This is a genomic window from Corynebacterium tapiri, from assembly GCF_006334925.1.
Classification (GTDB): Bacteria; Actinomycetota; Actinomycetes; order Mycobacteriales; family Mycobacteriaceae; genus Corynebacterium; species Corynebacterium tapiri.
The window spans coordinates 56,329-113,857 of record NZ_VDHJ01000009.1 but is presented as its reverse complement, the minus strand read 5'-3'; the positions used below and the strand labels follow the sequence as shown (position 1 = coordinate 113,857).

General features: G+C 63.7%; 51 protein-coding genes and 3 tRNA genes (1 of these 54 cut by a window edge). 28 read left to right on the top strand and 26 right to left on the bottom strand.

Going from position 1 to position 57,529, the window contains the following annotated elements; genetic code table 11:
* Positions 1-82 precede the first annotated feature (82 nt).
* The 7 genes from FHE74_RS07590 (at position 83) to FHE74_RS07560 (ending at position 10,857) form a co-directional block, all read left to right on the top strand.
* Complete coding sequence (locus FHE74_RS07590; RefSeq protein ID WP_139465898.1) at positions 83-1,150, top strand: NUDIX hydrolase; 1,068 nt, start codon at positions 83-85, stop codon at positions 1,148-1,150.
* Positions 1,147-3,648: a hypothetical protein gene (locus FHE74_RS07585; RefSeq protein WP_139465897.1), complete on the top strand. Its 2,502-nt coding sequence runs from the start codon at positions 1,147-1,149 to the stop codon at positions 3,646-3,648. The genes FHE74_RS07590 and FHE74_RS07585 overlap by 4 nt, the downstream gene beginning before the upstream one ends.
* A 132-nt stretch (positions 3,649-3,780) precedes the next feature.
* Positions 3,781-7,422, top strand: coding sequence for a murein biosynthesis integral membrane protein MurJ (murJ, locus tag FHE74_RS07580; RefSeq protein WP_246049228.1), 3,642 nt, complete (start codon positions 3,781-3,783; stop codon positions 7,420-7,422).
* 108 nt (positions 7,423-7,530) lie between these two features.
* Positions 7,531-8,184 carry an RNA polymerase sigma factor gene (locus FHE74_RS07575; RefSeq protein WP_139465895.1) on the top strand — a complete coding sequence of 218 codons (654 nt, stop codon included), beginning with the start codon at positions 7,531-7,533 and terminating at the stop codon, positions 8,182-8,184.
* A gap of 23 nt (positions 8,185-8,207) precedes the next feature.
* Positions 8,208-9,161 carry a thioredoxin-disulfide reductase gene (gene trxB / locus FHE74_RS07570; protein ID WP_139465894.1) on the top strand — a complete coding sequence of 318 codons (954 nt, stop codon included), beginning with the start codon at positions 8,208-8,210 and terminating at the stop codon, positions 9,159-9,161.
* 18 nt (positions 9,162-9,179) lie between these two features.
* The gene (trxA, locus tag FHE74_RS07565) at positions 9,180-9,509 is read left to right on the top strand and encodes a thioredoxin (RefSeq protein ID WP_139465893.1); all 330 of its coding nucleotides are present in this window, start codon (positions 9,180-9,182) and stop codon (positions 9,507-9,509) included.
* Positions 9,510-9,675: 166 nt separating this feature from the next.
* Positions 9,676-10,857, top strand: coding sequence for an N-acetylmuramoyl-L-alanine amidase (locus tag FHE74_RS07560; protein ID WP_139465892.1), 1,182 nt, complete (start codon positions 9,676-9,678; stop codon positions 10,855-10,857).
* On the opposite strand, the gene FHE74_RS07555 is transcribed toward FHE74_RS07560, so the two are convergent.
* The 8 genes from FHE74_RS07555 to rpmH all read right to left on the bottom strand — a co-directional run bounded on the left by FHE74_RS07555 (position 10,854) and on the right by rpmH (position 16,424).
* Complete coding sequence (locus FHE74_RS07555) at positions 10,854-11,489, bottom strand: hypothetical protein (protein ID WP_139465891.1); 636 nt, start codon at positions 11,487-11,489, stop codon at positions 10,854-10,856. The genes FHE74_RS07560 and FHE74_RS07555 overlap by 4 nt on opposite strands.
* A gap of 8 nt (positions 11,490-11,497) precedes the next feature.
* Positions 11,498-12,586 carry a ParB/RepB/Spo0J family partition protein gene (locus FHE74_RS07550; RefSeq protein WP_139465890.1) on the bottom strand — a complete coding sequence of 363 codons (1,089 nt, stop codon included), beginning with the start codon at positions 12,584-12,586 and terminating at the stop codon, positions 11,498-11,500.
* A 5-nt stretch (positions 12,587-12,591) separates the two neighbouring features.
* Positions 12,592-13,590, bottom strand: a complete 999-nt coding sequence (locus FHE74_RS07545; RefSeq protein WP_139465922.1) for a ParA family protein — start codon at positions 13,588-13,590, stop codon at positions 12,592-12,594.
* A gap of 66 nt (positions 13,591-13,656) precedes the next feature.
* Entirely contained in the window at positions 13,657-14,319 is a 663-nt protein-coding gene (gene rsmG, locus FHE74_RS07540) for a 16S rRNA (guanine(527)-N(7))-methyltransferase RsmG (RefSeq protein ID WP_425456336.1), read from the bottom strand.
* A gap of 167 nt (positions 14,320-14,486) precedes the next feature.
* A complete protein-coding gene (gene yidC / locus FHE74_RS07535) occupies positions 14,487-15,617 on the bottom strand; it encodes a membrane protein insertase YidC (RefSeq protein ID WP_139465889.1) in 1,131 nt (376 codons plus the stop codon).
* Positions 15,618-15,637: 20 nt separating this feature from the next.
* Complete coding sequence (gene yidD, locus FHE74_RS07530; protein ID WP_139465888.1) at positions 15,638-15,907, bottom strand: membrane protein insertion efficiency factor YidD; 270 nt, start codon at positions 15,905-15,907, stop codon at positions 15,638-15,640.
* Complete coding sequence (gene rnpA, locus FHE74_RS07525; RefSeq protein WP_139465887.1) at positions 15,904-16,269, bottom strand: ribonuclease P protein component; 366 nt, start codon at positions 16,267-16,269, stop codon at positions 15,904-15,906. The genes yidD and rnpA overlap by 4 nt, the downstream gene beginning before the upstream one ends.
* Positions 16,270-16,280: 11 nt before the next feature.
* Complete coding sequence (gene rpmH / locus FHE74_RS07520; RefSeq protein ID WP_139465886.1) at positions 16,281-16,424, bottom strand: 50S ribosomal protein L34; 144 nt, start codon at positions 16,422-16,424, stop codon at positions 16,281-16,283.
* Between the two features lie 852 nt (positions 16,425-17,276).
* Here rpmH and dnaA point away from each other — a divergent pair.
* The 6 genes from dnaA to FHE74_RS07490 all read left to right on the top strand — a co-directional run bounded on the left by dnaA (position 17,277) and on the right by FHE74_RS07490 (position 25,261).
* Positions 17,277-18,827 (top strand): chromosomal replication initiator protein DnaA, encoded by a 1,551-nt coding sequence (gene dnaA / locus FHE74_RS07515; protein ID WP_139465885.1) that lies wholly within the window; start codon positions 17,277-17,279, stop codon positions 18,825-18,827.
* Between the two features lie 588 nt (positions 18,828-19,415).
* Positions 19,416-20,603 (top strand): DNA polymerase III subunit beta, encoded by a 1,188-nt coding sequence (gene dnaN / locus FHE74_RS07510; protein WP_180339713.1) that lies wholly within the window; start codon positions 19,416-19,418, stop codon positions 20,601-20,603.
* 78 nt (positions 20,604-20,681) lie between these two features.
* Complete coding sequence (gene recF, locus FHE74_RS07505) at positions 20,682-21,866, top strand: DNA replication/repair protein RecF (protein WP_139465883.1); 1,185 nt, start codon at positions 20,682-20,684, stop codon at positions 21,864-21,866.
* Complete coding sequence (locus tag FHE74_RS07500) at positions 21,863-22,468, top strand: DciA family protein (protein WP_139465882.1); 606 nt, start codon at positions 21,863-21,865, stop codon at positions 22,466-22,468. The genes recF and FHE74_RS07500 overlap by 4 nt, the downstream gene beginning before the upstream one ends.
* Before the next feature lie 149 nt (positions 22,469-22,617).
* Complete coding sequence (gyrB, locus tag FHE74_RS07495) at positions 22,618-24,696, top strand: DNA topoisomerase (ATP-hydrolyzing) subunit B (protein WP_139465881.1); 2,079 nt, start codon at positions 22,618-22,620, stop codon at positions 24,694-24,696.
* A 91-nt stretch (positions 24,697-24,787) separates the two neighbouring features.
* The gene (locus FHE74_RS07490; RefSeq protein ID WP_180339712.1) at positions 24,788-25,261 is read left to right on the top strand and encodes a flavin reductase family protein; all 474 of its coding nucleotides are present in this window, start codon (positions 24,788-24,790) and stop codon (positions 25,259-25,261) included.
* A 307-nt stretch (positions 25,262-25,568) separates the two neighbouring features.
* Here the strand turns inward: FHE74_RS07490 and FHE74_RS07485 are convergent, their stop codons facing one another.
* Positions 25,569-25,835 carry a hypothetical protein gene (locus FHE74_RS07485; protein ID WP_139465879.1) on the bottom strand — a complete coding sequence of 89 codons (267 nt, stop codon included), beginning with the start codon at positions 25,833-25,835 and terminating at the stop codon, positions 25,569-25,571.
* A complete protein-coding gene (locus FHE74_RS07480; RefSeq protein WP_139465878.1) occupies positions 25,832-26,035 on the bottom strand; it encodes a CopG family transcriptional regulator in 204 nt (67 codons plus the stop codon). Before FHE74_RS07480 ends, FHE74_RS07485 begins: the two co-directional genes overlap by 4 nt.
* A gap of 165 nt (positions 26,036-26,200) precedes the next feature.
* Between FHE74_RS07480 and gyrA the strand changes: the two genes are divergently transcribed.
* From gyrA to FHE74_RS07460, 4 genes are all read left to right on the top strand, one after another.
* Positions 26,201-28,744: a DNA gyrase subunit A gene (gyrA, locus tag FHE74_RS07475; protein ID WP_139465920.1), complete on the top strand. Its 2,544-nt coding sequence runs from the start codon at positions 26,201-26,203 to the stop codon at positions 28,742-28,744.
* Positions 28,744-29,091, top strand: a complete 348-nt coding sequence (locus FHE74_RS07470) for a DUF3566 domain-containing protein (RefSeq protein ID WP_139465877.1) — start codon at positions 28,744-28,746, stop codon at positions 29,089-29,091. The genes gyrA and FHE74_RS07470 overlap by 1 nt, the downstream gene beginning before the upstream one ends.
* A gap of 107 nt (positions 29,092-29,198) precedes the next feature.
* Positions 29,199-29,275, top strand: a tRNA-Ile gene (locus FHE74_RS07465).
* A gap of 12 nt (positions 29,276-29,287) precedes the next feature.
* Positions 29,288-29,360: transfer RNA gene (locus FHE74_RS07460), tRNA-Ala, on the top strand.
* Positions 29,361-29,735: 375 nt separating this feature from the next.
* Here FHE74_RS07460 and FHE74_RS07455 read toward each other — a convergent pair.
* A complete protein-coding gene (locus FHE74_RS07455; RefSeq protein ID WP_139465876.1) occupies positions 29,736-29,948 on the bottom strand; it encodes a hypothetical protein in 213 nt (70 codons plus the stop codon).
* A gap of 94 nt (positions 29,949-30,042) precedes the next feature.
* The gene (locus tag FHE74_RS07450; protein ID WP_139465875.1) at positions 30,043-31,017 is read right to left on the bottom strand and encodes a hypothetical protein; all 975 of its coding nucleotides are present in this window, start codon (positions 31,015-31,017) and stop codon (positions 30,043-30,045) included.
* A 225-nt stretch (positions 31,018-31,242) separates the two neighbouring features.
* On the opposite strand from FHE74_RS07450, the gene FHE74_RS07445 reads away from it, so the two are divergent.
* The 5 genes from FHE74_RS07445 to FHE74_RS07425 all read left to right on the top strand — a co-directional run bounded on the left by FHE74_RS07445 (position 31,243) and on the right by FHE74_RS07425 (position 37,313).
* Positions 31,243-32,250, top strand: a complete 1,008-nt coding sequence (locus tag FHE74_RS07445) for a methylenetetrahydrofolate reductase (protein ID WP_139465874.1) — start codon at positions 31,243-31,245, stop codon at positions 32,248-32,250.
* Between the two features lie 74 nt (positions 32,251-32,324).
* On the top strand, positions 32,325-34,586 hold the full coding sequence (metE, locus tag FHE74_RS07440) for a 5-methyltetrahydropteroyltriglutamate--homocysteine S-methyltransferase (RefSeq protein WP_139465873.1): 2,262 nt from the start codon (positions 32,325-32,327) through the stop codon (positions 34,584-34,586).
* 80 nt (positions 34,587-34,666) lie between these two features.
* Entirely contained in the window at positions 34,667-36,019 is a 1,353-nt protein-coding gene (locus FHE74_RS07435; protein WP_139465872.1) for a glycosyltransferase family 87 protein, read from the top strand.
* Entirely contained in the window at positions 36,016-36,537 is a 522-nt protein-coding gene (locus FHE74_RS07430; protein ID WP_139465871.1) for a peptidylprolyl isomerase, read from the top strand. The genes FHE74_RS07435 and FHE74_RS07430 overlap by 4 nt, the downstream gene beginning before the upstream one ends.
* 113 nt (positions 36,538-36,650) lie before the next feature.
* Complete coding sequence (locus FHE74_RS07425) at positions 36,651-37,313, top strand: rhomboid family intramembrane serine protease (RefSeq protein WP_246049225.1); 663 nt, start codon at positions 36,651-36,653, stop codon at positions 37,311-37,313.
* A 338-nt stretch (positions 37,314-37,651) separates the two neighbouring features.
* Here FHE74_RS07425 and crgA read toward each other — a convergent pair whose 3' ends face one another.
* From crgA to FHE74_RS07385, 8 genes are read right to left on the bottom strand one after another with little or no spacing between them, the layout of a single operon-like run.
* The gene (crgA, locus tag FHE74_RS07420) at positions 37,652-37,918 is read right to left on the bottom strand and encodes a cell division protein CrgA (RefSeq protein ID WP_139465870.1); all 267 of its coding nucleotides are present in this window, start codon (positions 37,916-37,918) and stop codon (positions 37,652-37,654) included.
* A gap of 59 nt (positions 37,919-37,977) precedes the next feature.
* A complete protein-coding gene (gene pknB, locus FHE74_RS07415; protein ID WP_139465869.1) occupies positions 37,978-40,017 on the bottom strand; it encodes a Stk1 family PASTA domain-containing Ser/Thr kinase in 2,040 nt (679 codons plus the stop codon).
* Positions 40,018-41,529 (bottom strand): serine/threonine-protein kinase, encoded by a 1,512-nt coding sequence (locus FHE74_RS07410; protein WP_139465868.1) that lies wholly within the window; start codon positions 41,527-41,529, stop codon positions 40,018-40,020.
* Positions 41,529-42,962, bottom strand: a complete 1,434-nt coding sequence (locus FHE74_RS07405; protein ID WP_139465867.1) for a penicillin-binding transpeptidase domain-containing protein — start codon at positions 42,960-42,962, stop codon at positions 41,529-41,531. The genes FHE74_RS07410 and FHE74_RS07405 overlap by 1 nt, the downstream gene beginning before the upstream one ends.
* Positions 42,959-44,410: an FtsW/RodA/SpoVE family cell cycle protein gene (locus FHE74_RS07400; RefSeq protein ID WP_139465866.1), complete on the bottom strand. Its 1,452-nt coding sequence runs from the start codon at positions 44,408-44,410 to the stop codon at positions 42,959-42,961. The genes FHE74_RS07405 and FHE74_RS07400 overlap by 4 nt, the downstream gene beginning before the upstream one ends.
* Positions 44,411-44,416: 6 nt before the next feature.
* Positions 44,417-45,787: a PP2C family protein-serine/threonine phosphatase gene (locus tag FHE74_RS07395; RefSeq protein ID WP_139465865.1), complete on the bottom strand. Its 1,371-nt coding sequence runs from the start codon at positions 45,785-45,787 to the stop codon at positions 44,417-44,419.
* On the bottom strand, positions 45,784-46,266 hold the full coding sequence (locus FHE74_RS07390) for an FHA domain-containing protein FhaB/FipA (RefSeq protein WP_139465864.1): 483 nt from the start codon (positions 46,264-46,266) through the stop codon (positions 45,784-45,786). The genes FHE74_RS07395 and FHE74_RS07390 overlap by 4 nt, the downstream gene beginning before the upstream one ends.
* A 39-nt stretch (positions 46,267-46,305) precedes the next feature.
* Positions 46,306-47,196, bottom strand: coding sequence for an FHA domain-containing protein (locus tag FHE74_RS07385; RefSeq protein ID WP_139465863.1), 891 nt, complete (start codon positions 47,194-47,196; stop codon positions 46,306-46,308).
* Between the two features lie 182 nt (positions 47,197-47,378).
* On the opposite strand from FHE74_RS07385, the gene FHE74_RS07380 reads away from it, so the two are divergent.
* The 3 genes from FHE74_RS07380 (at position 47,379) to FHE74_RS07370 (ending at position 48,809) form a co-directional block, all read left to right on the top strand.
* Positions 47,379-47,462, top strand: a tRNA-Leu gene (locus FHE74_RS07380).
* A 96-nt stretch (positions 47,463-47,558) separates the two neighbouring features.
* Positions 47,559-47,903, top strand: coding sequence for a hypothetical protein (locus tag FHE74_RS07375; protein ID WP_139465862.1), 345 nt, complete (start codon positions 47,559-47,561; stop codon positions 47,901-47,903).
* A gap of 3 nt (positions 47,904-47,906) precedes the next feature.
* Positions 47,907-48,809, top strand: coding sequence for a hypothetical protein (locus tag FHE74_RS07370; RefSeq protein ID WP_139465861.1), 903 nt, complete (start codon positions 47,907-47,909; stop codon positions 48,807-48,809).
* On the opposite strand, the gene FHE74_RS07365 is transcribed toward FHE74_RS07370, so the two are convergent.
* The 3 genes from FHE74_RS07365 to FHE74_RS07355 are packed head-to-tail and all read right to left on the bottom strand — an operon-like array spanning position 48,730 to position 51,411.
* Positions 48,730-49,494 (bottom strand): ABC transporter ATP-binding protein, encoded by a 765-nt coding sequence (locus tag FHE74_RS07365; RefSeq protein WP_139465860.1) that lies wholly within the window; start codon positions 49,492-49,494, stop codon positions 48,730-48,732. The genes FHE74_RS07370 and FHE74_RS07365 overlap by 80 nt on opposite strands.
* Positions 49,487-50,290, bottom strand: a complete 804-nt coding sequence (locus FHE74_RS07360) for an ABC transporter permease (protein ID WP_425456335.1) — start codon at positions 50,288-50,290, stop codon at positions 49,487-49,489. The genes FHE74_RS07365 and FHE74_RS07360 overlap by 8 nt, the downstream gene beginning before the upstream one ends.
* Complete coding sequence (locus tag FHE74_RS07355; RefSeq protein WP_139465859.1) at positions 50,287-51,411, bottom strand: ABC transporter substrate-binding protein; 1,125 nt, start codon at positions 51,409-51,411, stop codon at positions 50,287-50,289. The genes FHE74_RS07360 and FHE74_RS07355 overlap by 4 nt, the downstream gene beginning before the upstream one ends.
* 255 nt (positions 51,412-51,666) lie before the next feature.
* Between FHE74_RS07355 and FHE74_RS07350 the strand changes: the two genes are divergently transcribed.
* The 3 genes from FHE74_RS07350 to FHE74_RS07340 are packed head-to-tail and all read left to right on the top strand — an operon-like array spanning position 51,667 to position 53,571.
* Positions 51,667-52,212, top strand: a complete 546-nt coding sequence (locus FHE74_RS07350) for an OsmC family protein (RefSeq protein WP_139465858.1) — start codon at positions 51,667-51,669, stop codon at positions 52,210-52,212.
* Complete coding sequence (locus tag FHE74_RS07345) at positions 52,212-53,240, top strand: acyl-CoA dehydrogenase family protein (protein ID WP_139465857.1); 1,029 nt, start codon at positions 52,212-52,214, stop codon at positions 53,238-53,240. Before FHE74_RS07350 ends, FHE74_RS07345 begins: the two co-directional genes overlap by 1 nt.
* 10 nt (positions 53,241-53,250) lie before the next feature.
* Complete coding sequence (locus tag FHE74_RS07340; RefSeq protein ID WP_139465856.1) at positions 53,251-53,571, top strand: CHY zinc finger protein; 321 nt, start codon at positions 53,251-53,253, stop codon at positions 53,569-53,571.
* Between the two features lie 3 nt (positions 53,572-53,574).
* On the opposite strand, the gene FHE74_RS07335 is transcribed toward FHE74_RS07340, so the two are convergent.
* The 3 genes in view from FHE74_RS07335 to FHE74_RS07325 are tightly spaced (at most 3 nt apart) and all read right to left on the bottom strand, a layout consistent with a single transcriptional unit that may run on beyond the window.
* Positions 53,575-55,251, bottom strand: coding sequence for an ABC transporter family substrate-binding protein (locus FHE74_RS07335; protein WP_139465855.1), 1,677 nt, complete (start codon positions 55,249-55,251; stop codon positions 53,575-53,577).
* Positions 55,252-55,254: 3 nt separating this feature from the next.
* Positions 55,255-57,345, bottom strand: coding sequence for a dipeptide ABC transporter ATP-binding protein (locus FHE74_RS07330; RefSeq protein ID WP_139465854.1), 2,091 nt, complete (start codon positions 57,343-57,345; stop codon positions 55,255-55,257).
* Positions 57,342-57,529, bottom strand: the end of a protein-coding gene (locus FHE74_RS07325; protein WP_139465853.1) for an ABC transporter permease. Its footprint extends 715 nt past the window's final position; 188 of the gene's 903 nt are visible here — the last part of the coding sequence; its start codon lies beyond the right edge, outside the window; its stop codon occupies positions 57,342-57,344. The genes FHE74_RS07330 and FHE74_RS07325 overlap by 4 nt, the downstream gene beginning before the upstream one ends.

Genomic DNA, 57,529 nt, shown 5'->3' with positions numbered 1-57,529 from the left:
CTGGCAAACTAGCGATAATCTTCTACGAACGCTCCCGGCGAGAATGCCGGCGTAGCACCTAAGGCGGGTTACGATACACAGAATGACGGATAACGGACAGCACCCCGATTCAGCGGGCGCGCGCTCACCACGCTCTGGCGGTTCAGGCGGCGCGTCGTCCGGCGATTCGGGGCACCAGGGTGCACACAAGCGACGTCGCCGACGTCGCTCCCGGCGCCGTGGTTCCCGTTCCGCACAGCCCCAATCCAACGCTCAGGCCAACTCGCAGGATCACTCCGGGCAAGGAGCAGACAACGGCTCCCGCTCCTCGGAGGGACAGACGCAGCAACGCTCGGAAGGCGGCAACGGTACGGGCAACGGCAATCGCCGTCGCCGTTCCGCACGCGGTCGCCGTGGGCGCTCCCGCAACCGCCAGCGTCCTGAGAACGCGAACAGCGCCCAGAATTCAGCCCAGAGCTCCGACAACGGTTCAGCAGGCGGCCAATCTGCGGGCGCCAACGACAAGCGCGAGACCAACTCCTCCACCGGCTCCAAGTCTCGGCAGCGCAAACGCTCGCGGGGCGGACGTGGCCGGCGAGGCAACGCGCGCAACCGCCAGCACGATCGCTACGGTCAGCATGCCCGGCAGCGCGCGCAGAGCTCGCGCATTGAGACTCGGGATGAGACCTCGGCCGGCGGCCTAGTCGTCTCCGGATTCGCGGAGGCGCTGAGCGCCGACGGTTCGGTGGACCTTGGTCGCGTGTATGTGGCGCTGATCGGTCGCCTCGATCGCCGCGGTCGCCTCTTGTGGTCCATGCCCAAGGGGCACGTCGAGCCCGGGGAGTCCCGTGCCGCCACGGCCGAGCGCGAGGTCTGGGAGGAGACAGGCCTGCACGGCAACGTGATTACCGAGCTAGGTGTCATCGACTACTGGTTCGTCTCCGAAGGCGTACGCATCCACAAGACAGTGCATCACTACCTACTGCGCTACGCCGATGGCGACCTCAACGATGAAGACCCCGAGGTCACTGAGGTCTCCTGGATCCCGGTGTCCGAGCTCATCGAGCACCTGGCCTACGCCGATGAACGCAAGCTCGCCCGCATCGCCCTTGATCTACTCCCGGAGCTGGTGCGAAAGGAGAACTCGGCACGCAAGGCGGAAACGCTGTGAGCCGTTCCCACAGATTGCGCCGCGCCCTGGCTACCGCCCTTGCCGGGGCTGTGAGCATTCCGGCCTTCCTGGGCCCGACCTCCGCTTATACGCAGGGAATCGCCACGCCCATCTCACCCACGGATGAGCAGACCCGTGAGCAGTGGATCAACGATCAGGCCCGGCCCGGGGAGGAGAACTCGCCGGTTCGCGTGGAACTGCTCAGCGCGCCGTCACTGGATAGCCCGGCCCCGCGGCCCCTCGAGCCGTTCACACTGCGCGTGCGAGTCACCAACACCACGCATTCGCCGGTGGAATCGGTGCAGCTTACTCCGCAACGGGCTGGACAGGCGGCGTCGACAAGCGCGGCGCGCAGCGCACTGGCACAGCCGCTGAGCACCTTCGGGTACTACGCCGAGCCCGTCACCGTGGACTCGCTCGATCCGGGCCAGTCGCGGGAGCTCACGCTCACGGTGAACACGGACCCCGCCCAGTCCAACACCCTGACCATCAGCGAACCCGGCGCGTACCCCGTGGCCCTGAGCCTGCTGGGAATGGACACGCAATCAGGGGAGTACCGCACCCTGACCAGCGAGCGCTTCATTCTGCCGGTGGCGCAAGCGGACAAGCCCGCCGATTCCGCCGATGCTCCCGAGAAACAGCCGCCCGGGCTGAGCGTGCTCTATCCCATCACGGCGCCAGTCGACGTGGTCCCCGGTGAAACCGGCCGCGCCCCACAGGAGCAGCCGCTGATTCTGAGCTCGGAGCGACTAGCCGGACAGCTGCGCGAAGGCGGGCGCTTGGATGCGCTTCTCGACGTCTATTCCTCCACCGCGCCCGAGAATTCCACCTGCATCGCCCTCGACCCGGAGTTGGTGTCGGTGGTCGACCGCATGTCGCGGGGCTACACCATCTCGGATACTCGGCCCCAGCCCCAGCGCCCCCAACGCCTGCGCGACTCCTGGGGATCGCAGTCCACCAACCTGGGCACACCAGGGGAGGGGTCCAAGGATGCGCAGGCCTGGATCGACCGCTTGCGCGAGATTGCCGTGCACAACTGTGTCGTTGCCTTGCCGTGGGCCAGCGCAGACCTCAACGCCGTGGCCGCCACCAACGATCCGTGGCTGATGCGCGAGGCCGTCCAGCGCGGACCAGCCACGCTGCAGCAGGTGCTGGGTACCTCCGGGCTGACCAATACCGTGATTTCTCCACGCGGATACGTGCAGCCGGCAACCACCCCGGGGCTGCACTGGGCCGACCAACCGGCCGACTTCCCAGGTGAAGATCCGGGTGAAGATCCGGGTGAGTCCATCGAGCAGGACTGGGAAGCCAGCGCCGGAACCACCCAGCCGAGCAAGGCCACCACGGAGCCCATCAGCGTGCTCGTGGCCGATAACACGGTGTGGAGCGATACCGGCACGGATCGTTTTTCCCGCCTGGATGGGCACGTCACCGCGGTGGGGTACGACTCCTCCCTGGCCGCCACACTGGCCGCCACCGGCACCTCGCCCTCCATCAGCGGGTATTCCAACCCGGCTACTCGCTACGGCTACCGCCAGGACTCCGCGGCGGCCCGCACCGTCACTGCCAATGCTGCGTTGTTGCTCGCTCTCGCGGACCAAGCCGCGGCCTCCCCAGACCCGCAGCCGGTCTTAGCCTCGCTGCCGCTCGACCTTGATCCCACGGTGGCCCGCAATGTCCTCGACACCGCACGCTCGGCCATTGAACGCAACGATGCCCGGGCTCTCTCCCTGACGGACTACCTCGCGCCTGCCCCGGATCAGCTCAACGATCCCGTGACCAGCACGCCGAGCAATCCCGGTTATGGAGCCCCGTTCCGCGACCCCTCCGTCATCTCGGACGCGGAGATCCTGCGCGCCGGGCAGCAGGGGCGCTACACCAATGACCTGACCCGGATCCTGAGCAACGATCCGGCCCTGGCTCTGACCCGCTACGACTTCACTTTGCCGCTGCGCCGCGATCAGCTGCGCGCGCTGACCACGTTGGGGCGGCAGTCGGTGGCCACGGCAGATTCAGCGATCTCGCGTAGCGACGCGATCTTGAGCGCCAACGGGCGAACCCTGCAGAATTTGCGCGATGCCATTCAATTGCTGCCGCCGGGCAATGTGTACACCCGGACGTCGGCAAGCTCGCCCCTGCTCATCGTCGCGGAGAATCGCCTCCCACTGCCGGTGAAGGCCAGCATCCAGTACGACGCCGCGGAGGGCGGGCAGCTCAATCTTCCGGAGAGCGTGCTCATTCCCGCGTCGGGTTCGATCACTGTTCCGATGACGGCGGATCTTCCCGCGCACAGCGGGCTGACCAACCTCACCCTGTGGCTGGCCACGCCTGATGGGACCGCGATCTCCTCCCCGGTGGACATCACGGTGCGTACCCGCGCCACCGCAGTCGTTGCGCTGACCGCGCTGGCTTTGCTGGCCATCGTCCTGGTCGTGGGGTTGGTGGGCAAGAAGCTCGTCGGGAGGCGCAAACGCCCCCGTCCACCGAACACGAGCTAGCGCATTCGCAGGCGGATGACCCCGCCCTGCTCATTCAGCCCAGCCCGTTTCGTACTTTCTCAAAGGACTCACGTCGTGCCCGAGCAGCCTCCGCACCACTTGCCGGGATTGCGTGGACGCATCATCGCGCCCATGCCTCCCGCGCCCGTACCGGTCAGCCGACCTGCGCCCACCCCGGCGGTCGACGAGGAGCCGGTCATCGATCGCTCCGCTTTGACCTCTGACCCGAGCGCTAGTGGGGCAGAGGCCGCCCAGCAGGCGGCAGCTGCCGCAAGCTCGGTCGCAGTGATGGAACGCTCCACCGCAGACGAGCCAGATGTGGCAGAGCCCGCCGGCTCCGGTGCCCATGAGCAGGTCACCGGGGACTCAGCCGGCGCGGAGAGCAACGAGCAGCCAGGCCAGACCAGCAAGGGGGGAGACCGCGACCTGTTGCGCTCGACCGGCTCCATGGCCGTGGCCACGCTGCTCTCGCGCATCACAGGTTTTGTGCGCACCGCCATGATCGGCGCGGCCCTGGGCGGGGCGGTGGCCGACGCCTTCAACACCGCGAACACCCTGCCGAACCTGATTACCGAGATCGTTCTCGGTTCGGTGCTCACCGCGCTGGTGGTGCCGGTGTTGGTGCGGGCGGAGAAGGAGGACGCTGATCACGGTGAGGCGTTCATCCGCCGCCTGTTCACGCTGACCTTTAGCCTGGTCACGGTGGTCACCATCGTGGCGGTAGTGGGAGCGCCGCTGCTGACCAGATTGATGCTGAAGAGCGAGGGCGCGGTCAACGTGTACCTCTCCACATCGTTTGCGTTCCTGCTGCTCCCGCAGATCTTCTTCTACGGGTTGTTCTCGCTGTTCATGGCGGTGCTCAATACCAAGGGATACTTCCGGCCCGGCGCATGGGCCCCGGTGGCTAACAACCTCATCGCCATCGCGGTGATGCTGCTGTACATGCTGCTTCCCAGCTCGCTGAGCGCAGCCGACCAGGCCCCGTTCTGGGATCCACACGTGTTGCTGCTGGGACTGGGAACCACGCTCGGTGTGGTCGCGCAGTGCCTCATCATGCTCCCGCCGCTGCGGCGAGCAGGCGTCAACCTGCGCCCACTCTGGGGTATCGACGATCGCCTCAAGCAGTTCGGTGGCATGGCCGTAGCCATCATTGTCTACGTGGCCATCAGCCAACTGGGCTACATCGTGAACAGCCGCGTTGCCTCCGATTCCAGCCAGGGTGCGATCACGATCTACTCGTATCACTGGCTGCTACTCCAGGTGCCCTACGGCATCATCGGCGTCACGCTGTTGACCGCGATCATGCCGCGCCTCTCGCGCAATGCCGCGGATGGCGATGACCGCGCCGTGGTCCGCGATCTGACCCTGGCCACCAAGCTGACCTTCATCGCACTCATCCCGATCATCGTGTTCTTCGTGGGCTTCGGTGAGCCGATCGCGATGGCACTTTTCCAATTCGGCCGATTCGATGAGGGCTCCGCCTCGATCCTGGGTCTGACGCTGAGCGTATCCGCCTTCACGCTGATTCCCTACGCGCTGGTGATGCTGCACCTGCGCGTGTTCTACGCCCGCGAGATGGCCTGGACTCCCACCTACATCATCGCTGGCATCACGCTGACCAAGATCGCGCTTGCCCTGGCCGCCCCGATGGTGACCACCTCGCCGCAGTACGTCGTGGTCCTGCTTGGTGCCGCCAACGGCTTTGGCTTCCTCTCGGGCGCGATCGTGGGTGCGTTCCTGCTCTCGCGCAAGCTCGGCTCTCTGAACTCCCGCAGTGTGGTGCACACCAGCCTCTGGGCGCTGGGTTCCTCCCTGGTGGGTGTGGCCGTGGCGCTACTCGTGCAGCTGGCCCTGCATGCCGTCCTGGAGGTCTGGCTGGAGACGCTGGGCAACATCGGACAGCTCATGCTGCTGGCAGTGTGCGGCGTCATCTTCCTGATCGTCACCGGCATCGTGCTCTCCCGCTCCGGTCTGCCGGAGGTGCAGAACCTGGGTCGCATGTTCGCCCGCATCCCAGGTCTGGGCCGCTTCATCCGCCCCGACGAGGGCAAGGCCATCCAGGTGGAGGCAGCAGACCCCCACGACCTCTCGGCGCAGCTGGCCGCCAACGACGCCTTCAACGCCTCCCCGGTTCCGCCGCCCATGTCCGCCGGCGTGGTCCGCGGCCCGCGCCTGGTCCCGGGTGCGCCGGTCTCCGACGGTCGCTTCCGCCTGCTGGCCGACCACGGCAACGTGCAGGGCGCACAGTTCTGGAAGGCCCGCGAGGTGGCCTCCGGCAAGGACGTCGCCCTGACCTTCGTGGACACCTCCGGGCAGGCCCCGCTGGCGCCGCGCACCCCGGCAGAGATGGCGCGCACCAGCGCCCTGGTGTCCAAGCGCACCCGTCAGCTCAGCGAGCTGAATCACCCAGGTGTGGCGGACAACGTGCGCATCCTGTCCTACCGCTCGGGCGCGCTCATCGTGGCCGACTGGGTCGACGGTTCCTCGCTGCGCAGCGTGGCCGAGACCGCCGCCGACCCGGACAACGACCTGCTGCTCAACCCCCACGCCGTGGCACTTGCTCTGGCCCCGATCGCCTCCGCGGCCGCCGACGCCGAGGCTGCCGGCACCCCGTTGGGCCTGGACAACGCCTCGCGCATTCGCATCAACCTCGACGGCGAGGCCGTGTTGGCCTTCCCGGCAGTGCTTCCCGACGCCTCGGTCAAGGAGGATGTCTCGTCTCTGGCCTCGGCGATCGAGATCCTGGCCGGAGGAACCTGCCACGAGGGCGACGAGGTCGACGAGGAGCTCGCGCAGATCGCCTACGACGCCCGCACGGTCGCCAACGAGACTGCCGCTGAGGTGGACGCCGACGAAGAGGACGGCACCACCCGCGACACCGTCACCGAAGGCAACGCCAAGGTGCGCGACCTCGCTGCCCGTTTGCACCGCTTCGGGTCCGGCCCGGTTGCGGTTGCCGACGCTGAACTGGAGGCCGGTGAACCCGCCCCTGAGGCAGCCGAGGTGGAGGGTGAGCAGGCGACGCCGCAGGCGTCGACAAGCACCGCCGCCCGAGCCGCACGCGTGGCCGGAGCGCGTCACCACACTGAGACGGACCAGGTCTCCGGCGTGGGCTTCGGCTCGCGCGGTTACACCGGTCGCGGCACTGCCTTCATCGTCGGCGCTGCCATGCTGTTCGTGGTGCTCGCTGCCGCGGCGACGGCGCTGGTGGTCTCGGTGGTTTCTGGCGACAGCGACACGGCACCGATTACTACCGACTCGATCCAAGGTGCAGAGACAAAGGCGGCTGCTCCGAAGCTGCCGATCATCCTCAAGCCGAAGCAAGCCAGCGTGTGGCAGGCTTCGCCGGACTTCTACGGTCAGGACAACCCGGACAAGGCGCCGTTGCTTATCGACGCCGACAATCACACCTCGTGGATCTCTGACTCATACCCGAACGGCCTGGGCGCCAAGCCCGGCGTGGGTATTGCGCTCACCCTCGACGAACCCGCTGTGCTCGAGCAGCTGCGCGCCGATGCCAACGCCGCCGGAGCTCGCCTGACGGTCTATGCAGTGCCGGCCGGTACCGACCCGGCCTCACTGACCCAGCTGGACGGGCTGACCCGCCTGGCCACCGCGGAGCTGTCACCCGGTCGCACCAGCATTGACCTGAAGTCACCCGATCCTGCGACCAAGAACGCCCCGGTGGGCGGGGTCATCGTGTGGTTCAGCGATCTGGGCAAGGACCAGGAGGCCTTCACCATCCACGAGCTTTCCCTGGTGGGAACTCGTTAGTTCACCGCCGTAGCGCCCCTGCAACTTCCCGTGTGCAGGGTTGCCAGGCAGTCTCGATCCCCCCGTGATGTCATGTGGTCCACCGCATGACTTTTCGGGGGGAATCTCATGGACGGGACCATTCAGTCGGGGGACTGTGCGCGCTCTGCGGCGCCATCTACGGAGGAACCGGATGACGACGAGTTGGTGCAGCAGTTTCTCAACGGCAACACGGCCGCCTTCGGGCAGATCGTGCAACGCCACCGTGACCGCTTGACCACGGTGGCCAAGCGCTACGCCCGCAACGAACACGATGCGGAAGACATCATGCAGGAGGCGTGGTTTAAGGCGTCGACAAGCATGGACACCTATCGCGCGGAGGCCAAGCTATCGACGTGGCTGCACCGGCTGGTGGCCAACAAGGCCTACGACTACAACCACGGCAGTCGGCACCGCGAGTCGCCGCTTCTCGACGAACCCACCACCTCATTGCGCCTGCACCCCGCCATGATTTCCCGCCCCTTCGAGCACGTAGAGCACACCCTGATCATCCGCTCCGTGCTCGCACAATTGCCCGCACATCACCGGGCCGCACTGGTGCTGGTGGACCTGCTGGGATATTCGGTCAGCGAGGCCGCCCAGCGCGAAGGCGTGCAGGCCGGCACCATGAAGTCCCGCCGGGCGCGGGCCCGGGAACGGGCAGCTGAGTGGCTGCGCGCACCCGTTGCGGCGGGCGCGCAAGTGGACGGCTCAGCCAAGCGGTCTACAATTGGCCAGACGTAACGTCGCCTTACTAAAGGAGAACCATGACCGACACCGTGCACGACCTCGCCATTGTGGGCTCCGGTCCCGCTGGCTACACCGCAGCGCTGTACGCAGCTCGCGCAGAGCTCAAGCCGCTGGTGTTCGAGGGTTATGAGTACGGCGGGGAACTGATGAACACCACTGAGGTGGAGAATTACCCCGGTTTCCAGAACGGCATCATGGGCCCCGAGCTCATGGAGGAGATGCGCGCCCAGGCCATTCGCTTCGGCGCCGACCTGCGCATGGAGCTGGTCGATTCCGTCGAGCTCGACGGTGAGATCAAGAAGATCCACGTGGGCGACGATGTGTACCAGGCCCGGGCCGTCATCCTGGCCACGGGCGCTGCCCCACGCCACCTCGGCGTGCCGGGCGAGCAGGAGCTCACGGGCCGCGGCGTGTCCACCTGCGCTACCTGCGATGGCTTCTTCTTCAAGGGCCACAACATCGCCGTGATCGGTGGCGGTGACTCCGCTATGGAGGAGGCCACCTTCCTGACCAAGTTCGCCGAGAAGGTCTACGTGGTGCACCGCCGTGAGGAGTTCCGCGCATCCGCCATCATGCTCGAGCGCGCCAAGGCCAACGAGAAGATCGAGATCCTGGTGAACAAGGCCGTGGACGAGGTCGTGGAGGAAGACGGCAAGGTTGCGCGCCTAAAGCTGCGCGACACCGTCAGCGGCGAGGTCTCCGACCTGGACGCCACCGCCATGTTCGTGGCCATCGGACACGATCCGCGCAGCGAGTTCGTCCGCGGCCAGGTCGAGCTCAACGAGGCCGGCTACGTGGTGGTGGATCAGCCGTCGACACGCACCTCCGTCGAGGGAGTGTTCGCCTGCGGCGACCTCGTGGATGATCACTACCGTCAGGCCATCACCGCCGCCGGCTCCGGCTGCAAGGCCGCCCTGGACGCCGAGCAGTACCTCGGTGGCCTCGTCGCGGCTTCCACCCCGAACGCTTAAGTAGGAGAAACCACAGTTATGGCTGCAGGCAACGTCATCACCGTCACCCAGGACACCTTCCGCTCCGAGGTGACGGAGTCAGAGGGCGTCGTACTCGTCGACTTCTGGGCCGAGTGGTGCGGCCCGTGCAAGAAGCTGGGTCCGATCGTCGAAGAGTTGGCCGAGGACTTCGCGGGCAAGGCTCGCGTGGCCAAGGTCGATGTGGATTCGGAACGCCTGATTGCCGCGATGTATCAGGTCATGAGCATCCCCACCCTGATGATCTTCAAGGATGGCCAGAAGGTCGACGAATTTGCCGGCCTGCGCAGCAAGGCAGAGCTGGCCGAGCGCCTGTCAGCTCACCTCTAGCCACACCCCGCGCGCACACGGTATTCCTGTGCGCAAGTGGTAATCTCATGACCATTCCAGGCCCGGACGAGCGAAGGTTTTCTAAGGCTTGTCGACGTCCCGTGGCCGACCCGGCAGCGCAGTCCCGCGCGCCGAGATATGCCTATGCGTAGTTACAGGAGGCCTCGTGGAGCAGAATCTTCACGTTGGTGATGTCAGCGCCCGAGTCGCAGAAGCGCGATCGACGCTCGCCCGACTCGGCTACCTCAACGGCGACGAGGCCGACATCTCCGAGTGGAAGTCCCGCCAGTTCGTCGAGGGTGACAAGCAGTTCACCGAGGAGCTGGCTGACGTTCTCAAGGCTTTCCAGCAGTCCCGCGGAATCTTCCCGTCCGGAGCACTGGATGCGGTTACCCTGCGCGAGCTGCGTCATGCCTCCTACGAGCTGGGTGCGCGCGTGCTCAACTACCAGCCCGGTGCGGAGCTGGTGGGTGACGACGTCGCTCAGCTGCAGACCCAACTCCAGGAGCTGGGCTTTTACGCTCATCGCCGCGACGGCCACTTCGGCGAGCACACCTACTCTGCGCTAATGAACTACCAGCTCAACTCCGGGCTGCAGGACGACGGCATCTGTGGCCCGAAGACCCTGCGGGCGTTGAGCCTGTTGGGTCGTCGCGTGCGCGGCGGCTCCCCCCAGGCCATCCGCGAGCGCGAGCGCGTGCGCAAGGCCGGCCCACAACTGGCCGGCAAGCGTGTGGTCATCGACCCCGCTCTCGGTGGCTCCAACAAGGGCCTGACCGTCTCTGGTCGCTACGGGGACGTCACCGAAGAGGAGCTGCTCTGGGATCTGGCGACCCGCGTCGAGGGGCGCATGATCGCCGCCGGCATGGAGACAATTCTGTCGCGCCCGCGTAACGACGATCCTCAGCCCCAGGAGCGCGCAGACATCGCTAATGCCTTCGACGCGGATGTGATGATCTCGCTGCACTGCGATCGTTACCCCAATGAGAAGGCCAACGGAGCCGCCACGTTCTACTTCGGCTCCGAGATGGGTGCGACCTCGCTGACCGGAGAGACCCTTGCGGGCTTTATCCAGCGCGAGATCGCCGCCCGCACCGACCTGGTCAACTGCGGCAACCACGCCCGCACCTGGCAGCTACTACGCCTGACTCAGATGCCCACGATCGAGGTGGTGCTCGGCTACCTGACCAACCCCTCCGACGTGGCCACCTTGACCGATCCGATGGCGCGCGACCGCATCGCCGAGGCCATCGTGGTGGCGGTCAAGCGCCTGTATCTGCTGGACGAGGATCACCAGCCCACCGGCACCTACGACTTCTCTGAGCTGATCGCCGCCGAGCGCTCCTAGCGTGCGTGCGCCATCTCGGCGCTGCGCAGCAGGCTCTCGGCTTCGGCTGCGGAGAGGATGTCGCTGGCCGGAGGAAGCTCCAGTCGCAGCCGGGGCATAACCGGGTGGTCCCGCACCAGCTCGAAGCCGGCTGACATGAGTTCCTCGGCACGCATGATGCCCGCGCGCCCATGCCGGTCGAAGGATTCCACCTCGGCCCCCTCGTAGACTCCAAAGGCTTCTACCGCCGGGAAACCCCGGTGGGTGAGGTTCATGACTGCCGCGTCCAGCAGAACCGCCTCCATGCCCTGAGAACGCAGCTGGGGGTCGATGAACAGCGAGGTGATGATCTGCGCGTCGTCGGAAACCGGCCCGGATTCTAGGGTCTGTGCGCGGGGCGCGTCGTGGGGTGCGCAGTAGAGCACGGTGGCGCGGGCACCCGTCGGAAAGCTCAGAGTGACCCCGCACTGGCCGTAGTCGGCGAAGCGCGCGAAGAACCACGCCTCCTTTTCCAGGCGGCTGTGGCCCATCGCTGCGATGTTGACCGCAATGTCGGGAGCGATCTCCCAGTAGACGCTGCGCAGGGCCTGCGGATGCAGGTTATCCAGGTCGTTTTCGATGCTGGAGTCGATAGGACGCAGCGGGGCGAACATGGAGGGGCTTACTTATCGCCCTCGATCAGGGACATGATGCGCTCAAAGTCATCCTGATCGCCGAATTCCACCACGATCTTGCCCTTGCGCTTGCCCATGGTCACCGACACGCGAGTATCCCAGGTATCGGCCAGACGCTCGGCTGCAGCGGTGGCAAACTCCGGCGGCGGCGTGGGCGTGCGCTTGCGTGGAGCCGGGGCGGAGCCATCCCGGTTGTACAGGGTGACGGCCTCCTCCGTGGCGCGCACCGAGAGGCCCTCGCGCACGACGCGGTCGGCAATCTGCTCCTGGGCAACGGCTACCTCATCGCCCTTCACACCCAGCAGCGCTCGGGCGTGGCCAGCCGAGAGGACGCCGGCCGCCACGCGCTTTTGCACGGGCACTGGGAGCTGAACCAGTCGAATGGTGTTGGTAATCACCGGGCGGGAGCGGCCCAGGCGGTCCGCGAGCTCGGCCTGGGTAACGCCAAACTCCTCGAGCAGCTGCTGGTAAGCAGCCGCCTCTTCCAGCGGGTTGAGCTGCACGCGGTGAATGTTCTCCAGGAGAGCATCGCGCAGCATGTCCTCGTCGGCGGTGTCCCGGATGATCGCGGGGATAGTCTTCAGCTTCGCCTTGGAGGCCGCACGCCAACGACGCTCGCCCATGATGAGCTCGTAACCGTCATCGTCCGGCGCACGCCGCACGACGATCGGCTGCAGCAAACCGAACTCCTTAATGGAGTGGATCAGCTCGCCCAGATCATCCTCGTCAAAGACCTGACGCGGGTTCTTGGAGTTGGGCACGATGGAGCCGATAGGTAGCTCGGCATAGCGCGCGCCGTAGTCCTCAGATTGCGCGGCCTGTGCAGCTGATGCGGCGGCGGACTTGTCGGCCACGGCCTTGCGCATGGACTTGGGTGGCTGCGTGCGGTTCGTGCCGTTGAAGGTGGGGGCTCCGGGAACCTGTGCCTTCTTCTTGCCGGCATCACCGAAAATCACATCGGCTGCGCCTGAGCCAATGGTGGGGCGCACCGCGTCCCCGGCATCCGGTCCGGGGCCAGAGGGGATGAGGGCTCCAAGACCGCGGCCCAGGCCGCCCTTTTTGGGCTTATCTGCCATCGTGCTTAGTTCTCCTTCTCATCCGTGACTGCTCCGGCCTCGCCGGGTTCCTCGATCCCGTTGTCCGGGTCGTCGAGAAGCGCCCGCGTGGCGGGGCTGACCCCGATCGGGCCAGTCGATGCATGGGGAGCATAGTCCCCACGGTTGGCAAACTCCTTGGCGGCATCGAGGTAGGCGAGTGCTCCGCGCGAACCCGGGTCGTAGTCGATGACAGTCTGGCCGTAGCCGGGTGCCTCGGAGATTTTCACGCTGCGTGGGATCACGTTCTTGAGCACCACGTCGCCGAACTGGCCGCGCACCTCGTCGACGACCTGCTCGGACAGCTTGGTGCGGCCGTCATACATGGTCATCAAGATGCCCGAGATGTGCAGCGAGGGGTTGAGGTGCTCGCGGATCATGGAGATGTTGCCCATGAGCTGACCCACACCCTCCAGCGCGTAGTACTCGCACTGGATCGGGATGAGGACTTCATCCACCGAGGTCATGGCGTTGATCGTGAGCAGACCCAGGGAGGGCGGGCAGTCGATGATGATGTAGTCGAAGCCCTGCTCGGCCACGTGCCCCTTGCGCAGCGCATCGGCCAGGCGGTACTCGCGGCGTACCAGCGAGACCAACTCGATCTCCGCGCCGGCCAGATCGATGGTGGCCGGGATGCAAAAGAGGTTCTCGTTGCTGCAGGCCTGGATGGCCTCCTCGGGCTTGGCCTCGCCGATGAGCAACTCGTAGGAACTCGTGGTTCCCGCGCGGTGTTCTGCACCCACCGCCGTGGACGCGTTGCCCTGTGGGTCCAGGTCCACCACCAGCACCTTCAGCCCGCACCGGGAGAGTGCCGCAGCCAGGTTCACCGAGGAGGTGGTTTTACCCACGCCGCCCTTTTGGTTGGCGACGGTAATCAGTCGCGTGGACTCGGGCTTGGGCAGCTCCAAGACACCGGGGGAGAGTACTTGCGCGGCGCGGCGGGCCGCGGCGGCGATGGGGGTGTCATCCCACTGCTGGTCATCCATGGACATGCGCGCTCACGCCTTCGATTCGTTCCGACATACCGCGACCTAGCTTAGTGGCCCGCAGCGCTACTTCACGCGCCGGATACTAATCAGCCGGGTCGGCTCAGCCAGCACGCTCTCACCTGCAAAGAAGATTTCGGCGTCGGCTCCGCCGGCCTTGCGCACGTCGTACTTGTCGCGCTCGAGTTCCTCGCTAATCGACGCTCCCTTCATGGCCACCATGCGACCACCCACATGAGCCAGGGGGAGGCACCAACGGGCCAGCTTGCCCAGGGGAGCCACGGCACGCGAGGTCACGGCATCCACGCGTCCGGCGCGGCGCACCTCCGGATCCTCGGCGCGACCACGAATGACCTCCACGTTGTCCAACCCCAGCTCGTCCACGACCTCGTTCAAAAACGTCGAACGCTTCAGCAGCGGCTCGATCAGCCGGATTTTCAGATCCTGGCGCGCGATCGCCAGTGGGATGCCCGGCAGCCCGGCTCCCGAGCCCACGTCGGCTACGCTGGCACCCTCCTCGAAGGCTTCCCCGATAACGGCGCAGTTGAGCACGTGGCGGTCCCACAGGCGGTCGATCTCCCGGGGGCCGATGAAGCCCCGCTCGCTGCCCACGGTGGCCAGCAGGCGGTGGTACTCAATTGCCAACGGCAGGCGATCACCAAAGATCGTCGCGGCGGCCTCTGGGGGCGGATTCAGGCTGACAGGGGTGGGCTGCTTGTCGGCTGACACGTTAGCTTCGAACTCCTCGTTGAGTGGGTTTGCTGCTCATTGACTTTAGCGCGTGGCCCGGACACCCCAATCGGAGAGCAGGCCAGCTACCCCCGGACACAGCAAAACCCCGGCTCCGGCACTTTCTCAGTGCGCGGTAGCCGGGGTCGTCGAGAAGCGAAAGAAAGTTACTTCTTTTTCTTCTTCTTAGCCTTGGTGCGGGCCTTCTCCGCTGCCTTGCGGTCTACGGGAGTTACCGCGGTGGAGGGGTTGGAGGCATCCGAGACCTTGTCCGAGTCGTCGGCGATCACCTGGCTGGCGTTGGTGCTGCCGGAGCGCTGGTTATCGAGCTTGCGCTGCTTCTTGGAGCGGCGATCCACGGTGCGCGCACCCGGGGCCGGAGCGGTAGCCTGAGCGGACTCGCGGCGGCGGGCGATCTCCTCGTCCTCTTCCTTGTCCATCTTGGCGTAGACCAGGCGGGTCTGGATGAACGTCCAGAAGGTGTTGGTGAAGAAGTAGAAGAGCAGACCGATGGGCCAGAGGTAACCGGTGAAGATGGTCATGGCCGGGATGAACCACAGCATCATCTTGCCCATCATGTCCTGCTGCATCTGCATCATCTCGGCGTTATCACCGGAGGGAGCAGCCTGCTTGCCGGAGGCGATGCGCGCCTTCTGGCGGTTCAGGGTGTAGCGAGCGTTGAGGTGGGTGAAGATGACGGTGGCGGCGATCAGCGGGACGGCCACCAGGGCGATATCCAGGCGGGCGAAGTCCACGGGCTGGAAGGCGCTGTACTGCTCGGCGGGCATGCCGATCGAGGTGGACAGCGGAACGCCGAAGATGCGGGCGTCCAGGAAGGACTGCACGTCCTGGGCAGAGAAGAAGTAGTTGCCGATCTGGCGGTTTTCCTCCGCGGTCAGCCCCAGGCCGCCGAACTGCTCGCCCGTGCGGTTGAAGGAGCGGATCACGTGGAACATGCCGATGAACACCGGGATCTGCACCAGCATGGGCAGGCAGCCGGCGATCGGGTTGAAGCCCGACTCCTTGTAGAGCTTCTGGGTTTCTTCCGCCTGCTTTTGCTTGTCGTTCTTGTAGCGCTGGCGGATCTCCTGCATCTTCGGCTGGAGTTCCTGCATCTTGCGCGTGGAGCGCAGGGACCTGATCGTCGGGTAGAGCAGGATCGCCTTCACGGTGGCCGTCAGCAGGATGATGGCGAGGGCCCAGGTGAGTCCGCCGTCGTGCGGCATTCCCAGCTTGGTCAGGACCTCACGCCAGAACCAGAGGACGGCGGAGATGGGGTAATAGATGAAATCGAGCACTGAGGTTCAAGGCTCCTTGGTCAGCGGTGGTCGTGTCGCGGGCTCACATCTGGGTGCCCTGGATACTTCGGTACGGGATCGTACCCGCCTGGATGCCATGGTCCGCACTTCAACAGACGAATCACACCCATTCCTATGCCGCGTACAAACCCGTATTCCTGCAACGCTTCGAGAGTGTAAGCACTGCAGGTGGGTTCAAAGCGACAGGTCGCGGCGGGTTTGAGCCCCGAGAGATGGCGCTGATAAAAGCGCACGGCAGCGATTGCCCAACGCTTTGGCCACTGGGTCATGAACGCTTCTGTAGCTTCTCGACGGCCCGTTCAAGCTGGCGCTGCAGCTCCGGCGTAGATGCTCCAGCGGCGGCCGGTAGGGCACGCAGAACGATGTCATAGCCAGTCGGCAGCGTCGGGATGAGCGCGTAGGCGGCGTGGCGCAAGCGCCGGGACGTGGCGTGACGGGTCACGGCATTGCCCACAGACTTGGATACAACAAGGCCGAACCGCGGGCCCTCCGTCAACGCGACGGGGGCAGGCGATTCGGCCTGGCGGTCACGCACGTGCGTGACAAAGTACTTGCCACCGGTCCGCTTACCCAGCTTGATTGTCCGCCGGAAGTCGACGGGCGAGCTCAGCTTATGCGAACGCGGCAGCACAGTAGCGCGACTTAAGCGGTGAGGCTTGCGCGGCCCTTCTTGCGACGCGCGGAAACGATGGCGCGCCCTGCACGGGTGCGCATACGGGTACGGAAGCCGTGCTTACGAGCACGACGACGGTTGTTCGGCTGGAACGTGCGCTTGCCCTTGGCCACGATTGTTCTCCTTTTGGTCGTACGCGGTCGGCTCTAGCGACCGGTGGGATCGGGCGCTGTGGTGAGCGCCGGTCTCGCCGGTGGCCTATTAAGCCCACCGCGCTGATGTGCGGTTAAGTGTGCACGTCGTATGGGTAACGACGAGCGCGACCTTCTAAACCGGGTGGGCGCCGAGGCGAATACTCGACGCAGCTGGGGCGTCCCGGTTCAGGCAATCGCTTGAAACGAGCACAGTCTCGCCGCGTGTAACTGGTGCGTTCGAGCTGTGGCAGACAGGCCTAGGTTACGGGACGTCCGCGGTGGGCAACAAATCGACACGCCCGGGCCGAAAGCGCTGAACGACGGGTACCCCCGTAATTACACGAATGTGTTTTTACGCAGGTCAACGGCGTGTCGCACCCCGAATCCACAGCACACTTGCGGTAAGCGGCGTCCTCCGACTGCCAGGAAAACACCAGACTCGAGGTTTGCGGTTTCACACATAAGGAGCGTGAATTTTTGTGAGTAGCCGGACCCGCCAGCCGTGGTGAACAATGTGCGCTATCGCTTTTTCCCACACCTGTGGACAACACTCGCCTGTGGATAACTCTCAAGTAATGCTTAAGACTTTGCTTGTTGAACTGCTGTTACCGCAGGTAAAAAGCCTTTTTCGGAAGTCCGCATTTTCTCCACAAGGCTGAGGACAAGTTGTGGAAAACTGTGGACGACACGTTCTCCACACCTGTGGATAAATGTGTGGAAGACGTGGTGAACGTGGTAAACCTATCCCACTGACGGCTGTGGATGAATTACATGTCATTCACAGACAGCTGTGCACGAAAATGACAACAACGACCAGACTGGATGATGTGAGTGACGGACACCAGCGCCGATCTCGAGGGCACCTGGAGCGGTGTCGTAGCGGAATTGCTCGAGCAATCCGAGCGATCTGACTCCGCCGTACCTACCTTTACGCATCTCCAGCGGGTTTACCTGCAGCTATCCCGCCCCGCCGTGCTTGTCGACGGTTACGTCGTCCTGACTACCCCCAACACTGAAGCCCGCAATTTTGTCGAGGAACAGCTGGGCCCACATATCTCTGCTGCCTTCGAGCGACGCATGGGCCGCCAATGCATCGTGGCCGTCACCGTGCAGCAAGATGCTCCGCAAGCCGCGCCGGCCCAATCAACTCCACCCGCTCAACCGGTGACCCCCGAGCCGGTTGTCCCGGCGACTGAGCCTCCCGCTCCAGCTCAGGACCCTGTTGTTTCTCTTCCGCAGGACCTCGATGAACTAGCGCGCCGACACAATCAGCCGGCCGCTAGTCACCCGACCGTGCCTGCCCCGCAACGCCTTCCCCGCGAGCGGCCGGCGCACGATCCCAACCGCGAGACCAGCCTTAACCCCAAGTACACCTTTGACACCTTCGTGGTTGGTTCGTCGAACCGGTTCGCCAACGGCGCAGCGGTGGCGGTGGCGGAATCGCCCGCCCGTGCTTACAACCCGTTGTTCATCTGGGGTGGCTCTGGCCTGGGCAAAACACACCTGCTGCACGCGGCCGGCCACTATGCCAGCCAGCTGCAACCGGGCTTGCGCATCAAGTACGTCTCCAGTGAGGAATTCACCAACGACTACATCAACTCGGTGCGTGACGACCGCCAGGAATCCTTCAAGCGGCGCTACCGCAACCTGGACATCCTGATGGTGGATGACATCCAGTTCCTCGAGGGCAAAGAGGGAACGCAGGAAGAGTTCTTCCACACCTTCAATGCGCTTCACCAGGCAAACAAGCAGATCATCCTGAGCTCCGACCGCCCTCCCAAGGAACTAACCACCCTGGAGGATCGCCTGCGCACGCGCTTTGAGGGTGGGTTGATCACGGATGTCCAGCCACCGGATCTGGAAACGCGCATTGCCATCCTGGAGAAGAAGGCAACCGCTGACGGCAATCGAGTCGACCGCCAGGTCCTGGAACTTATTGCTTCGCAGTTTCAATCGTCGATACGCGAGCTCGAAGGAGCTCTCATCCGCGTGACCGCGTATGCGTCGCTGACCAGCGAACCGATCACGATTCAGATCGCCGAGGTCGCGCTGCGCGACATCCTGCCGGACTCCGATGACATGGAGATCACCGCAGACGCGATCAAGGAGGCGACCGCCGAATTCTTCAACATCGACGTAAAGACCCTGACGGGTAAGGGCAAGATGCGCTCGGTCGCGCATGCTCGCCAGCTGGCGATGTACCTGTGCCGCGAGTTGACTGAGCTATCGCTGCCCAAGATCGGCCAGGAGTTTGGCGGTAAGGACCACACGACCGTCATGTACGCCGACAAGAAAATCCGCTCCGAGATGACGGAGAAGCGCGATACGTACGACGAGATCCAACACCTGACCCAAATCATCAAAAACCGCCACCGCCGCTAGCAGCAGCTCACCGGCCTAGCCGTCCACCGTATGACCTGGTGGGCGGCTTTTTTCGTGCGTTGTGCACATTGTCCACAGTGTTATCCACAGGTGTGTAATTACAAGAGTGTGATTACGAGTTCTTGCTCACAGAATGGCTTGGCATTTCACCGCCGGGGAGCTGTGGACAACCGCCCTGCAGCTGTGCATGGACGGTGGATAAAGAACCACACTTTTGTGAGTAACTTCGGGGGTCCGAAAATTATCCACACCCACCCCGAGTTATCCACAGAAATCACACATCGTTTCCCACACAGTGGAATCGCTGAGCAACCAGCAGCGAAAGGGCTTGTTCCACAGATTGAACAGGACTTACTGCTATTCCCACTCTTAACTTGTAATTTCTCTATAGAGACAGAGGATGTGCACAAACCCCGCTCCGACCTGTCGCGATGTCGCGACCGTCGGGAGCGAGCAACAACCGACCAAGCGAATTACATAAACGCGTGCCTGCGGTAGGTTGGTTTCTGTCATTCGCTCCCCGGTGAGTTACACAAAACGCACGCGAGGGGAGCATGTGTTTAGCCACCAACTTCGATGGAGAGCAACATGGAATCGCAAACGGTGTCGTTCCGCGTCGCCCGCGACGACCTCGCTAACGCGGTCGCCTGGGTAGCACGCAGCCTGCCTACGAAGGCGACTCAACCGGTTCTGCGTGCCATGGTCATCACTGCATCCGGTTCTGACCTGGAACTTGCTGGCTTTGATTACGAGATTTCCACGCGCGTAAAGCTCAACGCCGAGGTCGGCGACGAAGGACGCATTGCGGTCGCCGGTAAGTTGCTGGCAGACATCGTCAACACCCTGCCTAACAAGCCGGTCGAGTTGCAGGTGGAGGGCTCCAAGGCTCTGGTGGCGTGTGGTTCGTCCCGCTTCGAGCTTCCGCTCATCCCGCTGGATGACTATCCGCAGATGCCCACCCTGCCTGAGGTCACCGGCACCATCGACCCCTCACTGTTCGTAGAAGCTGTCACCCAGGTGGCTGCTGCAGCCGGACGCGATGACACGCTGCCCATGCTCACCGGCGTCAACGTGGAAATCGACGGTGAGGACATCAAGCTCGCCGCCACCGACCGCTTCCGTCTGGCAGTGCGCACGGTGTCCTGGGCACCGGCTTCTGCTGACGTGAAGGCCAAGTTGTTGGTCCCTGCCAAGTCCTTGCAGGACAACGCCCGCACGCTCGATACCTCCCTGGGCGACAACATCGAGATCGCTGTGGGCACCGGCGAGTCGGTCGGTGGAGAGGGCCTGTTCGGTCTGCACTCCGGTAGCCGGGAGACCACCACGCGCATGCTCGATGCGGAGTTTCCCAACATCGCCCCGCTGTTGCCCAAGACGCACACGTCCATGGCATCGGTGGCCATCGCCCCCCTGCAGGAGGCAATCCGCCGCGTCAGCCTGGTCACCGACCGCAACGCGCAGATCCGCATGGAGTTTTCCCCGGGCCAGGTGGTTCTTTCCGCTGGCGGGTCCGACTCTGGCCACGCCGAGGAAACGCTGGAGTGTGCCTTCACGGGGCGTGATTCCCTGATCATTGCCTTCAACCCGGGTTACCTCAAGGACGGGCTTTCCGTGGTTCGCACCGATCGCGTCGTTTTCGGATTCACCGAGCCCTCGCGCCCGGCCATTCTCATTCCGGAGCCGGAGGAGCTTCCGGAGGCCAATGCCGAAGGTGAGTTCCCCACACCGGAGACCAACTTCACCTACCTGCTCATGCCGGTTCGCCTGCCGGGCTAAGTTCTAGCTCGGTCACCGATTCGGTGTGACACGGCGTGGAGGTAGAAACGCAGTTCGATGTGAGGGGTGAAGTCCGCAGTGCACATTAGGCACCTTGAGCTGCGTGATTTCCGCTCCTGGCCCGAGCTGGACATCGACCTCGCCCCCGGTGTCACGGTGTTTGTCGGCCGCAATGGGTACGGCAAGACCAACATCGTCGAGGCCATCGGCTATCTTTCGCGCCTCGGATCGCACCGGGTCAGCGTCGATGCGCCGCTGGTTCGTACGAGTGCCAACGACGCGCGAATCTCTGCGACCACCGTCAACCAGGGCCGCGAGCTCACCAGCCACCTGCTGATCAAGCCGCATGCCGGCAATCAAGCTCAGATCAACCGCACGAGGCTGAAGTCCCCCCGGGAACTGCTGGGGGTCACGCACTCCGTGTTGTTCGCCCCGGAGGACCTCGCCCTGGTCAAAGGTGAGCCGGCGGAGCGTCGCCGCTACTTGGATGCAATCATTGCCGCGAAAACCCCTCGCCAGGCTGGGGTGAAGGCCGACTATGACAAGGTGCTCAAGCAGCGCAACGCCCTGCTGAAGAACGCCGGATTCTCCTTGCGCCGTGGTTATGACGACGCCGACGGAGCAAGTGCCCTGGCCACCCTGGACGTGTGGGATGGTCAGTTGGCACACCTCGGCGCCCAGGTCACGGCCGCCCGCCTGGAGCTGGTGCGTGAATTGCACGAGCGGATCCACGACGCCTACGCCTCGATCGCACCCGAGTCCCGCCCGGCGGGCGCGCAGTATCGCTCCAGTATTTTCCCGGAGGACCAAGACATCCCCGGCGACCCAGAGATTCTCGAGGCGGCGATGCTGAGCCAGCTTGGGGCTCGCCGCCAGCGCGAAATCGAGCGGGGCATGTCGCTGGTGGGGCCGCATCGAGACGACCTGCAGCTCAACCTCGGTGACCAGCCGGCCAAGGGTTTTGCTAGCCACGGCGAGACCTGGTCATTTGCCCTGTCCCTGCGCCTGGCGGAGTTTGAGGTCATGCGGGCCGCGGCCGGGTCCGATCCCGTCCTCATCCTGGACGATGTGTTCTCGGAGCTGGATGCCAAGCGCAGGGAGAAGCTAGTTGCGGTGGCAGCCCAGGCGGAGCAAACCCTGATCACCGCGGCAGTTGATGAGGATTTGCCGTCCAACCTCGCCGATGCCGTGATTCAGCGCCATAACGTGTCCGTGGTACAGACCGACGAGGGTCGCTGTTCCGTTCTTGAGGAACAATCGTGACGAGCGAGCAGGCTGGCCACGATCCCGTGGCTGATGCTTTCGAACACATTCGCGCGGAGGCGCGCAAGCGAGGACACAAGCTACCCCGCCTGGACAGGCCAGCGCGCAAGGTGAAGTTGGCGGACGTGCCAGAAGCCACGATTCCCGGAGTTTCTCCTGATCAGGATGTACTTTCAAATATCCAGCGTCCGCGGTATCGCGGCCCGGGTCGAATGACGGGGCCGGATGGGCGTCGACAAGCGAAATCCATGAACGTCCCAGCACTTGGTGCCGTGTTGGGCAAGGAGATCGCCCAGCGCGGGTGGAGCCACGAGCTTGCCGTGGGGTGGGTCTCCGGGCACTGGGAGGACCTGGTCGGGGAGCAGATCGCCGCGCACACCAAGGTGGAGATGGTCAAAGACGGCGCGTTGTTTATCACGTGCACCTCTACTGCGTGGGCGACGAATCTGAAATACATGCAGCGGACGATTCTGCAGTCGATTGCGGCCAAGATCGGCAACGATGTGATTACGCAGCTGAAAATCTTCGGGCCCTCAGCACCAAGCTGGCGTAAGGGCGCGTTGCACGTCAAAGGCCGGGGCCCGCGCGATACCTACGGATAGTCCTGCAAAACGCGACCTGGGGAAATGCCGTCAGCGGGGCACACACGGCCCTCTCGCGCCCGCGAGGCCTAACCCGGGTCTGGGGTAGGGCGGGTGTAGAATAAGGCGGTCTAAGCAAACGAATTTCTAATTTAGGGAGTGCACGCCCGGTGGCTACTGCTCAACCCCATTACGACGCCTCATCGATCACGATCCTGGAGGGCCTGGAAGCCGTCCGCAAGCGCCCAGGTATGTACATCGGTTCGACCGGCGTGCGTGGCCTCCACCACCTTGTGTGGGAGGTCGTGGACAACTCCGTCGACGAGGCCATGGCGGGATACGCCGACAAGGTCACCGTGACGCTGCTCAAGGACGGCGGCGTGGAGGTCGTGGATAACGGCCGCGGTATCCCGGTGGACATGCACGCCTCCGGCGCTCCGACCGTGCAGGTGGTTATGACTCAGCTGCACGCTGGCGGCAAGTTCGACTCCGATTCCTACGCGGTCTCCGGTGGTCTGCACGGCGTGGGTATCTCCGTGGTGAACGCGCTGTCGACGCGCATGGAGACGCACATCAAGCGTGACGGCAAGCACTGGTACCAGAACTTTGACAAGGCCGTTCCGGAGGAGCTCATCGAGGGTGAGAATGCCCGCGGTACCGGTACCTCCCAGCGCTTCTGGCCGGACCCGGACATCTTTGAGACGGTCGACTTCAACTTCGACACCATCGCCAAGCGCCTGCAGGAAATGGCCTTTTTGAACAAGGGCCTGACCATCACGTTGCGCGACGAGCGCGTGAGCGCCGAGGAGCTCGAGCTCGAGGCACTCGCGCAGGAGGGTGACACGGCTCAGGAGCTCGACGGCGATTCCTTCGACGATGCGGCCATCGGTGAGGTCGCGCTTAGCGACGACGCTTCTGACCAGGATGAAAAGTCCGAGCAGAAGAAGGCCCCGCGCGAGAAGTCGGTGACGTACCACTACCCGGAGGGGCTGGTGGACTACGTCCAGCACTTGAACAAGACCAAGACTGCCGTCCACCCGTCGGTCATCTCCCTGGAGGCCAAGGGCGAGGACCACGAGGTCGAGATCGCGATGCAGTGGAACTCCAGCTACCAGGAGTCCGTGCACACCTTTGCCAACACCATCAACACCCATGAGGGTGGTACGCACGAGGAGGGCTTCCGCTCCGCGCTGACCTCCCTGATGAACAAGTACGCGCGCGAGAACAAGCTGGTCAAGGAGAAGGACCCGAAGCTCAGCGGCGAGGACTGCCGTGAGGGCCTGGCCGCAGTCATCTCGGTGCGCGTGGGTGATCCCCAGTTCGAGGGTCAGACCAAGACCAAGCTGGGCAACACCGAGATCCGCTCGTTCGTGCAGAAGGCCGTCAACGAGCACCTCTCCTTCTGGTTCGACGCCAACCCAGCTGAGGCCAAGGCCGTGGTGAACAAGGCCGTGGCGTCCTCCCAGGCCCGCATCGCTGCCCGCAAGGCGCGCGACCTGGTGCGCCGCAAGTCCGCCACCGACATCGGCGGCCTGCCTGGCAAGCTCTCTGATTGCCGTACCAAGACCCCGGACCAGGCCGAGCTGTTCATCGTGGAGGGCGACTCCGCAGGTGGTTCCGCCAAGCAGGGCCGCGATTCCATGTACCAGGCCATCCTGCCGATTCGCGGCAAGATCCTGAACGTGGAGAAGGCCCGCATGGACAAGGTGCTCAAGAATGCCGAGGTCCAGGCGATCATCACGGCGCTGGGTACCGGTATACACGAGGAGTTCGACATCTCCAAGCTGCGTTATCACAAGTTTGTGCTCATGGCCGATGCGGATGTCGACGGCCAGCACATCGCCACCCTGCTGTTGACCTTGGTCTTCCGCTTCATGCCGCAGCTGATCGAGAACGGCCACGTCTACCTGGCTAACCCGCCGCTGTACAAGCTCAAGTGGAAGTCCGGCGAGCCCGGCTACGCCTACTCTGACGCGCAGCGCGACGAGCTGCTGGAAGAGGGCCTCAACGCTGGCCGCAAGATCAACACCGATGACGGCATCCAGCGTTACAAGGGTCTCGGCGAGATGAACCCCTCCGAGCTCTGGGAGACCACGCTTAACCCGGAGACGCGCATCCTGCGCCAGGTGGAGATGGAAGACGCCCAGCGTGCCGACGAGCTGTTCAGCGTCCTCATGGGCGACGACGTCGCAGCTCGCCGCTCCTTTATTACCCGCAAGGCTAAGGACGTGCGCTTCCTCGACGTCTAGGCCTTGTCTAGGCCTTAGCGCCCAGTGTGTACGGATGGGTCTATCCTCTATAGACTATGCTGTCTAGCAAAGTTTGAGGAGGAAGCTCACCGTGCCCACTATCGCTGATGTTTACCGTGCGATCCCCACACCCATCACCGCCGTGGCGGCCCGGGTGGGGGAGCAGGATATTGCGATGGTGCTCAGTTCCTTCGTCGCGCTTTCCGACGACCCCGCCCTCGTGGGAATCTCCGTCAAGCGCGGATCATCGACGTGGCCCCTCCTGCGTGAGGCCACCTCGCTGGGCATAAACATCCTGACCGGAGGACACTCCGGTTTGATCGACTCATATTCGCTGCCCTCTCACGAGCGCCTGGTCGGCTCGACCTACCGGGCGGATGCGGGTGCCATCATCATCGCTGATGCTCCGACGAGCCTGGTCTGCCACATCGAGCGTGAGATCGAGATGGGCGACCACATCTTTGTCGTTCTGGCAGTGGATAACGTCTTGCACGACCCCAAGATTGGTCGGCCCATTGTTCATCATCAGCGCCGCGTGACCGAGTTGATGGAATACCAGATTTGATGAGGCTTCCGGTCGTCACCAAAAGGCTTCTCGACGGTTAAAAACCCAGGTCACTGTGTGCAAACCCGGTTTTAGTGACGACCGGAAGCCAAAAACGCACCGGTAACACCAACGAGTGTCCTGCCCAAAAGCGGATCTGCCCCACTATTGATCAACACAATCAGGCGGCTGCCTACACCCTCGTCCACCACAGAGAGGGGATAGGCAACCGCCTGCACTTGTTGCAGCTCTTCCGCCACAGTAACCTCAGAAGCCACTGCAACCACAACGGCCCCAAAAGTAACATGGCTTTCACAACAGACGCTACTTACTCAACCGGAGGTTGAGAGTTCAGGTGTGCCAGGACGTCGATGAGCGCACTGACAAGAAGCCCGTTGCCCTCGCGCAGAGGCTCGAGACGATGCACGGTCTCGCGCACAGCGCGGGCCTGATCTTGCTGGCTGGAGTGCACCGGGATGCCCATGAGGTGCGGGTTGGTTACCGCCGCCACGGCAGCCAATCCGGAATATGAACGTATTTCCAGGCCCAGCGCATCACACACGACTACCAGGTCTTCGAGGTTGAGCCCCCTCACAGGCCTAAACGCTCCTCTGCGCGGCGGTAGCTAGCCAGCGTCGTTCGCGCAATTTGCGCAATGTCCTCGTGATGGACAGTCCGGGCGGCAGCGCCGACAATCGCCCGCACGGCCGCTTCGTGCTTACTCACACCCTGGGTGCGCGCCAGCATTTCCAGGGCGCGGTCTTGTTCTGCAGAGAGCCTTAGGGTCATCGCCATAGCCACTAGTGATACCAGAGTGGTAGCACGTCGAGAAGCGAAAAAGCCTTAAAAACCAGTAGAATCGAGGCAAACCTACACTCCATCAAGAATGAGGTACACGTGAGCGACGACAAGCCAGGATCTGGCGTCGGAACGGGAGATGGTGGCGGTTACGACCGCATCATGCCCATCGACCTAAATGAGGAGATGCAGACCAGCTACATCGATTACGCCATGAGCGTGATCGTGGGCCGCGCGCTGCCTGAGGTGCGTGACGGCATGAAGCCGGTGCACCGCCGCATCATCTACGCGATGTTTGACTCGGGCTACCGCCCGGAGCGTTCGTATGTGAAGTCGGCACGTCCGGTCTCGGACACGATGGGTCAGTTCCACCCGCACGGTGACGTGGCCATTTACGACACCCTGGTGCGCCTGGCGCAGCCGTGGTCCATGCGATACCCGCTTATCGACGGGCAAGGTAACTTCGGCTCCCGCGGTAATGACGGCCCGGCGGCCATGCGTTACACGGAGTGCCGCCTGACTCCGATCGCCATGGAGATGGTTCGCGACATCCGCGAGAACGCCGTCGACTTCTCCCCGAACTACGACGGCAAGACCCAAGAGCCGGACGTGCTGCCTTCGCGCGTGCCCAACCTGCTCATGAACGGCTCCAACGGCATCGCCGTGGGTATGGCCACCAACATCCCGCCGCACAACCTCACCGAGCTGGCCAACGCCATCTTCTGGATCCTGGACAACCACGAGTCCAGCGAGACAGAGCGCCTCGAGGCGTGCATGAAGTACGTCAAGGGCCCGGACTTCCCGACGGCCGCGCAGATCGTGGGCACCCAGGGCATTCACGATGCCTACACCACCGGTCGCGGATCCATCCGCATGCGCGGTGTGGCCGAGATGGAAGAGGTGGGCAACCGCCAGACCATCGTGATTACCGAGTTGCCGTACACGGTTAACCCGGACAACCTCATCTCCAACATCGCCGACCAGATCACGGCCGGCAAGCTGGCGGGCATCTCGCGCATTGAGGATGAGTCCTCGGATCGCGTGGGCATGCGCATTGTGGTCACGCTTAAGCGCGACGCCGTTCCGCGCGTGGTGCTCAACAACCTGTACAAGCACTCGCAGCTGGAGACGAACTTCTCCGCCAACATGCTCTCCATCGTCGATGGCGTGCCGCGCACCCTGCGCCTGGACCAGATGCTCACGTTCTACGTGCGCCACCAGATCGAGGTCATCGTCCGCCGTACCCAGTACCGTCTGGATGAGGCCGAGAAGCGCGCCCACATCCTGCGCGGTCTGGTCAAGGCGCTGGACATGCTCGACGAGGTCATCGCCCTGATTCGCCGCTCCCCGACGGTGGATGAGGCCCGCACCGGCTTGATGGAGCTTCTCGACGTCGACGAGATCCAGGCAGACGCCATCCTGGCCATGCAGCTGCGCCGCTTGGCCGCTCTGGAGCGCCAGAAGATCATCGACGAGTTGGCCGAGATCGAGAAGGAAATCGCCGATCTGAAGGACATCCTGGCTCGCCCCGAGCGTCAGCGCGCGATTGTGCGCGACGAGCTCCAGGAGATCGTGAACAAGTACGGCGACGAGCGTCGTACCAAGCTCATTGCCGATACCGGCGACGTCAACGCCGAGGACCTCATCGCCCGCGAGAACGTGGTGGTCACCATCACCCAGACCGGTTACGCCAAGCGCACCAAGGTGGATGCCTACAAGTCGCAGAAGCGCGGCGGCAAGGGCGTGCGCGGAGCGGAGCTGAAGCAGGATGACGTGGTCAAGAACTTCTTCATCTGCTCCACGCACGACTGGATCCTGTTCTTTACCAACTTCGGCCGCGTCTACCGCCTCAAGGCCTACGAGCTGCCCGAGGCCGGACGCGCCGCCCGCGGCCAGCACGTGGCCAACCTGCTGGAGCTGCAGCCGGAGGAGCGCATCGCGCAGGTCATCCAGATCGGTTCCTACGAGGACGCGCCGTACCTGGTCCTGGCCACCAAGCATGGCCGGGTGAAGAAGTCCCGCCTGACCGACTACGAGTCTGCACGCCACGCCGGCCTGATCGCCATCAACCTCAACGAGGATGACAGCCTGATCGGCGCTCAGCTGGTGGACGAAGGCGATGACATCCTGCTCGTCTCCGAGCAGGGCCAGGCCATCCGCTTCACGGCCGACGACGATCAGCTGCGCCCGATGGGTCGCGCTACCGCCGGCGTGAAGGGCATGCGCTTCAAGAACGACGACCAGCTGCTGGCCATGACCGTGGTCCACGATGGTGAGTTCCTGCTGGTGGCCACCTCGGGCGGCTACGGCAAGCGCACCGCGATCGAGGAGTACGCCACCCAGGGCCGTGGCGGCATGGGCGTGATGACCTTCAAGTACACCCCCAAGCGCGGCAAGCTCATCGGCGCACTGGCAGTGGAAGACGACACCCAGATCTTTGCCATCACCTCCGCTGGCGGTGTCATCCGCACCGAGGTCGCCCAGATCCGGCCGTCCTCGCGCGCCACGATGGGCGTGCGACTGGTCAATCTGGAGGACGGCGTGGACCTGCTCGCGATCGACAAGAACGTCGAGGACGAGGGTGAGGACGTCGCACACGCAGTGGCCAAGGGCGAAAAGTCCGTCGAGGAGGCCCGCAATGAGATCCCGGGTGTGCGCACCGAGGGAGCCGAGGCTCCTGAGGCTTCCGAAGGTGAGGAGTCCTAATGACTAGCCGCTACGTGGCCCTGACCCACGTTTCCCCCATCTCTGCCTTCAAGGTCGCTGCTGCGACCTCCCTGGTGGGCTTCATCGCGTGGATGATCGCCGTGATCCTGCTGTACCTGGGCATGGATCTCGCCGGCATCTGGGCGTCCGTCAACTCCGTGCTGGGAGGTGTCGGTGGCTCGCAGAAGATCGGATTCGGCCTCGTCGTGGGCCTTGGTGCCCTGATGGGAGCGATCCTGGCCGTGCTGCTGACGGTGCTCGCTCCGATCGGCGCGCTGATCTACAACGCCATCGTGGGGCTCGTGGGCGCCCTCGAGGTGGAGACGGCGGACGTCGTAGAAAACTAGCTTTACGACGTTCGTAGAAATCACCCGGTTAAGCAAGGCAGAAATGCGTTCTGACCGGGTGATTTGTTGCTTTGGGAGCTCATGAGTAAAGTAACTACTCGTTCCGAGGGCCTATAGCTCAGTCGGTTAGAGCGCATCGCTGATAACGATGAGGTCGCAAGTTCGATTCTTGCTAGGCCCACCACGGAACAAAAATGGGGCATTAGCTCAATTGGTAGAGCATCTGCTTTGCAAGCAGAAGGTCAGGAGTTCGATTCTCCTATGCTCCACAGATAAACCCCCGGCTTTCGGCCGGGGGGTTTTGTGGTGCTTGGGGTCGGGGGTTGAGGTGCAATCTGGCCCGAGCGTAGCTCGCGGGTGTTGACGGTGGTGGGTTAGAATCCGGCTCGACTGATTGTGGCAACTTTGTCGTACACCCGGGCCCGAAACTACGGTCGTCCGTACTGCATTGTTGCCAAACCACGCCTCGGTGGGTCTAGTCACTGGCACTGCTGGATACGGAGCTGCAAGTGGAAAGCATAAGTGAGCAGGTCAGACCCCCGGACGACATCAATAGACGACCTGCGCGGTAAAACCCGAGGTAGAGCCGTCGATCGACCGATTGAGTGTAGACCAGGACCACAACCCCGGTTAACCGCCGAAACCTAGTCGACGACGGCAGAATCCTCGATGCGCTGCACATCCACGTCCTTGATCTCCGCACCGGTGAAAGTGATTTCCCGATCATTGAGGTCGGTAGCGGTGACTGACCCATCGGAATCGACTGCCGTCTTGATCTGCTCCAGCAGCTCGTCGTTGTGCTTGAAGTACAGGGTCTCACCTACACCGAGGTTGACCACGATGGCGTTCATGCGCATTTCTTATTCCTCCAAAAAGACAAAAACGGTTGGCTACCAGGGAATCTAGTAGCCAACCGCGGTACTCGCAGGGCGAGTGAGAAGAAGCTCTGGGTTACTTGGAGCCGTCTCCGTACTTGGCGTCGAACTCACGCTGGGCCTTGGCGGCCTCCTCGCGCAGAGCCTCGGCTGCGTCGTCCGCACCGGTGGAGGCCTCGGCGACGGCGTCCTCGGAGCGACGGTGGGCTTCAAGCTGCTCGTCGATGGAACCCAGCAGTTCCTCATCGCGCTCGGCCGGGTCCTCGGCGAGCTCACCGGCCGGACGCGGAGTATCCTTCCGGGTCTCCTTCGGAGTGTCCTGGGAGTCGTTCTTCGCGGAATCGTCCTCGGTGGTGGAGGAGTAGACCAGCGTGGCGGACTTCTCGCCGGAGTGCTCCTCAACGCGCGGGGGAGTAGCGTCTGCCTCTTCGGCGGCGGGCTTGCGCAGGAGGAACCAGTAAATAGCACCGGCGATGGCTGCTAGCAGGCTGATCAGGCCAAACGTCTTGCCGGCTCCGAAGGAGGAGCGGGAGCGACGCTGGGCGCGCTTCTTGGCGGTAGCGGCCTGCTTGCGCACCTTCTTCTCGGCGCGCGCACGTGCCTTGTTGGCGGCCTTTTCCACGCGAGCCGAACGCTTCTTTGCCTTAGCGCGCAGCGGCTTGAGCTTCTTCACGGCCTTCTTGCGCTTCTCGTCCACATCTTCGGCCAGCAGGTTCAAGCGACGCTTGGCCTTGTCCAGGTCGAAGGAGTCGGCAGCCTCGGAGTCGTGACGCAGCTGGTCACGAGCGTTCTCCAGGCGCACGCGCACACCCTGGACAATCGGGCCGGCGGCGGCGCGGCGGGTGATGCGTGCCTCGGCCTCTTCCGGATCGCGCTCGGCACGATCCTTCGCATCCAGTGCGCGGAGGTAATCGCGAAGATCGGCGGTGTTGGCCGAAGACTCACGCAACTGGTCGTAGACGGTGCGCTGATTCTTCAGCTTGTTTTCCTTCATTGCGGAACGGATCTGGGAGGCGATGCTCAGACCCTGTTTGATCAGCATGGGATTCATAAGTTCCCACTCTAGTAAGCCCAGCGCACCCACGGCGGACAACTAATTTTATTCACTGCATGCATCGGCAAACGTACAGCTCACAGACATTTTCAAGGTACTACCAGACGAATGCGCTTCCACGCCCGACGTGGCCCGTCCTAGGTTTAGTCACCAACGCAGAGCCCTGCATCACAATTCCAGTACACACATCACGATTTCTTAGAAACGGATGGTTGAGGCCCAATGTGCGCATACGCACCGGCCGCTGGAAGGATCTCGGCCTCTGCGCCTGTGAATTCCTTCGAGCAGGCTACCCCCGAACACCACGCATGGGATCGCATCGCGCTGTCCTTTGAGGTTATTCCTCCCCGCTATGGGGTAGAGGCGGACGTCGCCAAGCTCGACGCTCTTCTGGCAGAAGTCGAGGCCTACCGGCCTGACTACATCGCCGTCACCAGCTCCCAGCGCTCGGGCTGGCTGGAGGGAACCACCGCCCTGATTCGCTACATCACCGAGACCACGCGACTGCGCCCGCTGGCCCACGTGGCCTGCACGACGGGCCCGGCCACCGAGATGGTGCGCGGCATCAACGAACTGGTCGACGCTGGCGTGCGCGGCATCCTCGCCCTGCGCGGAGACCTGCCGGTCGGCGAAACGTCGCTCCCGGCGGGTTACCTGCAGCATGCGACGGATCTTATCCGGGTGATTCGGGACGTCGAGAAGCGTCAAGCCGCGCGCTTTGCCGCCGGCTCCGTAGCCGTGGGCGTGGCCTGCTACCCCTCGGGGCACGCGGAAAGTCGCAGCGAGGACGAGGATTTCGACGTCCTGCTGGCCAAGCAGCGCCTGGGTGCGGATTTTGCCATCACCCAGCTGTTTTTCGAGGCAGAGGACTACTTGAACTTTGTGCGTAAGGCGCGCCTGGCGGGCGTGACCATTCCGCTCATTCCGGGCATCATGCCCATGACGTCGGTCTCTCGGCTGATGCGCATGGGCAAGCTGGCCGGAGTGAAGGTTCCGGAGCACATCATTGAGGAGCTGTCCGTAGCCGCTAAGTTCGGCCCCGATGTCGAACTCGAGACCGGTCTGGAGCTGAGCTCGCGTTTGGCGCGTGAGGTTCTGGCCGGAGGGGCAGGCGGACTGCACGTGTACACCCACAATGATGCGGTGGTCACCAAGGAGTTACTCGAACGCTCCGGGGTGAGACCATCGCGGCCCATCGAGGCGCCGAGCCCGTTCCGCCACTCGGCCTAAGAGCACACCACTTGCTTGCACCGGGAGCCCCCGCGAAAAGCGACACGATTCCAACAGTTAATTAAGGACTCCCCATGACTTCTTTTCCTGCTGTAACCATTGAGGGCTACCCCCGCATTGGCCCGAACCGTGAGCTCAAAAAGGCCCTCGAGGCCTACTGGGCGGGTCGCATCGACGAGCAGGCCTTCACCACGGCCACCCACGCCCTGCGCGTGGACACCTACGCTCGCCTGACTGACGCCGGACTCAACGAGGACTACGCCATCCCCGCAGACGTGGCTTACTACGACCAGGTCCTGCAGACCGCGCTGACCGTCGGCGTGGTGCGCGCCAACACCCTCGACGAGGAGTTCGCCCTCTGCCGCGGTAACGCCAACGAGGCTCCGCTGGAGATGACCAAGTGGTTTGACACCAACTACCACTACCTCGTGCCGGAGGTGGGCACCGAGGCCTTCACCCCGGATACTGAGCGCGTGCTCTCCATTGTGCGCGAGGCCCGCGAGGCTGGCTTCACGGTGCGCCCGGTCCTGGTCGGCCCCGTGACCCTGCTGGCTCTGGCCAAGGCCGCCGAGGGCGCAGGAGAGCCGCTCGAGCGTCTCGACGATCTGGTCACCGCCTATGCCGAGGTCCTCACCGCGCTGGCCGAAGACGGAGTGGATTGGGTCCAGCTGGTCGAGCCCGCGCTGGTTGCTGACCTGGGCCCGGGCGATGAGCGCCTGGCCGAGCTGGCCCGCGAGGCTCACACCCGCTTGCTCGAGCCGGCGGTGGGCGAGCAGCGCCCGAACGTGCTGATCACCACCCCGTACGGATCCCTGCGCGCCGGGCTGCAAGCTCTGGCAGATGCGGCTCCCGAGGCCCTGCACGTGGACCTGGCCCCGGCAACCCTGGCCGCCGATCCGGACTACCCCGAGCGCGTGGCTGCCGCCGTGGGCGAGGGAACCCACCTGGTTGCTGGTGTGATCGACGGCCGCAACGTGTGGGCCGCTAACCTCGCCGAGCGCGCAGAGGTCATCGGCCGCCTGGGTGAGCGCGAGGTCAGCATCTCCACCTCCGTGAGCCTGCAGCACGTGCCGCACACCCTGGACGCCGAGCCGGACCTGCCGGTGGACGTGGCCGGCTGGCTGGCCTTCGCCGACGAGAAGATCGCCGAGGTCGTTGCCCTGCACACCAAGGACGAGGCTGCCTTCGCACGTTCTGAGCGGGCAATTCGCACCCGTGCAGAGTCCGAGCGGACCCGCCGTACCGACGTGCAGGAGCGCACCGCCGCGTTGGGAACTGGCCAGGTGGCACGCCAGCCGGAGTTTGAGGGGCGTCGACAAGCACAGTCCTCCCTGGGACTGCCGCAGCTGCCCACCACGACCATCGGCTCCTTCCCGCAGACCACGGAGATCCGCACCGCGCGCGCGAAGCACCGTGCCGGCGAACTCACCGATGAGCAGTATGTCGAGGCACTGCGTCGCGAGATCGCGGATGTGATCAAGCTGCAGGAAGACCTGGGCGTGGACGTGCTGGTGCACGGTGAGGCCGAGCGCAATGACATGGTGCAGTACTTCGCCGAGCTTCTCGACGGCTTCGTGGCCACCCAGAACGGCTGGGTCCAGTCTTACGGCTCGCGCTGCACCCGTCCGCCGATCGTGGTGGGCGACGTCTCCCGCCCGGAGGCCATGACGGTGGAGTGGTCAGCCTACGCACAGTCGCTGACCGACAAGCCGGTCAAGGGCATGCTGACCGGCCCGGTGACCATTCTGGCGTGGTCGTTTACCCGCGACGACGTCGATCTTGCGGTCTCCGCCGATCAGATTGCGCTGGCGCTTGCCGACGAAGTCCGCGACCTGGAAGCCGCCGGGATCAACATCATTCAGATCGACGAGCCGGCCCTGCGCGAGTTGCTCCCGCTGCGCGAGGATGCCCGCCCGGCCTACCTGGATTGGTCCATTCGCTCCTTCCGCCTGGTGGCGCTGGATGCGAAGCCGGAGACGCAGATCCACACGCACCTTTGCTACTCCGAGTTCGGCCAGATCATCGACGCCGTGGCCGCTCTGGACGCGGACGTGACCTCCATCGAGGCCGCCCGCTCGCGCATGGAGCTCCTGGTGGATCTGAATGACAACTTCCACTCCGAGATCGGCCCGGGCATCTGGGACATCCACTCTCCGCGTGTGCCGAGTGTGGAGGAGCTGACCGGACTCATCGAGGCCGCCCTCGAGCACGTTCCCGCCGAGCGCCTGTGGATCAACCCGGACTGCGGTCTGAAGACCCGCGGTTACGAGGAGACCAAGGCGTCTTTGGGCAACCTCGTTGAGGCGCGCACGAAGGTGCTTGCCGCTCGCTCCTAGCAAGCATTCGATGGGCCCCGGAACGCTGTGGCGTCCCGGGGTTTTCCCGGCTTTAGCGTAGGGTTTGTCCAGTGAGCAGCATGGAAACACACCCTCGTATGGATAGCCTGAGCAGGCGTTCTCCTCGTAGACGCCGCGGTACCTTCCCCGGTTCTGTGATCGGCTGGGAGGGTGGCGTTTGGGCCGTCATCTTCGGGTTGGTCACCACCGTGTTGTGGAAGGATCGCCTGTTTGCCAACGACTGGCTCTCGCTTTGGGTAGCCGGAAAGATGGTGCGCGGAGGAGACACCGCGCACCTTTATGACTCCATCCCGGAGAACTTCTCCGCCATCGGGGGAGACGTCTGGCCACGCTATGTGGCGGACATTCTGGAACAGGAACACCTCGTTGACCTCACGGGGCACCCCTTCGTACACAGCCCGCTGGTGGCCTATGCGATTTCGCCGCTGACCACCATCATGAGCTACACCACAAGTACGCTGCTGCTCACGTTTGCCAGCGCTGTTGCTTTGGTGGTGCTTATTGCCTCCAGCTATTACCTCTGGTTCAAGCGACCCATGCCGTTTAAGTACCTGGCCCCGGCCAGCCTGGTGCTCTCCGTGTCCGAGCCGGCGCAGTTCATCTTCATTTATGGACAAACATCGTTGCTGATCTACGGCGGAGCCCTTTTCGCCCTGGCTGCTTCCAAGCGCTATCCGGTGTGGGCTGGGTTGACTCTGGCGGTGGTCGCGCTGGTTAAGCTGACCCCCGTTTCGCTGATTGTGTTGCTGGCGTTGTTCAAGGGGCGTCGAAAAGCGGCAATAGTGGCAGCGGTGGGCACCGTTGCGGGCGTCATTGCGGCATTTGTCCTGGGTGGTCCCGCGCTCTTTGCCGCGTGGGTGGACAACCTCAAGCGCATCTCCAGCGTGGGCTTGGTTAATCCCAATAACCTGTCCTTCGACTCGATCTTTATGGCCGACCGGCAAACCGATTACCTCACCGGCGTACTCACCATCGTGGACCCGCCGGCAATTTATGGCATTGCACAGTTCGCCTTGGTAGCGGCGGTTGCCCTGGTCGTGGTTGGGCTCGCTGTGTGGCGGCGCCACGGGGCCTTTGAGCTGTTGGCCACCGGTGCGGTGGTGCTGAGCTCGCTGTATTCCTCCATTGTGTGGACGCACTACTTTGTCATGGTCGTGGCCATCATCGCCGGCATCGCCGCCATGCGCTGCCACGAATACCTCAAGATCGGACTGCCCGTTCTTATTGCCCCACTGTACTTCCGGCCCTTCACCGGGTTTATTGACCCCATCCAGCCCGGCGTGTTGGTGGGCACCTACGTTCTGCTCGCAGCCCTGCTGGTGCTCTACGCCCTGGGCCGCTACCCGGGCCGCGAGGCGAATGAGCATGTCACTGATAAGGCGCGCGCAGGCGCGTATGATGGTGCGCCATGAGCAACAAAACTCAGACCGCAACGCTGAAGACCAACCACGGTGACATCGTCATCGATCTGTTTGGCAACCACGCCCCGGTGACCGTCGACAACTTCGTCGGCCTGGCCCAGGGCACCAAGGAGTACTCCGCACAGAACGCCAAGGGCGAGAGCACCGGCCCGTTCTACGACGGAGCGATCTTCCACCGCATTATCGACGGCTTCATGATCCAGGGCGGCGACCCGACCGGCACCGGCCGTGGTGGCCCGGGTTACCAGTTCCAGGATGAATTCCACCCGGAGCTCACCTTCGATCGCCCGTACCTGCTGGCCATGGCTAACGCCGGCCCGGGTACCAACGGTTCCCAGTTCTTCATCACTGTGGCGCCGACCCCGCACCTGAACAACCACCACACCATCTTCGGTGAGGTCACCGACGAGGCATCCCAGGCCGTTGTGGACAAGATTGCCAAGGTCCGCACTGGTCGCATGGATCGCCCGGTCGAGGACGTGAAGATCGAGTCCATCGAGATCGCTTAAGCGTCGCTTTTCGACGACGTCCCTCTTCCACACCCGTGGGAGGGGGACGTTTTTGCGCCTGAGGCCAGGCGAATTTTCCTGCTGCCTGCTGCGCGTTTTGGTTAGCTGGGGGCGTGAACATCGACGCATTCATTAAGATCCGCCAGGCCCCGGTGACCTTTGCCATCACCATGGTGTGCCTTGTGGTGTTCCTCGTTACCATCGGGCAATCCTCATCTGACGCCATTAATAGTCCGTTGGGCCAGCAGTTGATGCTGTGGGGGCCTGTTGCGGCCGGGCAACCGTGGGGCTGGACCCGCACTATTACCAGCGGGTTCCTTCATCTCAGTGCAGGGCATCTGATTGCGAACATGTTCATGCTGGCGTTGCTGGGCCGCGAGGTAGAACGCGACCTGGGCTGGCTGAGCTATGTGCTGGTTTATCTCGCAGGTCTGCTCGGCGCCTCCACGCTGGTGCTCCTGTTTAACCCGAACACGCCCACCGCCGGGGCCAGCGGAGCGGTCTATGCCGTTATGGCCGTGTTGGTGGGGGTGAGCGCACGGAGAGGTGCAGACCTGCGCGCTCCAATCGTGCTGGTGTTAGCCAACTTGGCGTACTCAGTCATCGTTCCCGGCATCAGTTTGATGGGGCATCTCGGGGGATTCCTGGTCGGGGCCGTTGCAGCCTGGCCGGTGACGTCACCGGAGCCTCGTCGACGCGTGCGGGCAGCGGTGATCATTGCGTTGTTAACCGCGGTCGCAGCGGGCTGGGCGGTCCATGTGAATAACACCCTGTAGTTGTCCACGGCGGCTTGTGGAATCTTGTTATCCCCAAGAGTTATCCACACTGTGGATAACCACATTCTTGTAATTCCCCGAACGTGTGAGTGAATGCAATCTGGTTTCCTGGGATTTTCGGGAATTACTCGAACACATCTCCTGGGTGGGGAAGTAGTGCACAGGTTTATCCACAGGCTGGGGAATTGTGGGAATCATGCACAGAAGAGAGATTCTTCCACACCCTGTGGATAAGTCTGTGGGATTTGTACACAAGGTGGGCATAACAAAACCGCGCCGCCGTTCAACACGGTGACGCGGCTAAGGGCCTGAACTAGGGAAAATTCCCAGGTAAAGAGCTATTTCCACCCCATGGTCATCAGCAGACCTGCGAGGAAGAAGCCAAAGCCAATGGCGTAGTTCCAGGGGCCGAGATCCACCATGAAGGGGATGTGGCTAGAGGCCAGGTAGAACACGATCAGCCAGGCCAGGCCGATGAGCATCAGGCCGAACATGATGATCTTGTACCACAGCGGTGTGCCCCCCGAATTGATTCGGACCGGGGTGCGGCTGACCGAGGTCGAGGACTGGGCGGTAGACGAGTGTGTCACCTTCGCCTTGGGCATCGCGGTCTCCTTTTAGATGGTGTGTACGGGAAGCGGATTCGCGCTAACTCTAGCAGGCCCTAGCGACCCGGCTTAGGTGCTAGCGCACCGAGGTCAAAGACCCACGGGTTGTAGGTAATGGTGGCGTCCTTGCGGATCGTCTGACCTGCAGCGGGCTGGCTTCCTCCGATCAGGCCGTTATCGATCAGCGACGGCGTGGCCACTGCATCACCGGCACGCAGCGAGCTTTGATCCCCCTTCCAACCGGCCTGGCGCAGCTTGCTTACTGCCTGCTCAGGCGTGGAGCGGGAGATATCCGGCATGGTCATGAGCATGCCATTGGATACGCGCACGATGATTTCCGAGCCCACAGGAGCTTGGTCACCTGCCCCACCCACAGCCAGGACGCGGTCCTTCTCCTCGGTGGAATCCACGTATTCCGGCGAGGGGCGGAAACCGAGCGAGGACAGTGTGGCCTGCGCCTCCTGCCAGGACATGTTGTCCAGGGAGGGGATGCGCGCGGTCTGCGGACCACTGGAGACGGTTACGGACACCTCGGTGCCCTTAGCGATGCGCGAGCCCTTTGGCGGGTTCTGGCCGGTGATCGAGCCTGCGGGAATGGAGTCAGAATGCTCCTCCTCCACCCGGCTGGATAGGCGCAGTCCGGCCTCCTCCAGAGCCTTGCCGGCATCCTGCGGGGACAAGCCGGTCAGATCCGGAACATCCGTGAGCTCCTTGCCGGTGGACACCACCAGGCGGATGGTGGCGCCCTTGGGCATCGAGGAACCGGCAGAGGGATTCGTGGAGATTGCCTGGCCGGCGGCAATGTCCGGGCTCGGGGCATCCTCACGCTCGACGGTCAGCCCCAGGGCCTCTAGTTGGCGCTCGGCATCATTCGCGGGCTTGCGGGCCACATCCGGCACGGTCACCGACGCTTGCTGTGGCTGGGCCTGCTTATCCGGGGAGGTGGAGGGGTTGGTAAAGAAGTCCCAGGCAAAGAGCCCTCCAGCCAGCAAGACCACCCCAGCCAGCACGGCGGCGAGGATCTTGACCACTCGGTTGTCTTCTTCCACCTTGCGCCTCTTGCCGCCCGAGGAGCGCGGCGCAGGGTTGCTCTCCGGGTAGGGCGCCGGTGCAGCAGCGGCCGGCCCGGCGGCCATGGTCGCGGCGGTTGCTGCGCTTCCACTGGCTACCGCCGGAGCGGTCATGGTTGCAGGGTGCGAGGTGGAATGCGTGGTTGGGTGGACATGGGAGCGCGCAGCCTGGGTGACGGCACCGCGCCCCAGCCGGGCAAGGTCCTCACCCAACTCGGCCGCGGACTGGTATCGATCCGCCGGATGCTTGGCCATGGCCGTCAGCGTCACGGCGTCAATGTTCACAGCCTCCGTTGGGGAGAGATCGGAGGTGTTCATGCGAGACGACGGGGCCTCAGCGTCCTCCTGCACATGCTGATACGCCACTGCGAACGGGGTCTCGCCCTCAAACGGGACGCGTCCCGTCAACACCTCATAGAGCACGCAGCCCAGGGCATAGACGTCGGAACGCGCATCGGCGTTCTTGCCGCGGGCCTGTTCGGGGGAAAGGTATTGCGCGGTGCCGATGACTGCGGACGTCTGGGTCATCGCCGAGGTGGAGTCATCCAAGGCTCGCGCGATGCCGAAGTCCATGACTTTCACCGCGCCGGTGGGGGTGACCATGATGTTGGCCGGCTTGATGTCGCGGTGAATGATGCCGGCATCGTGGCTGGCCTGCAGCGCGTGACACACCGGTTCCAGCAGGCGGGCGGCGTCTTGGTAGTGCAGGGGGCCGTCGTTACGCACGATGTCACGAACGGTTCGCCCCTGAATGAGCTCCATGACGATGAACGGCACGGAGACGTCGCTGACCAGGGTCTCGCCGGTGTCGAACACCGAGACAATGTTGGGGTGGTTCAGGCGCGCGGAGTTTTGCGCTTCTCGACGAAAGCGCTCACGGAAGCCCTGATCCCGAGCCATATCGAGCTTGAGCATCTTGATGGCCACGGTGCGACCAAGCAGCGTGTCCTCCGCGGCATACACATTCGACATGCCGCCGGAGCCGATGGTCTCAGCGAGGCGATAACGGTCAGCGATCAATGACATTTAGTTTCCTCCCGGCGCAGTGCCAGCACCGTTGAGCAGGGACTCGAAGGCGGCAGCCGGATCGTCGGCACCCTGGTTGCCCTGACCCGTGCCCGTGTTTCCACCCGCGCCATTGCCGCTGTTGCCACCACCGTTGCTGTGCGACGGTCGCTGCCCGCCCGGTTGTGCGGGGGCAAAGGGCGTGTCGGTCGTCGGCTCCGGGGTGTAAGTCTGGCGAGGCGTGGAGTACTCCTGGGTCGGAGTCGGGGTCACCGTGGTGGTCACGGGTTCCGGCGTACTCGTCGTGGACTCCTCGGTCGGTGTGACCCATTCAGTAACCACGGTGGGTTGCTGAGTGGTCGTCGGCTGCGGGTCGGTGATGCGGCTGATCAGCCCCGACTCTGCGGCCAGCCACACCAGGATGCCGGCGGCAGCGGCGGCGATCAGGGCGACCAAGAATCCGGCGCCACACCCAGAAGCAGCCGAACGCTTACGACGAGCAGGTGCTGCAGGAGCGACTGCGGGCTGCGGAACCTGGGCAGGCCGTGCCGGCATCGGCTGGCGCTGCGGGGCTGCCGGAGAGATCGTGGTCGGCTGGGTTGCCTGGGCCAACAGGTGTGTTGATGCCGTTGGCGACGGCTCCTGGGCCACCTGGTTCATCGCGGCCGATGCGGGCTGCGGGGGACGCTGCCCCAAGCGGACCGCGCTGACGGCCAGCGCCAGCTCGTTGCCGTCGGCAAAGCGTGTGCTGGGATCCTTGCGCAGCGCGATGCCAATGAGCTCGCGCGCCTCGGCGCTGATGCTGGTGGGCAGCGGCGGCGGGGCGTTGTTGACGTGCGCCAACGCCACGGACACACCGGAGTCACCGGTAAACGGACGGTGACCGGCCAGCATCTCGTAGCCCACCGCACCGAGGGAGTACACGTCGGTGGCAGCGGTGACCTCTAGGCCCTGCGCCTGCTCCGGAGAGACGTACTGAGCGGTTCCGACCACCATGCCCGTGCGGGTCAGGGGAACCGCGGCGGCTGCCTTGGCGATGCCAAAGTCGGTGATCTTGACCTGACCGTTCTGGGTGATCAGCAGGTTACCGGGCTTGATGTCGCGGTGAATCAGACCCATGCGGTGCGTGATGGAAAGGCCATGAGCGGCCTGTTCCAAAACGTCGAGGGCCACGTCCTCTTCAAGAGAGCCCTCGCGGGCCAACAGATCCGCCAGGGACTCACCCCGGACGTACTCCATAGCGATGAAGCAATTGGTGTAGCCGGAAGGGTCCGGGATCTCGCGGTAGTCGTAGGTGGCCACCACGTTGTCTGACACCACGGACTCAGCGGCAATCGCCTCGTTGCGGAAGCGGTCGAGGAACTCCTCGTTGTTGGAGAACTCGGGCTTGAGGAACTTGATGGCTACCTCGCGCTCGTGGCGCATGTCATCGGCCAGCCACACGGTGGACATGCCGCCGTGCCCGATGATCCACTGCAGGCGGTAGTCGTCACCGATCAGGTTCTGTAGTTGTTCACGAGAGTCCTGGTTCATCAGTTCTCCCTTCGCATCGCCGGGGCTGCGTTGAGCATTGCGCGGCCCAGTGGAGCAGCCACCTGTCCACCGGTTGCGCTCTGGCCGTGGTTTCCGCCGTTCTTAACCACCACGCCGACGGCAACGTCGTTGTTGGGGTCGTAGGCCACGTACCACGTGTGCGGAGCAAGACCATCGCCGTGCTCGGCGGTGCCCGTCTTGGAGGCAAAACGGTTGCCGTCGTAACCGGCGGTGTTGCGCTCGCTGGCGATCATGAGCTGCTCCAGGGTCTTGGCCTGGTCCTCGGTGACTGCCTGGGTGATCTTCTCGGGCTTGGTCGAGCTGACCTCGCTGAGATCGGGCTTGGTAACCCGATCCACGATTGTCGGCTGCATGCGCGAGCCCTTGTTGGCCACGGTTCCGGCCATGATGGCGGCCTGCAGCGCGGTCATGGTCACGTCGCGCTGGCCGATGGAGGATTGACCCAAGGCGGCGGCATCGGGCAGATCACCCAGAGAGCCTGCCGAGGTGGGAATCCCCAAATCGTAGTGCTCACCGATGCCGAAGGCCTTGGCCTTCTTTTCCACTTCGTCCTTGCCCACGTCGATGCCCATCTGGACGAACGCGGTGTTGCAGGAGAACTTGAAGGCCGTCTCCAGCGTGACCTGGTCAGAACCGTTACACGCCTGGCCGGCGTAGTTGGTCAGCTGAGTGTTGGTGTTGGGCAGGGTGATCTCTGATGCACCCGTCAGCGTGGACGAGGGCGAGTAGCCCTTCTGCAGACCCGCAGCCGTGGTGATGATCTTGAAGATCGAGCCCGGGGGGAGTGTTTCCTGCGTCGCCTTGTTGATCAACGGCTGTGCCGGATCATTGGTCAGCTCCGCCCAGGTCTGATCCGAGGTCGCGGGGTTGACCAACTGGTTCGGGTCGAAAGAGGGGCTCGATCCGAGGGCGAGGATCTCGCCTGTCGACGGCCGGATGGCCGCAATGGCGCCCTCGTACCCGTTGTTGCTCAGCTGCTCGTAGGCCAGGGCCTGCATCTGGGGATTCAGGGTGAGCTCGACGTTGTTGCCGTGCTTGTCCTCCTGGGCCAGGATGCGCAGAGCCTTATTAGCGCCGGTGTGGCCGGAAAGGACGTCGTTAAAACCGGCCTCGGCACCGGCGGCGCCGAACTGATTCGACAGATACCCCACGACCGGGCCAAATGAGACTGGCATGGAGGGGTAGGAACGCTCGAAGTTGCCCTCCTCGTTGGCGTTGGACTGAGCCAGCACCTGGCCGCCCGCGGAGATCTGGCCACGCGGAATCTGCTGAGCCTCGATGACACCGCGCGAGTTCAGCGGGTTGTTGGCGTACTTGTCGTCGCTAAAGGCCTGGATGATGGTGATGTTTACCAGCAACACCAGGATGAGCAGGAGCGCAAAGAGGGCACCCCACCTAATGGAGCGATTCATCGGCGTCCTCCTTTCGCTTGGTAGCGATCATGACCAGCCCGGGCAGCGTGTGCCCCACCGTCGAGTGCCGGAATGAATCCGGTCTCCGTCGAGGCCTGCTGACCTTGCGGCGCAGAAATTGGGGTCGGTGCGGCGGCAGCGCGATCCCCTGCCGGCTCCTCCTCCGCAGGACGACGCGCCGCGTGGGAGATGCGCAGCAGGAGGGCGACCAGAATGTAATTGGCCATCAGCGAGGAACCGCCAGCGGACATGAAGGGTGTGGTCAGGCCGGTCATGGGCATCATCGCGGTGATGCCTGCGGTGACCACGAAGACCTGGATGGCAATGGTCAACGAGAGACCCGAGGCGACGAGCTTGCCGTAGGAGTCGCGCACCATGAGTGCGGCGCGGAAACCGCGGGTTACCAGCAGGCCAAAGAGCACCAGCACGGCGGCCAGGCCGATCAGGCCGAGCTCCTCACCCACGGCGGCCAGGATGAAGTCCGAGTGCGCCACGGGGACGAGGTGCGGGTGACCCCCGCCAAGACCGGTTCCCGTGATGCCACCCCAGCTGAGGCCGAACAGCGACTGCGAGAGCTGATAGCCCGTGGACTCAATGTTGCCCACTGGGTCCAGGAAGTTAGTCACGCGGTCCTGAATCTTGCTGGAAACCTGGTACACCGCAGTGCCACCGAGGGCCACCAGGGCCACACCGATGATGAGCCAGGAGACGCGTCCGGTGGCCATGAACACCATGCCGAGCACAGTGGCGAACAGGAGCAGGGCAGGGCCGAAGTCGTTGGAGATTCCCATGATGAGGATGGCAATCGCCCACACCAGCATGATCGGAGCCAGGTCGCGCAAACGCGGGAACTCGAGCCCGAGGAAGCGGTAGCCAGCGACCGTGAACAGCGCACGCTTTTGGGCCAACAGCTGGGCGAAGAACAGCAGGAGGAGGATCTTGGAGAACTCGCCCGGCTGGACCGAGAACGGGCCGATGGTGATCCAGATGCGCGCGTCGGCATTGGCCGCAGACGGCCACACCAGCGGAAGCGCCAGGAATACCAGGCCAACCAGGCCCAACAGATAGGAGAACCGGGTGAGCGAGCGGTGATCGCGCACTACCACCAGGGTGATCACGAAAAGAATGACTGCTACAAGAGTCCACATGATCTGCCGGTTGACCAGGGCGTTGCCGTTGGCGATGTCCAGACGATAGATCATCACCAGGCCAATGGCATTCAGGGTTGCGGCAATCGGCAGGATGAGCTTGTCCGCGTAGGGAGCAAAGAAGCACAGAGCCAGGTGGGCGATGGCAAACACACCAATGAACCCTCCCAGCAGGTAACCCATCTCCGTGGTGATGGCGTTGCCTTGGCTTAGCTCAAAGCTGATGAGCAGGCCACCCAGCACCAGCGTGGTCAGGATGAGGAACGCGAGCTCTGCGCTGCGCGAGAAGAATCGCTTCATGTTTTGTTACACCTCCCGGCAGGTCACGCCAGGCTTGTTCACGTTGGCGGGCTTCTGGTCAACCGTCAGGCATACGGGCAACGCTTGATCAGCAAGGCGCTGCAGCTGCTGATTGACCTCGTCGAAAGAGCCCGAGTCCAGAGCGGTGACGGAGCTGCGGGCAGACTCTGGGACGCTGTTTAAGCCAAAGACTGTGCAGTCTTTCGGTGGCGTTGCGACGTCGAAAAGCCGCAGGTCACCCGCCTCGTTAATGCAGGCCTTTTGCTGAGGATGGTGGAGATCTCGACCAAAAATGGTCAGGTCCGCGCCCTGCTCGATGACGAATTCATCGTGCTCGTCCACCGCGAGGAAGTACGTGTCATCCAGGCGGGACAGGGCCCACCATCCCGCGCCCACGGCGGAGAGGACGAGGACGAGGGCCACGATCAACCCGACCCAGCGGCCTACGTTTGATCTGTCATCCTCGCCGTCGTCGGAGTCGGGGTCCTCGGGTTGGGCGAGACTCGGGGCTTCACGACGCGCCGGGACGCTGCGCAAGGCGGCAGCCCGCCCGGCAGAAGTGTCCGGGTGCGTGGGGTTATCGATGTCTCCCGCCAGCGCTCCCGCGACCAGGGCGGCAGTAGGCAGGTGGCGTCGATCGGTGTCCGTGAGCGTGGACTCGTCGAGTACGTCAGCAACCACGACGGTGACGTTGTCCGGGCCACCAGAACGCAGGGCGAGGTCGACGAGGCGCTGTGCGGCCTCCTGGGGTGTGCCCTCTGCCAGGGTGGCCTCGATGGTCGAGGCGGTTACCGGATCCGAAAGCCCGTCGGAGCACAACAGGAAGCGATCGCCGGGTTGCAGGGCAATGCGGGCTAAACCAGGCTCTACGCGGATGCCGGTGTAGGCCTTGAGGATCAGCGACTTCTTGGGGTGAGAAGACACCTCCTCCGGATCGAGCTTGCCTTCGTCGACAAGCGACTGGACGAAGGTGTCGTCCACGGTCAGCTGGGTGAGCTTGCCGTCGCGCAGACGGTAACCGCGCGAGTCGCCGACGTGGATCATGCCGGCCTCGTCGCCGTTAAACAGCAGGGCAGTCAGCGTGGTGCCCATGCCCTCGGTCTCGGGGTTTTCGCGCACATGCTGCGCAATGCCCCGGTTAGCGGCATCTGCGCTGTGAGCCAGAAGGTCGAGCATGTCGGCGTCAGCCGGGTCGCGGTCCAGCTCCTCGAGGTGCTTGACCATCATCTGGCTGGCGACTTCGCCTGCGGCGTGGCCGCCCATGCCGTCGGCAAGCACCAGAAGATTGGGGCCTGCGTAGGCAGAATCCTCGTTGTTTCCGCGCACCAGTCCGCGATCGGAGGCGGCGGTGAAGTTGAGGCGATAAGTATGCGTCACGGGGCGAGCCTCACAATCGTCGAGCCCATCTTCACGTCGGTTCCCACCTGGACACGTTCAGGCTGGTCGATGCGGTAACCACCGACGTAGGTGCCGTTGCGCGACTCCAGGTCCTCAATGAACCAATCGCCACCGCGCCGGAAGAAGCGCGCGTGACGGGAGGAAGCGTAGTCGTCGCCAAGCTCGAAGTCGCAGGCCTGGCTGCGCCCCACGATGACTTCCTCCAACTGGGAGACGTCCATGTGGGAGCCGGTGAGCGGGCCATCGACGACGGTGAGCAACCGAGCTTTCTCGCGCTTGGCTACGGGAGCCGCTGCCACGGGGGCAGCGGCCGCGGCGTAACCACCGGAACCGCGGTTGCGCCCCACACCGGCTGCGCGGTTAGCGTCTTTGCGCATCGCCAGAACCGCCAGCAGAATGAATGCCCACAACAACACAAGCAGTGCGATGCGAACGATGGTTAGAAGCGCTGCCTCCATGAAAACTCCTTGCTCCCCGGGTGAATACCGAGGGTGTGGCTAGCGGGACTGGGTACCCGTGATGCGGACCTCGATGTGCGAGTGGCCCACGGTGATCACATCGCCATCGGCGAGCAACCAGTTGTCGACCTGAGTGTCGTTGACATTCGTGCCGTTGGTGGACTCCAGGTCAACGAGGACAGCATCGGTTCCGTCCCACGTGATCTCTGCGTGCTGGCGGGATACCCCGGTATCTGGCAGGCGAAGATCAGAGTCATTGCTACGGCCAATGATGTTCGAGCCTTCGTGCACGTGGTACGTCCGCGAAGATCCGTCCTGCAGCAACAGGGTCACGGCCGGGCCGGACTCGCGGGCTGGCTCATCCTGCACTGGGTTGCGGGGAACGGCGCGGTGCGTGACCTCAGTCGGTGCGTAGGCCGAATAACTCTCGTCCATGCTGTCCTCTACTTCATAGTCGGTGCCCCGGACCTGGTCAGGGGCAGGTGTGGTGGGCGAGTCTTGGTGGCCGAGAAGCTCATGGTCAATGGCGTCAAAGCCACTGCCTTCCTCCGGGTGGGCGTCCACAAAAGACGACACCCGCATCTGGCCCGTATGTAGTCCAGACTCCTCGGCTATGCGCACGACCGGCGGGCTGGCGTACTCCCAACCCTGGTTGCGCCCAAAGCGAGCAAGCTGATCTGCAAAGCGCTCCGGCAGCTCACGGTTCTGCGACAGATTCTCCAAGTCCTTGGAAGAAACGCCGACGACGAACACGTTCGGAGCCAAGACTCGGTCGTGGCCATGAGAGGTGAGATTGTCCTGAGCTTCTTGCTTCAGGAGTTCCTCTACCTCTGCCGGCACGACCTTTCCGCCAAAGATGAGGGCGAAGCCATTGTCCAATCCGCGCTGCAGCGAACTGTCGAACCTGGCAAAGCGGTCCAGGAGAGACATCCGCGCCTCCTCTCGGTGGTTTCTCGTATCTGTATCGGTTTTCCTTTAGACGATCGTCGTAAGTATAGAGGCCCTACTGGGCATAGTTGTAGCCGCGCGCGCTGAAAAAGAGCCAAAAGTAGGGTTTCAACTGCGGATTTGTCTCTTAATGGCGCTCTCGTGCTATATTCATCAAGTCGCCCGCCCGGGTGGCGGAATTGGCAGACGCGCTGGCTTCAGGTGCCAGTGTCCGTAAGGACGTGGGGGTTCAAGTCCCCCCCCGGGCACAAAGTAAGTCCCGAGACATCACACACGGTGTCTCGGGACTTTTGTTTTCCCTAGAACACCCGGTGCTTCCAGAGCGAGGCTGTTACCCTACCCGCGTGAGCGAATCCCATGCAGTAAAGCAGGAAGAATCGAAGGACAAAGACCTCTGGGGCCCAACGCTCGCCGCGGCCGCGGCAATTCTAGTGTTTCCTCTCCTTGCCGCGTTCCTCCTAGCCGGGTCAGGCATAGCGGTGCTTGTTGCTTACGGCGTGATCGCAGTCGCACTGGGAATCGTCGATGCGCTGCGCTACCGTCCGAGCACCTCCCATGCGTTCTGGTTCGGAGGCGCAGTATTCCTTGCCTACCTCCTGTACTTCAACGACGGCGCCTGGATCTACGCAATCGGTTTCCCGGCCCTTTACCTCGCAGTCGCGCACGGGATAAAGAAGGTGCGTTCTTAACTTATGGAGACCTGGAAGCATCACCATCCTGAGCTCGGTCTCATCGAGGTCGACTACGGCTTTGCGCGCGAGTTCGTTCAGACCTATCCCGATTGGCCTGAGGAAGAGGCCTCCGCGCTCAAAGAGCTCGGCGCCCCGGACACCGTTGTGCGCCGTGCGACCCTGTCTGCCTATCAATCCCGCCGCCGCCTGCAGATCCGCGTCAACGGTGAGCCTCGATATCGCTATAAGCATCCCACCCGGGGAAATTATCCCATCCCGGACCGGATGGTGAGCAACAAACTCAATTCGGTGCGTGTCGGCGTGGATCGGTCCCGGCCCTTCATTCAGCTTCGGTTCAATGCGTTCAATGAGCTTATCGACGTCTATTTCCGCCGAGGCGAGGAAGTAGCCGAGTTGGATCCTCCCGCTGGGAGCAGGGCAGAGAAGCGTCGAGAAGCGATGGACGCCAACCCGATCAAGCGGGCAATTTATCCAATCCTCGGCGGGATGGGTCGTTCCGGCTGGGCCATCCTGTGGATCTTTTTCTTCCCGTGGCTCATGCGCAAAATCGAGCCCTATTTGCCGGCTTGGAACTTGCCAGACCTCCCGGAGCTACCCCCGGTGCCTAACCTGCCGATTTACCTTCCGGTACCGCAGTGGCCACAGATCTCCTTGCCAGTTCCTTCCTTTAACTTGCCACCGCTTCCACACATTCAGCTCCCGGGCTGGGTGGAGTGGATGATCGAGAACACCAATCTGTGGGTACCGATCGTGGCAGGAATCGTCGTGGGTTTCCTGGCGCTGCGCACCAAGCGCAAGGCTGATCAGCAGAAACGTCAGCGGCTTAATGCTCCTGCTCCAGCAGCTGTAGCAGGTGATGACGCAGCTGATCGGCATGCGACTCATTCTCCGGGGAGAGACTAAAGCGCGGGCGGGGGATGTCCACGCGGAGATCCTCGACCAGATGGGCCTGCGGTCCGTGGGACATCACCAGGATGCGGTCGGCCAACAGCACGGCCTCGTCGACGTCGTGGGTCACCATGAGGACGGTACGGGGGGAGTCGGTATGCGACCAGACCTCGAGTAATAGGGCCTGCAACTGCCGGCGGGTCAGGGCGTCGAGGGCGCCAAAGGGTTCGTCGAGAAGCAAGATCCTCGAGTCCACGGCGAAGGCGCGAGCTAGGCCCACGCGCTGTTGCATGCCGCCGGAGAGTTGCGACGGGCGCCGGTCGGCGGCGTGCTCCAGGCCTACCTTGCGTAGGTATTCCAGCGCACGAGTGCGTCGATCAGCAGCAGAAAGCCGACGGGCAGCGCGTAGGCCAAACTCGATGTTGCCGCGAGCGGTCTTCCACGGCAGCAGGGCGTGGTCCTGGAACACCAAACCGCGCTCAGGATCGGGGCCGGTAATCGTGTTTCCTAGGGCTTGGACCTCACCAGTGGTAGGAAAGTCCAGGCCCGCAATCATGTTGAGCAGCGTGGACTTACCCGATCCGGAGGGACCAAGCAGGCAGACGAACTCGCCCTCCGCGATGTCGATCGAGGTATCGGCGATGACGTGCGTGTCACCGTAGGACTTGGTCACGTGGTCAAAGCTCAAATGCTTAGTCATGGCGGACAACCTTGTGTAGAAGGGCAATGAGGTGATCGAGGAGTAGACCGATGGCGCCGATGAGCACGATCGCCACCACGATGGCGTCGACGTCCAGGCGGTTCCACATGTTCCACACAAAGAACCCGATGCCCTGGCCACCGACCAGCATCTCGGCGGCCACGATGACTAGCCAGGATGTGGAAAGCGAGAGCCGCATGCCGGTGACTATTCCCGGCAGAGCCGCGGGGAAGAGGACGTGGACCAGGCGCTGCCAGCCGGTGGCGCCCAACGTGGCGGCCACGTTGAGGTAGGTCGGGTGGATTCCGCGGACCGCGTCAATGGTGTTGATCAGCGTCGGCCACACCGCCGAGAGCACGATGACAAAGATGGCCGTGTTCTCCGCGTCGCGCAGTACCGCCAGGCCCAAAGGTAGCCAGGCCAGCGGGGAAACCGGGCGCAGAATCTGGACCATGGGATCCACCGCGCGGCGCATGAGTTCAGAGGTGCCCAGCCAAAAGCCGAGTGGGATGGCGATCAGCATGGCGATGCCAAAGCCCACCAGGACGCGCCGCAGGCTGGCCACGATGTGCCAGAAGATACCCACTGAGGCCGGGCCGTCGCGGTAAAAGGGATCAGACAGGATCTCTATTCCTCGAGATAGCGTGCGGGCTGGGGTGGGGGCGATGTCGCTAAGCCACCCCGCGCTGGCGGCAAGTTGCCACAATCCGCAGAGGACGGCAAAGATCACCAGGCCCAGGCCGGCGGCGCGCAGTGTGCGGTGCATGCGGTTGTCCAATCTGTCTCGGGTGGTCATGAGGCCAGGTAACGCGCCGGGTCGAAGACCTGGCCGTTGATAGTGGCGGGGCTGAGTGAGGTATCCGCATCCGCGGGCAACACGCTGCGGGCCGCGGCCCCGATGGCGTGGTCGGAGTTGAGCTGGCCGCCGTCGAGCTCAAAGCGGTGCAGCTGCGCAGCCATCCAGGTGATCGCGGTCGCCGAGGTGGGATCGCCAAAGCGCAGGTAGTCGGGGTCCACGACAGGTTCGTCGGCCCAGTTCACATACTTTCCGGTTAGGGCAGGTTCAATGAGCTTTGGCTTTTGGTTCAGGTACTTTTCCTTGCCCAGCTGCGCGGCCGACTCGCTGGCGTGTGCCGGATCGTTGAGCACTGCCGCCGCTTCTGTCAGCGCAGCGGTGAGCCCCCGAGCCTGCTGCGGGTGTTCGGTGCGGAAGTCCTTGGCCATGGCCACCGAACAACAGGGGTGACCTGCCCACATGTTCTTGGTCAGCTCGAAGATGCGTCCCGCACCGGTGGTGAGGGTGCGCTGGAGAAAGGGTTCGGGCCCGATGAACCCATCGATGGTTCCTACCTCGAGCTGCGCCACCATGTCTGGTGGGCGCAGCAGGCGAAGCTCGACGTCACGCACGGGATCGACCCCGTGGGATGCCAGGTAGTCGCGCAGCAAAAGGGCGTGCACCGAATACTCGAAGGGAATGCCCAAGACCATGCCGCGCAGGTCCTGCACCGATTGCACGTGTGGGTGATGCTGCGCTCCCAAAGTGAGTGCCTGGCCGTTGGTGTTCTGCGTGAACGCGATCTCGGTGGGGCGCGAGGCGTTGGTCAGCGCAGCATCCACGGCAATGGGCATGGGGGAGAGCATGTGAGCCACGGTGAGATCACCCGTGGCGTAGGCCGTCCAGAGGTCGGCCCATCCGGCGAACTTCTTCAGCTGCACCTTCACGCCGTGCTTCTCAAACAATCCGTTTGCATGCGCTAGCACCAACGGTGCAGCGCAAGCGATGGGCACAAAGCCGATGGTGATGGCCTCGCCCTGCGAAGGCTTGGAGGAGCACCCGGCCAACCCGGCAGTGCCCAGAGCACCGGCGAGAACCAGGCCCGAGCGCAGAATGTCGCGCCGGGTAAATGAGCGGGTCATGGGCTCGGGGCTCCTTTAGCAAAACAGACTATGCGGTCTACAGGTGGTGGAGATACAGAGTAGCGCTTCCTGTCGGGCGGGGGAAGATGGGGTGGATTCCCTGCCTCATCTAGAGCAGAGGTGCTGCTAGGAGGGGTGGAATTAGCGGGGTTGAAGGGGCGTCGATAAGCAATAAACAATAAGACCGCATTGTCTAGTTGTGGGAGCGCGAGTAGGGTGGCTGCATACAAAAGAACTCCAACGAAAGGACTCCCCATGTCTGACTTGACCCCCAACCACGAGGCCGGCCAGCCGATCGAGCCGATCGATAACCAGAAGCTCAGCGAGCTGGCGCAGAAGAACATCGACAACCCGGAGGGCGGCAAGAAGAAGATCCGCACCCACACCGAGGCCGATGGCTTCTTCCGCAACAACACCGAGGTGCGCGGCCACGTGATCAAGGTGGGCGAGCCCGAGAAGCTGCTGGGTGACGACTCCGCTCCGAACCCGACCGAGGTGGCGCAGGCCGGACTGGGCGCCTGCATTTCCGTGGGTATTCAGGCGATTGCGCAGCACCGCGGCGTTACCTTGACCAAGATCGCTATCGATATCGAGTCCGACATCGACATCTCCCCAACCTGGGGCGTGGGTGACCTGGGTGAGCACAAGCGCCCGGGTGTGTCCGACGTGCACGTCAAGATCGAGCTTGAGGGCGACGCGGACCGCGAGACCCTGGATCAGATCCAGAAGGATGCCATTGAGTGGTCCCCGGTGGTTAACACCTACACCCGCCCGGCCAACCTCACCAGCGAGCTCGTCTAATGGCACTGCTGAACGAGCAGCTGCGCGCCCAGATCGCAGACAATGCCTCGGCCGTGGACAAGGCGGAGCTGCCTGGTCGTCACGCTCTGCCGGAGCTCGGTCAGGCCGGCTTGATCGGCGCTGATCTAGCAACCTCCGCGCAAGTGGTGCGCGAGATCGCTGCGCTGGATCTGTCCGTGGGTTTCACCGCGTGGGCTACGCGCATGACCTACGAGTACCTGCGCCGCGCAAACACCCCTTATGCCTCCCAGCTGGCCGATCAGCTCGCCAGTGGTGCGCGCCCCGGTGTCACCGGAATGGCCGGCGCCTTCAAGGAGGCAGCTGGTGTGGGTTCGCTGGACTTGAGCGCTGAGCGCGTGGACGGCGGCTACCGCATCAACGGCAAGCTCGGCTGGGCCTCCAACCTGTACGAGGACGCCGTGGTGGTCACCGGTGCCAAGACCGCCGATGACCACAAGTTCCTCTTCGCCTTCGAGGCCGGCCACGAGGGCGTGACCTTTGGCAAGCCCTTCGGCCTGCTGGGACTCAACGCCACTGAGTCCGCGTGGGTGGACTTTGACAACGCCTTCATCCCGGATGAGCAGGTCGTCACCGAGGACTTCACCGAGTACATGGCCGGGGTGCGCCCCGTCTTCGTGCTCATGCAGGTCGCCGAGTGCCTGGGTGTGGCCGAGGCTGCCATCGCCGGCGCCGAGGGGCGTTTCGACGGCGTGAAGGTCACCTTCGAGCAGGATTGGCAGGAAGCCCGCGAGCGGGTGGCCGATGTTGCCCGCCGCCAGCAGGAGACCATTGAGGCGGTCACCGATGGCGGGTCCGTCGACCCGGTGGATCTGCTCACCCTGCGCCTGGATGCCGCCGACGCCGCTGTTCGCGCCGCCAACATCGAGGTGCGCGTGGCTGGTGGTGCCGGCTACGCCAAGTCTGCACCCGCCTCGCGTCGCTACCGGGAGGCCTCCTTCCTGCCCGTGCAGTCTCCCTCGGAGGCGCAGCTGCGCTACGAGCTGCAGGCCGCACAGGCCAAGCAGTAAGCCGTTGCCTGTGCAGCGCCGTCGCGGCGTCGGGCTCGACGCTCACGGCCGCTGCACGCACTACGCTTCGCTTCTCGACGTCGCCCTCAACCTCTGTGGCACCTGCGACGCCTATTTCTCCTGCCACCGCTGCCACGAGCAGCTGTGCGATCACCCGTTTGGCCGTCTCGAGGTCGAGCACCCCGCCGCAGTGGCCTGCGGGGTGTGTGGCCACACCATGTCGCTGGAGATCTACAGAAAGAAGGCCTGCCCGCAGTGCGGACAGGCCTTCAACCCTGCGTGCGCGGGGCACGAGCACCTGTACTGGCAGGTGGACGCGGACCCGCGCTAGCGGTTACTTCTTCACGTAACCGATGTCCTCGGTGGGGAGCACGGCGAAACCGCCGGGACCGTAGTTGGCCAGGTCTTCCTTAACGGCCACCATGTCGGCACCGTTGTACAGCGGAGCCAGGCCGTAGAACTTGAAGGCTTCCTTCTCCAGCTCGTTGCCGCGCTTGATCTGCTCGTCGGCGGTGGGCAGGTCCTGCAGCTCGTCGATCTTGGCGTCGAACTCAGCATTACCGGTCTGCGAGCGGTTCAGCTGGGAGCCAGAGCGGTACATCTGTCCAAAGTAGGCCACACCATACGGGTCGCCGGAGTTGAAGCCCATGGGGAAGACGTCGAAGTCGTAGGTGGTCACCACCTTGGAGAAGTCGGAGCTCGGGCGCTCCTGAACCTGCAGGTCGACGCCCAGATCCTTCATCATCGCCTGGATGGCCATCGCCATGGCGCGCGAGGTCTCGCTATCACCCATCAGGACGTAGCGCAGGGTCAGCGGCTTGCCGTCCTTCTCGCGGAACTGGGCGCCTTCGGCCTGGGTCCAACCGGCCTCGTCGAGAAGCTTCTTTGCGGCCTCCGGGTCGAACTTCTCCACCGCGGTCGAGAAGTTGTCCTCGTAGCTCTTCTGGAAGGGGTAGTTGGTCAGCGAGCCCGGAGGGGTTTCGGAGTACGGGATGCCATTGAAGATGATCTGGCCGATCTGGTCGCGGTTGATGCCGGTCATGATGGCCTGGCGGACCTTGGGGTCGCTCAGGTTATCGGCCTTGGCGTTGAGCGTCAGCAGCGACTTGCTGGTGCGAGCGGCAACGCGAATGTCTATGCCCTTCATGTTCTTCACAGTGGCGTAGCGGTTCTTGTTGGCCACACCGGTGGCGTTGATCTCGCCGTTGCGGAAGGCGTTGATGGAGGCGGAGTCCTCCATCTGGCGCATCACGCGGGCGTCGAGCTTGGCGGGGTCTCCCCACCACTTCTCATTACGCACGAACTTCACTTCACCCTTCTGCGGGTCGAAGTACTCCACCTTGAAGGGGCCGGCGCCCCACTCCGGGTGGACCTTGTTGATGAAGTCGTTGTAATTCGCCGGATCAGCCATGGCCGGGTGGGCAACCTGATTGAACAGGCCCTGCCAGAACGCGTAGGCGCCATCGAAGGTGACCTTGACCTGCTTGGGGCTATCGCCCTGCTCAACGGAGGTAATGCGCTCGTAGCCGTCAGTAGCGGCCGGGCTGTAGGCGGGGTTCGTGCCGTTGTTGATCTTCCAGGTGGTCTCGAAGGCCTTGACGTCGATCGGGGTGCCGTCGTTAAAGGTGGCCTTATCGACGATGTCGAAGGTGACCACGGTGTTGCCGTCTTTGGTTTCCTCCGAGGCGTTGGTCAGATAGTCCGGGTTGGGGGTGTAGTTGCCCTCGCCATCGAACAGCGCCAGGGTGGGCATGTAGTAGCGCGAAACATCCGAGCTGTAGCGGGTGCTGTCGGCATGGAATACGTTCTGCTGTTCCGAAATCTCAGCAATGGCGGTGGTCAGGGTGCCGCCGTCCTGGATCTCGTCGCGCGGCTTCTCGTTAAGGTCGGCCGCGGCGATGGAATCGGCGTTGTACTTCTCCTCATCGGATGCTCCGCCGGAGCAGGCACCCAGGATGAGAGAGAACGACGTGACGGATGCGACCAGTGCGGTGCGTAGTGGTGAGCGCATGATTTACAGCTCCTTGGGGTGAGTAGGGAACAAGCAGGCGTGACGGTGATCCAGGCTGGGGTCATTCGTCAGGGGTTCGAGCGGGGGCTCGACGGTCTCGCACGAGGTGCGTTCGTCCGGCGCCAGCTGTCGGTAGAGCGGGCAGCGGGCGCGGAAATGGCAGCCCACGGATTCGTCGACATCGGACAGCGGGAGCAGAGCCTTGTCCTTGTCGCTGCGTGGAGCGCGCGGATCCGGCAGCGGGATCGCGGACAGGAGAGCTCGGGTATAGGGGTGCGTCGGGGCGTCGAAAAGCGCGTCCGTATCCCCGATCTCCACGAACTTGCCGCGGTACATCACGGCGGCGCGATCGGAGATGTGGCGGATGACCGAGAGGTCGTGGGCCACGAAGAGGAAGCTGACGTTGAGCTTGGCTTTGAGCTCATCAAGCAGGTTGAGCACTCCGGCCTGGATGGAGACGTCGAGGGCGGAGACGGGCTCGTCGAGCACGATGAGCTTAGGCTCGGCGGCCAGCGCGCGAGCCAGCGAGATGCGCTGACGTTGGCCACCGGAGAAGGCACCCGGGAAGCGGTCGATGTGTGCGGGGTCTAACCCCACGAGGTCCATGAGCTCGCGCAGCCGGGCGTTGACGTCGCCCTTCCAGCCGAGGGCGTCGAGGGGTTCGCGCAGGATCTCGGCGACGGTCAGACGCGGGTTGAGCGCGCCCATCGGGTCCTGGAAGACGATCTGCAGATCCTTGCGGGCTAGCCGACGCTCGCGGGAATTGAACCCGGAGACGTCCTTGCCGCCGAGCACGATCGTGGAGCCATCGTCAGGGGCGAGGTCCATGATGTTGAGCAGGGTGGTGGTCTTGCCGGAGCCGGATTCACCCACGATGGCGAAGCACTCGCCCTGGCGAATATCAAAGTCCAATCCGGCAACCGCATCGACGGAACCGACCTTGCGCTTAAACAGTGCGCCCTTGGTGATGGGGAAGGTCTTGCGCAGGTTGCTGACCTCCAAGACGGTGGGGAGTTCCTCGCGGGGGACCTTGTCCACGATCGCCTCCGGAGCCGGTTGAGGCAGGAAGATGCGATCGCGCGAGACCTGATCCGTCTTGATGCAGGCGGCCTCGTGCCCCTCGCCGACGCGGATGAGCGGAGGCTCGGCGGCGGTGCACTCCTCGCTCGCGATCGGGCAGCGCGCGGCGAAGGGGCAGGCGTCCGGCAGGTTGACCAGGAGAGGAGGTGCTCCCTCGATGGTGGTCAGCGGGCCAGAACTGCGCTCTGCGGCCGAGGGGATGGAACCGAGCAGGCCCACGGTGTAGGGCATGCGCGGGGAATCGAAGAGGTCGTATACTCCGGCCTTTTCCACGGGGCGGCCGGCGTACATCACCATCACCTGGTCGGCGGTACCGGCGACCACGCCCATGTCGTGGGTAATCATGATGGTCGCCGTACCCAGCTCGCGCTGGACCTTCTCGATCACGTCCAGGATCTGCGCCTGAATGGTTACGTCCAGAGCGGTGGTGGGCTCATCGGCGATGAGCACGTCCGGGTTGTTGGCGATCGCGATGGCGATGACCACGCGCTGGCGCATGCCTCCCGAGAACTGGTGCGGGAAGGAACGCAGGCGCTCCTTGGGCTTTGGGATTCCCACCAGATCCAGCAGGTCGGCCGCGCGGTCCCAGGCCTCCTTCTTGGACATGCTGCTGTGCGCCTGCAGAGCCTCGACGATCTGCGTTCCCACGTCGAACACCGGGGTGAGGGCAGACAGCGGATCCTGGAAGATCATGCCGATGTCCTTGCCGCGGATGCCGGACAGCTCCTTGTCGCTCAAGCCCAGAAGCTCGCGGCCGCGCAGTTGGATGGAACCGCTGACGTCGGCATACTCCGGCAGCAGGCCCATGACCGAGGTGGCCGTGACGGACTTACCCGAACCGGACTCGCCCACAATCGCCAGGGTCTCCCCGCGATGCAGATCGAAGGAAACACCGCGCACGGCGTTGACGGTTCCCGCCTCTGTGGGGAAGGAAACGTCAAGGTCGCGCACGCTGAGGACGAGCTCGTCCTGATTGGCAGGGGTGGCGGAAGTGTGGTCTAGCGGCGTACTCATGCCTTACCTCCGGCGGACGAGTTGGGATCGAGAGCATCGCGCAGGCCGTCGGCCACGAATGCCATCGAAGTGGTCAAGAGAGTCAGGATGGCAGCGGGGGCGAAGAACAGCCACGGTGCGCTCTCGATGGAGTTGGCGCCCGAGGCCAGCAGAACGCCCAGGGAGACGTCCGGGATCTTCACAC

Coding starts and splice junctions, on each gene's coding strand:
- FHE74_RS07360 (WP_425456335.1), bottom strand. CDS start 50,290: ATGACCACCCGAGACAGATTGGACAACCGCATGCACCGCACACTGCGC.
- FHE74_RS07400 (WP_139465866.1), bottom strand. CDS start 44,410: ATGAAGCGATTCTTCTCGCGCAGCGCAGAGCTCGCGTTCCTCATCCTG.
- FHE74_RS07550 (WP_139465890.1), bottom strand. CDS start 12,586: ATGGCAGATAAGCCCAAAAAGGGCGGCCTGGGCCGCGGTCTTGGAGCC.
- trxA (WP_139465893.1), top strand. CDS start 9,180: ATGGCTGCAGGCAACGTCATCACCGTCACCCAGGACACCTTCCGCTCC.
- FHE74_RS07555 (WP_139465891.1), bottom strand. CDS start 11,489: ATGTTCGCCCCGCTGCGTCCTATCGACTCCAGCATCGAAAACGACCTG.
- FHE74_RS07390 (WP_139465864.1), bottom strand. CDS start 46,266: ATGGAGGCAGCGCTTCTAACCATCGTTCGCATCGCACTGCTTGTGTTG.
- FHE74_RS07575 (WP_139465895.1), top strand. CDS start 7,531: ATGGACGGGACCATTCAGTCGGGGGACTGTGCGCGCTCTGCGGCGCCA.
- FHE74_RS07590 (WP_139465898.1), top strand. CDS start 83: ATGACGGATAACGGACAGCACCCCGATTCAGCGGGCGCGCGCTCACCA.
- FHE74_RS07450 (WP_139465875.1), bottom strand. CDS start 31,017: ATGAATCCCATGCTGATCAAACAGGGTCTGAGCATCGCCTCCCAGATC.
- FHE74_RS07545 (WP_139465922.1), bottom strand. CDS start 13,590: ATGGATGACCAGCAGTGGGATGACACCCCCATCGCCGCCGCGGCCCGC.
- FHE74_RS07470 (WP_139465877.1), top strand. CDS start 28,744: ATGACTAGCCGCTACGTGGCCCTGACCCACGTTTCCCCCATCTCTGCC.
- FHE74_RS07430 (WP_139465871.1), top strand. CDS start 36,016: ATGAGCAACAAAACTCAGACCGCAACGCTGAAGACCAACCACGGTGAC.
- FHE74_RS07480 (WP_139465878.1), bottom strand. CDS start 26,035: ATGGCGATGACCCTAAGGCTCTCTGCAGAACAAGACCGCGCCCTGGAA.
- FHE74_RS07385 (WP_139465863.1), bottom strand. CDS start 47,196: ATGTCTCTCCTGGACCGCTTTGCCAGGTTCGACAGTTCGCTGCAGCGC.
- FHE74_RS07330 (WP_139465854.1), bottom strand. CDS start 57,345: ATGAGTACGCCGCTAGACCACACTTCCGCCACCCCTGCCAATCAGGAC.
- FHE74_RS07445 (WP_139465874.1), top strand. CDS start 31,243: ATGTGCGCATACGCACCGGCCGCTGGAAGGATCTCGGCCTCTGCGCCT.
- FHE74_RS07455 (WP_139465876.1), bottom strand. CDS start 29,948: ATGCGCATGAACGCCATCGTGGTCAACCTCGGTGTAGGTGAGACCCTG.
- gyrA (WP_139465920.1), top strand. CDS start 26,201: ATGCCCATCGACCTAAATGAGGAGATGCAGACCAGCTACATCGATTAC.
- FHE74_RS07405 (WP_139465867.1), bottom strand. CDS start 42,962: ATGAATCGCTCCATTAGGTGGGGTGCCCTCTTTGCGCTCCTGCTCATC.
- FHE74_RS07370 (WP_139465861.1), top strand. CDS start 47,907: ATGGAGACCTGGAAGCATCACCATCCTGAGCTCGGTCTCATCGAGGTC.
- FHE74_RS07435 (WP_139465872.1), top strand. CDS start 34,667: ATGGAAACACACCCTCGTATGGATAGCCTGAGCAGGCGTTCTCCTCGT.
- metE (WP_139465873.1), top strand. CDS start 32,325: ATGACTTCTTTTCCTGCTGTAACCATTGAGGGCTACCCCCGCATTGGC.
- FHE74_RS07335 (WP_139465855.1), bottom strand. CDS start 55,251: ATGCGCTCACCACTACGCACCGCACTGGTCGCATCCGTCACGTCGTTC.
- FHE74_RS07355 (WP_139465859.1), bottom strand. CDS start 51,411: ATGACCCGCTCATTTACCCGGCGCGACATTCTGCGCTCGGGCCTGGTT.
- yidD (WP_139465888.1), bottom strand. CDS start 15,907: ATGACCCAGTGGCCAAAGCGTTGGGCAATCGCTGCCGTGCGCTTTTAT.
- FHE74_RS07410 (WP_139465868.1), bottom strand. CDS start 41,529: ATGAACCAGGACTCTCGTGAACAACTACAGAACCTGATCGGTGACGAC.
- FHE74_RS07345 (WP_139465857.1), top strand. CDS start 52,212: ATGGCACTGCTGAACGAGCAGCTGCGCGCCCAGATCGCAGACAATGCC.
- crgA (WP_139465870.1), bottom strand. CDS start 37,918: ATGCCCAAGGCGAAGGTGACACACTCGTCTACCGCCCAGTCCTCGACC.
- murJ (WP_246049228.1), top strand. CDS start 3,781: ATGCCTCCCGCGCCCGTACCGGTCAGCCGACCTGCGCCCACCCCGGCG.
- FHE74_RS07365 (WP_139465860.1), bottom strand. CDS start 49,494: ATGACTAAGCATTTGAGCTTTGACCACGTGACCAAGTCCTACGGTGAC.
- FHE74_RS07350 (WP_139465858.1), top strand. CDS start 51,667: ATGTCTGACTTGACCCCCAACCACGAGGCCGGCCAGCCGATCGAGCCG.
- trxB (WP_139465894.1), top strand. CDS start 8,208: ATGACCGACACCGTGCACGACCTCGCCATTGTGGGCTCCGGTCCCGCT.
- pknB (WP_139465869.1), bottom strand. CDS start 40,017: ATGTCATTGATCGCTGACCGTTATCGCCTCGCTGAGACCATCGGCTCC.
- dnaN (WP_180339713.1), top strand. CDS start 19,416: ATGGAATCGCAAACGGTGTCGTTCCGCGTCGCCCGCGACGACCTCGCT.